This is a genomic window from Rhizobium sp. SRDI943 (assembly GCF_057653695.1).
Window position 1 is genome coordinate 507,992 of sequence record NZ_CM172787.1, and the last position, 55,107, is coordinate 563,098.

57 protein-coding genes, 1 tRNA gene and 1 pseudogene (2 of these 59 only partly in view) are annotated in these 55,107 nt (G+C 61.7%); 33 read left to right on the plus strand and 26 right to left on the minus strand.

Annotated elements, in window-relative coordinates:
• A protein-coding gene (locus AC245Y_RS02480) for a ribbon-helix-helix protein, CopG family (protein ID WP_011650586.1) crosses the window boundary here: on the minus strand, nt 1-273 show its 5' portion. 18 nt of this gene lie to the left of the window's left edge; the window shows 273 of its 291 coding nt (coding positions 1-273); the start codon lies at nt 271-273; the stop codon falls past the left edge of the window.
• A gap of 376 nt (nt 274-649) precedes the next feature.
• Nucleotides 650-864 (minus strand): annotated as a pseudogene (locus AC245Y_RS02485) (hypothetical protein).
• Between the two features lie 196 nt (nt 865-1,060).
• Here AC245Y_RS02485 and AC245Y_RS02490 point away from each other — a divergent pair.
• Together AC245Y_RS02490 and AC245Y_RS02495 are read left to right on the plus strand one after the other, a co-directional pair.
• Entirely contained in the window at nt 1,061-1,279 is a 219-nt protein-coding gene (locus AC245Y_RS02490; protein WP_026157258.1) for a hypothetical protein, read from the plus strand.
• A gap of 85 nt (nt 1,280-1,364) precedes the next feature.
• Nucleotides 1,365-1,895 carry a hypothetical protein gene (locus AC245Y_RS02495; RefSeq protein ID WP_017993023.1) on the plus strand — a complete coding sequence of 177 codons (531 nt, stop codon included), beginning with the start codon at nt 1,365-1,367 and terminating at the stop codon, nt 1,893-1,895.
• Between the two features lie 175 nt (nt 1,896-2,070).
• On the opposite strand, the gene AC245Y_RS02500 is transcribed toward AC245Y_RS02495, so the two are convergent.
• Together AC245Y_RS02500 and AC245Y_RS02505 are read right to left on the minus strand one after the other, a co-directional pair.
• Nucleotides 2,071-2,144 (minus strand) — tRNA-Gln (locus AC245Y_RS02500).
• Between the two features lie 40 nt (nt 2,145-2,184).
• The gene (locus tag AC245Y_RS02505; protein WP_017993024.1) at nt 2,185-2,352 is read right to left on the minus strand and encodes a glycosyltransferase family protein; all 168 of its coding nucleotides are present in this window, start codon (nt 2,350-2,352) and stop codon (nt 2,185-2,187) included.
• A 35-nt stretch (nt 2,353-2,387) separates the two neighbouring features.
• Between AC245Y_RS02505 and AC245Y_RS02510 the strand changes: the two genes are divergently transcribed.
• The 3 genes from AC245Y_RS02510 to AC245Y_RS02520 all read left to right on the plus strand — a co-directional run bounded on the left by AC245Y_RS02510 (nt 2,388) and on the right by AC245Y_RS02520 (nt 5,232).
• On the plus strand, nt 2,388-3,968 hold the full coding sequence (locus tag AC245Y_RS02510) for a Ppx/GppA phosphatase family protein (protein WP_011650590.1): 1,581 nt from the start codon (nt 2,388-2,390) through the stop codon (nt 3,966-3,968).
• A gap of 2 nt (nt 3,969-3,970) precedes the next feature.
• Entirely contained in the window at nt 3,971-4,690 is a 720-nt protein-coding gene (locus tag AC245Y_RS02515; protein WP_017993025.1) for an RlmE family RNA methyltransferase, read from the plus strand.
• Between the two features lie 158 nt (nt 4,691-4,848).
• Nucleotides 4,849-5,232, plus strand: coding sequence for a VOC family protein (locus AC245Y_RS02520; protein ID WP_003545712.1), 384 nt, complete (start codon nt 4,849-4,851; stop codon nt 5,230-5,232).
• Between the two features lie 111 nt (nt 5,233-5,343).
• Here AC245Y_RS02520 and AC245Y_RS02525 read toward each other — a convergent pair whose 3' ends face one another.
• On the minus strand, nt 5,344-6,768 hold the full coding sequence (locus tag AC245Y_RS02525; RefSeq protein WP_017990373.1) for a DHA2 family efflux MFS transporter permease subunit: 1,425 nt from the start codon (nt 6,766-6,768) through the stop codon (nt 5,344-5,346).
• A 261-nt stretch (nt 6,769-7,029) separates the two neighbouring features.
• On the opposite strand from AC245Y_RS02525, the gene AC245Y_RS02530 reads away from it, so the two are divergent.
• From AC245Y_RS02530 to AC245Y_RS02540, 3 genes are all read left to right on the plus strand, one after another.
• Nucleotides 7,030-8,022, plus strand: coding sequence for an MBL fold metallo-hydrolase (locus tag AC245Y_RS02530; RefSeq protein ID WP_017993026.1), 993 nt, complete (start codon nt 7,030-7,032; stop codon nt 8,020-8,022).
• A gap of 279 nt (nt 8,023-8,301) precedes the next feature.
• Nucleotides 8,302-9,786, plus strand: a complete 1,485-nt coding sequence (gene guaB, locus AC245Y_RS02535) for an IMP dehydrogenase (RefSeq protein ID WP_017993027.1) — start codon at nt 8,302-8,304, stop codon at nt 9,784-9,786.
• Between the two features lie 2 nt (nt 9,787-9,788).
• Nucleotides 9,789-10,343, plus strand: a complete 555-nt coding sequence (locus AC245Y_RS02540; protein ID WP_017993028.1) for a hypothetical protein — start codon at nt 9,789-9,791, stop codon at nt 10,341-10,343.
• Nucleotides 10,344-10,351: 8 nt separating this feature from the next.
• Here the strand turns inward: AC245Y_RS02540 and AC245Y_RS02545 are convergent, their stop codons facing one another.
• Nucleotides 10,352-11,269, minus strand: coding sequence for a LysR family transcriptional regulator (locus AC245Y_RS02545; protein ID WP_017993029.1), 918 nt, complete (start codon nt 11,267-11,269; stop codon nt 10,352-10,354).
• Nucleotides 11,270-11,360: 91 nt separating this feature from the next.
• Between AC245Y_RS02545 and AC245Y_RS02550 the strand changes: the two genes are divergently transcribed.
• The 3 genes from AC245Y_RS02550 (at nt 11,361) to AC245Y_RS02560 (ending at nt 13,562) form a co-directional block, all read left to right on the plus strand.
• Entirely contained in the window at nt 11,361-12,116 is a 756-nt protein-coding gene (locus AC245Y_RS02550) for an SDR family oxidoreductase (RefSeq protein WP_017993030.1), read from the plus strand.
• Between the two features lie 109 nt (nt 12,117-12,225).
• A complete protein-coding gene (locus AC245Y_RS02555; RefSeq protein WP_017993031.1) occupies nt 12,226-12,642 on the plus strand; it encodes an MAPEG family protein in 417 nt (138 codons plus the stop codon).
• A 278-nt stretch (nt 12,643-12,920) separates the two neighbouring features.
• On the plus strand, nt 12,921-13,562 hold the full coding sequence (locus AC245Y_RS02560) for a TetR/AcrR family transcriptional regulator (RefSeq protein WP_017993032.1): 642 nt from the start codon (nt 12,921-12,923) through the stop codon (nt 13,560-13,562).
• 6 nt (nt 13,563-13,568) lie between these two features.
• On the opposite strand, the gene AC245Y_RS02565 is transcribed toward AC245Y_RS02560, so the two are convergent.
• Nucleotides 13,569-14,525, minus strand: coding sequence for a LysR substrate-binding domain-containing protein (locus AC245Y_RS02565; RefSeq protein WP_032986695.1), 957 nt, complete (start codon nt 14,523-14,525; stop codon nt 13,569-13,571).
• 215 nt (nt 14,526-14,740) lie between these two features.
• Between AC245Y_RS02565 and AC245Y_RS02570 the strand changes: the two genes are divergently transcribed.
• Complete coding sequence (locus AC245Y_RS02570; RefSeq protein ID WP_017993033.1) at nt 14,741-15,040, plus strand: DUF1127 domain-containing protein; 300 nt, start codon at nt 14,741-14,743, stop codon at nt 15,038-15,040.
• 207 nt (nt 15,041-15,247) lie between these two features.
• Here AC245Y_RS02570 and AC245Y_RS02575 read toward each other — a convergent pair whose 3' ends face one another.
• On the minus strand, nt 15,248-16,114 hold the full coding sequence (locus tag AC245Y_RS02575; RefSeq protein WP_017993035.1) for a DUF937 domain-containing protein: 867 nt from the start codon (nt 16,112-16,114) through the stop codon (nt 15,248-15,250).
• Nucleotides 16,115-16,310: 196 nt separating this feature from the next.
• Here AC245Y_RS02575 and AC245Y_RS02580 point away from each other — a divergent pair, with 196 nt between their 5' ends.
• Nucleotides 16,311-17,195, plus strand: a complete 885-nt coding sequence (locus AC245Y_RS02580) for a hypothetical protein (RefSeq protein WP_017993036.1) — start codon at nt 16,311-16,313, stop codon at nt 17,193-17,195.
• Nucleotides 17,196-17,261: 66 nt separating this feature from the next.
• Here the strand turns inward: AC245Y_RS02580 and AC245Y_RS02585 are convergent, their stop codons facing one another.
• The 4 genes from AC245Y_RS02585 to AC245Y_RS02600 all read right to left on the minus strand — a co-directional run bounded on the left by AC245Y_RS02585 (nt 17,262) and on the right by AC245Y_RS02600 (nt 21,728).
• Nucleotides 17,262-18,635, minus strand: a complete 1,374-nt coding sequence (locus AC245Y_RS02585) for a glutamate--cysteine ligase (RefSeq protein WP_017993037.1) — start codon at nt 18,633-18,635, stop codon at nt 17,262-17,264.
• A 147-nt stretch (nt 18,636-18,782) separates the two neighbouring features.
• A complete protein-coding gene (locus AC245Y_RS02590) occupies nt 18,783-19,520 on the minus strand; it encodes a 16S rRNA (uracil(1498)-N(3))-methyltransferase (protein ID WP_017993038.1) in 738 nt (245 codons plus the stop codon).
• A 115-nt stretch (nt 19,521-19,635) separates the two neighbouring features.
• Entirely contained in the window at nt 19,636-21,135 is a 1,500-nt protein-coding gene (locus AC245Y_RS02595; RefSeq protein WP_017993039.1) for an inorganic phosphate transporter, read from the minus strand.
• Between the two features lie 62 nt (nt 21,136-21,197).
• On the minus strand, nt 21,198-21,728 hold the full coding sequence (locus AC245Y_RS02600) for an NUDIX hydrolase (RefSeq protein ID WP_012756180.1): 531 nt from the start codon (nt 21,726-21,728) through the stop codon (nt 21,198-21,200).
• A 233-nt stretch (nt 21,729-21,961) separates the two neighbouring features.
• Here AC245Y_RS02600 and AC245Y_RS02605 point away from each other — a divergent pair, with 233 nt between their 5' ends.
• Both AC245Y_RS02605 and AC245Y_RS02610 read left to right on the plus strand, forming a co-directional pair.
• Nucleotides 21,962-22,870, plus strand: a complete 909-nt coding sequence (locus AC245Y_RS02605; protein WP_017993040.1) for a LysR substrate-binding domain-containing protein — start codon at nt 21,962-21,964, stop codon at nt 22,868-22,870.
• Between the two features lie 98 nt (nt 22,871-22,968).
• Entirely contained in the window at nt 22,969-24,126 is a 1,158-nt protein-coding gene (locus tag AC245Y_RS02610; protein ID WP_017993041.1) for an adenosylhomocysteinase, read from the plus strand.
• Nucleotides 24,127-24,144: 18 nt separating this feature from the next.
• Here the strand turns inward: AC245Y_RS02610 and AC245Y_RS02615 are convergent, their stop codons facing one another.
• Nucleotides 24,145-25,140, minus strand: a complete 996-nt coding sequence (locus AC245Y_RS02615; protein WP_017993042.1) for a zinc-dependent alcohol dehydrogenase family protein — start codon at nt 25,138-25,140, stop codon at nt 24,145-24,147.
• A gap of 138 nt (nt 25,141-25,278) precedes the next feature.
• Between AC245Y_RS02615 and AC245Y_RS02620 the strand changes: the two genes are divergently transcribed.
• Complete coding sequence (locus AC245Y_RS02620) at nt 25,279-26,130, plus strand: LysR family transcriptional regulator (RefSeq protein ID WP_017993043.1); 852 nt, start codon at nt 25,279-25,281, stop codon at nt 26,128-26,130.
• A 13-nt stretch (nt 26,131-26,143) separates the two neighbouring features.
• On the opposite strand, the gene AC245Y_RS02625 is transcribed toward AC245Y_RS02620, so the two are convergent.
• Nucleotides 26,144-27,040 carry a LysR family transcriptional regulator gene (locus AC245Y_RS02625; RefSeq protein WP_017993044.1) on the minus strand — a complete coding sequence of 299 codons (897 nt, stop codon included), beginning with the start codon at nt 27,038-27,040 and terminating at the stop codon, nt 26,144-26,146.
• Nucleotides 27,041-27,200: 160 nt separating this feature from the next.
• Between AC245Y_RS02625 and AC245Y_RS02630 the strand changes: the two genes are divergently transcribed.
• From AC245Y_RS02630 to AC245Y_RS02645, 4 genes are all read left to right on the plus strand, one after another.
• Nucleotides 27,201-28,640: an FAD-linked oxidase C-terminal domain-containing protein gene (locus tag AC245Y_RS02630; RefSeq protein WP_017993045.1), complete on the plus strand. Its 1,440-nt coding sequence runs from the start codon at nt 27,201-27,203 to the stop codon at nt 28,638-28,640.
• Entirely contained in the window at nt 28,637-29,836 is a 1,200-nt protein-coding gene (gene glcE / locus AC245Y_RS02635; RefSeq protein ID WP_017993046.1) for a glycolate oxidase subunit GlcE, read from the plus strand. Before AC245Y_RS02630 ends, glcE begins: the two co-directional genes overlap by 4 nt.
• Nucleotides 29,837-30,087: 251 nt before the next feature.
• Complete coding sequence (gene glcF, locus AC245Y_RS02640) at nt 30,088-31,398, plus strand: glycolate oxidase subunit GlcF (RefSeq protein WP_017993047.1); 1,311 nt, start codon at nt 30,088-30,090, stop codon at nt 31,396-31,398.
• A 65-nt stretch (nt 31,399-31,463) separates the two neighbouring features.
• Nucleotides 31,464-31,904 (plus strand): hypothetical protein, encoded by a 441-nt coding sequence (locus AC245Y_RS02645; RefSeq protein WP_017993048.1) that lies wholly within the window; start codon nt 31,464-31,466, stop codon nt 31,902-31,904.
• 19 nt (nt 31,905-31,923) lie between these two features.
• Here the strand turns inward: AC245Y_RS02645 and AC245Y_RS02650 are convergent, their stop codons facing one another.
• The 3 genes from AC245Y_RS02650 to AC245Y_RS02660 all read right to left on the minus strand — a co-directional run bounded on the left by AC245Y_RS02650 (nt 31,924) and on the right by AC245Y_RS02660 (nt 34,401).
• Complete coding sequence (locus AC245Y_RS02650) at nt 31,924-32,598, minus strand: outer membrane protein (RefSeq protein WP_017993049.1); 675 nt, start codon at nt 32,596-32,598, stop codon at nt 31,924-31,926.
• A gap of 120 nt (nt 32,599-32,718) precedes the next feature.
• Nucleotides 32,719-33,411: a L,D-transpeptidase gene (locus AC245Y_RS02655; RefSeq protein WP_017993050.1), complete on the minus strand. Its 693-nt coding sequence runs from the start codon at nt 33,409-33,411 to the stop codon at nt 32,719-32,721.
• A 240-nt stretch (nt 33,412-33,651) separates the two neighbouring features.
• A complete protein-coding gene (locus AC245Y_RS02660) occupies nt 33,652-34,401 on the minus strand; it encodes a L,D-transpeptidase (RefSeq protein WP_017993051.1) in 750 nt (249 codons plus the stop codon).
• Between the two features lie 248 nt (nt 34,402-34,649).
• On the opposite strand from AC245Y_RS02660, the gene AC245Y_RS02665 reads away from it, so the two are divergent.
• Nucleotides 34,650-35,279 carry a DNA-3-methyladenine glycosylase I gene (locus AC245Y_RS02665; RefSeq protein ID WP_012756193.1) on the plus strand — a complete coding sequence of 210 codons (630 nt, stop codon included), beginning with the start codon at nt 34,650-34,652 and terminating at the stop codon, nt 35,277-35,279.
• Nucleotides 35,276-35,782, plus strand: a complete 507-nt coding sequence (locus tag AC245Y_RS02670) for a hypothetical protein (protein ID WP_017993052.1) — start codon at nt 35,276-35,278, stop codon at nt 35,780-35,782. Before AC245Y_RS02665 ends, AC245Y_RS02670 begins: the two co-directional genes overlap by 4 nt.
• Nucleotides 35,783-35,801: 19 nt before the next feature.
• Here AC245Y_RS02670 and AC245Y_RS02675 read toward each other — a convergent pair whose 3' ends face one another.
• A complete protein-coding gene (locus AC245Y_RS02675; RefSeq protein ID WP_017993053.1) occupies nt 35,802-36,506 on the minus strand; it encodes an HAD family hydrolase in 705 nt (234 codons plus the stop codon).
• Nucleotides 36,507-36,744: 238 nt separating this feature from the next.
• On the opposite strand from AC245Y_RS02675, the gene AC245Y_RS02680 reads away from it, so the two are divergent.
• Complete coding sequence (locus tag AC245Y_RS02680; RefSeq protein ID WP_017993054.1) at nt 36,745-37,794, plus strand: aldo/keto reductase; 1,050 nt, start codon at nt 36,745-36,747, stop codon at nt 37,792-37,794.
• Nucleotides 37,795-37,858: 64 nt separating this feature from the next.
• Here the strand turns inward: AC245Y_RS02680 and copM are convergent, their stop codons facing one another.
• The 3 genes from copM to AC245Y_RS02695 all read right to left on the minus strand — a co-directional run bounded on the left by copM (nt 37,859) and on the right by AC245Y_RS02695 (nt 39,478).
• Complete coding sequence (gene copM / locus AC245Y_RS02685; RefSeq protein ID WP_017993055.1) at nt 37,859-38,218, minus strand: CopM family metallochaperone; 360 nt, start codon at nt 38,216-38,218, stop codon at nt 37,859-37,861.
• Nucleotides 38,219-38,293: 75 nt separating this feature from the next.
• Nucleotides 38,294-38,659 carry a hypothetical protein gene (locus AC245Y_RS02690; RefSeq protein WP_017993056.1) on the minus strand — a complete coding sequence of 122 codons (366 nt, stop codon included), beginning with the start codon at nt 38,657-38,659 and terminating at the stop codon, nt 38,294-38,296.
• Between the two features lie 57 nt (nt 38,660-38,716).
• Nucleotides 38,717-39,478, minus strand: a complete 762-nt coding sequence (locus AC245Y_RS02695) for a hypothetical protein (RefSeq protein WP_026157259.1) — start codon at nt 39,476-39,478, stop codon at nt 38,717-38,719.
• A gap of 130 nt (nt 39,479-39,608) precedes the next feature.
• Between AC245Y_RS02695 and hisS the strand changes: the two genes are divergently transcribed.
• The 3 genes from hisS to hisG are packed head-to-tail and all read left to right on the plus strand — an operon-like array spanning nt 39,609 to nt 42,985.
• Entirely contained in the window at nt 39,609-41,129 is a 1,521-nt protein-coding gene (gene hisS / locus AC245Y_RS02700) for a histidine--tRNA ligase (RefSeq protein WP_017993058.1), read from the plus strand.
• A gap of 42 nt (nt 41,130-41,171) precedes the next feature.
• On the plus strand, nt 41,172-42,293 hold the full coding sequence (locus AC245Y_RS02705; RefSeq protein ID WP_017993059.1) for an ATP phosphoribosyltransferase regulatory subunit: 1,122 nt from the start codon (nt 41,172-41,174) through the stop codon (nt 42,291-42,293).
• Nucleotides 42,290-42,985: an ATP phosphoribosyltransferase gene (gene hisG / locus AC245Y_RS02710; RefSeq protein ID WP_012756202.1), complete on the plus strand. Its 696-nt coding sequence runs from the start codon at nt 42,290-42,292 to the stop codon at nt 42,983-42,985. The genes AC245Y_RS02705 and hisG overlap by 4 nt, the downstream gene beginning before the upstream one ends.
• Nucleotides 42,986-43,064: 79 nt before the next feature.
• Here hisG and AC245Y_RS02715 read toward each other — a convergent pair whose 3' ends face one another.
• Nucleotides 43,065-43,481, minus strand: a complete 417-nt coding sequence (locus AC245Y_RS02715) for a DoxX family protein (protein ID WP_017993060.1) — start codon at nt 43,479-43,481, stop codon at nt 43,065-43,067.
• 314 nt (nt 43,482-43,795) lie between these two features.
• Between AC245Y_RS02715 and AC245Y_RS02720 the strand changes: the two genes are divergently transcribed.
• Nucleotides 43,796-44,506, plus strand: coding sequence for a glutathione binding-like protein (locus AC245Y_RS02720; protein ID WP_012756204.1), 711 nt, complete (start codon nt 43,796-43,798; stop codon nt 44,504-44,506).
• Between the two features lie 63 nt (nt 44,507-44,569).
• Here AC245Y_RS02720 and AC245Y_RS02725 read toward each other — a convergent pair whose 3' ends face one another.
• Entirely contained in the window at nt 44,570-45,016 is a 447-nt protein-coding gene (locus AC245Y_RS02725) for a hypothetical protein (protein WP_017993062.1), read from the minus strand.
• A gap of 156 nt (nt 45,017-45,172) precedes the next feature.
• On the opposite strand from AC245Y_RS02725, the gene AC245Y_RS02730 reads away from it, so the two are divergent.
• Complete coding sequence (locus AC245Y_RS02730) at nt 45,173-45,505, plus strand: hypothetical protein (RefSeq protein ID WP_162770438.1); 333 nt, start codon at nt 45,173-45,175, stop codon at nt 45,503-45,505.
• A 142-nt stretch (nt 45,506-45,647) separates the two neighbouring features.
• Here AC245Y_RS02730 and groL read toward each other — a convergent pair whose 3' ends face one another.
• Nucleotides 45,648-47,291, minus strand: a complete 1,644-nt coding sequence (gene groL / locus AC245Y_RS02735) for a chaperonin GroEL (RefSeq protein WP_012756206.1) — start codon at nt 47,289-47,291, stop codon at nt 45,648-45,650.
• A gap of 72 nt (nt 47,292-47,363) precedes the next feature.
• Entirely contained in the window at nt 47,364-47,660 is a 297-nt protein-coding gene (gene groES / locus AC245Y_RS02740) for a co-chaperone GroES (protein ID WP_003545797.1), read from the minus strand.
• Nucleotides 47,661-48,054: 394 nt separating this feature from the next.
• Between groES and AC245Y_RS02745 the strand changes: the two genes are divergently transcribed.
• From AC245Y_RS02745 to AC245Y_RS02760, 4 genes are all read left to right on the plus strand, one after another.
• On the plus strand, nt 48,055-48,903 hold the full coding sequence (locus AC245Y_RS02745) for a TIGR01459 family HAD-type hydrolase (protein WP_012756207.1): 849 nt from the start codon (nt 48,055-48,057) through the stop codon (nt 48,901-48,903).
• A 31-nt stretch (nt 48,904-48,934) separates the two neighbouring features.
• Entirely contained in the window at nt 48,935-49,918 is a 984-nt protein-coding gene (locus AC245Y_RS02750; RefSeq protein WP_026157260.1) for a bifunctional riboflavin kinase/FAD synthetase, read from the plus strand.
• A 287-nt stretch (nt 49,919-50,205) separates the two neighbouring features.
• Nucleotides 50,206-53,097, plus strand: a complete 2,892-nt coding sequence (gene ileS / locus AC245Y_RS02755) for an isoleucine--tRNA ligase (RefSeq protein ID WP_017993066.1) — start codon at nt 50,206-50,208, stop codon at nt 53,095-53,097.
• 133 nt (nt 53,098-53,230) lie between these two features.
• On the plus strand, nt 53,231-53,860 hold the full coding sequence (locus AC245Y_RS02760; RefSeq protein ID WP_012756210.1) for a hypothetical protein: 630 nt from the start codon (nt 53,231-53,233) through the stop codon (nt 53,858-53,860).
• A 53-nt stretch (nt 53,861-53,913) separates the two neighbouring features.
• Here AC245Y_RS02760 and AC245Y_RS02765 read toward each other — a convergent pair whose 3' ends face one another.
• Nucleotides 53,914-54,351: a nucleoside deaminase gene (locus AC245Y_RS02765; protein WP_032996237.1), complete on the minus strand. Its 438-nt coding sequence runs from the start codon at nt 54,349-54,351 to the stop codon at nt 53,914-53,916.
• A gap of 90 nt (nt 54,352-54,441) precedes the next feature.
• Between AC245Y_RS02765 and AC245Y_RS02770 the strand changes: the two genes are divergently transcribed.
• On the plus strand, nt 54,442-55,107 hold the 5' end (the start) of the coding sequence (locus AC245Y_RS02770; RefSeq protein ID WP_017993068.1) for a pseudouridine synthase. The gene runs 1,431 nt beyond the window's last position; only the first 666 of its 2,097 coding nucleotides appear in the window; its start codon is at nt 54,442-54,444; its stop codon lies beyond the right edge, outside the window.

A 55,107-nucleotide genomic window follows, 5' to 3' on the forward strand; every position in this document is an offset into this window, starting at 1 on the left:
ATCGCCATCTTCGTCCAGTTCGTGCACTGGCAGATAGGTGTTCTTCTCCATCCACTCTCGAACGATAAACCTGATCATGTCATTGCGCGTCTTGCCAAGCTCGCCCGCCAGGTCGCGCAAGGCGTCTTCGACATCATCCTCCATCGAGACGCCGCCGGCATTGCGTAGCCGTAGAGCGGCGCGACGAAGCATGATCTGAAGATCCGCTCGCGAGATAGCTGCGATCCGATCGGCGGCGTCTTCGAGGAGGGTGGCGGTGTCATCCTTTACCAAGCTGCAATCCTTACTTTGATCAGCTTCATGTTGGGCCGGCCCATGGCATCAGCCTGGCGCTATTGAAGGGCGCCGCTTTCCGCGAACGCCCGAGCGACGGGTTCGAAATACTCATTTGGCGGAAACGAGTTCAGTTTGATCAAATGTTTCCGCAGAGCATCGAACTCAGAATATGCCACTTTGCGCTCCAAGGCTTCGTTGGCGAGGGCGTCCATGGCGTCACAGACGGACTCTACGGCTGCTTTATGAGCGTCAGCCTCAGATTTCGTGGAAAGGTGGGGGCTTGACCTAACATAAAGCCACGCATTTTCACGAGCATAAGCCGAGAGCGCTCGGATCTATCTTGCGATCGCCATATCCTTCTTATTCGGATCAATCACTCGTGTCCCTTTCCGCGGTAGGTTGTAGGGATTCCTGCAGCCTCATGGCACCGCGCAAGCGTCTCCAGCCATGCTGCTAACCCCGCCGGCACTTCAGTATTGCCAGCTTCCAGCGCTTCCACCCACGAGAGGTCCATTGCAGCGCACTGGCAAGGTTTATTGGCGTCCAGCGGATGTGGAGAAGGCATTCGGTGAAACGAGCAGGGGTCATGGTAGGCTCCAATTCGTGGTACGCCACACAGTGGCACCACTCGCGTCCATGTCAATCACACCGCGGCGGCTTGGTCCAAAATGATCCGGTCGGCTTTTCCCGTAGAACTTCTTCAAGCCTAAACGGCATCCCCGTTGGACATGTCTCCAAGGCGCGCCATAGAAAATGCGCGTCACCATCGTAACCGGAGAAGATGATGTCTGAACTTGATGATCTCTTGAGGCAAAAGGCGGAACTTGAAACCAGAATTCAGGAGGTCATGGCAGGCCAGATAGATCGGCTTAAACTAGAATTTGCCGATCTCGCCTATAAGCTTCGTGAAATCGGAGGGCTGCCGAACGCAGTCGAGTCCGTGTTCACCGACAAGGCCGGAACGTTCAATTCCTACCGTGTGATGCGTGTGAAGAAGGCGTAGGCAATCCCAACAGCCGACGTATTTGACTTTGACGCTGGCATACTATGCGAAGAATGCGGCGACCGCTGAGCGTGTGAGAGCCAGGATGGCTCGCCTCGGCGTAACTCCCGCAGGGCACAAGGTATGGACGGAGATCGAAGACGATTTCTGTCGTCTTCTGTATTTTGACCACTTCGCGCTGCGCCAAATACTCAGACATCGAACGGCGCGGGCAATTCAAGCGCGCTGCTGCGAGCTTGGATTTGGGCGGAAATATCACCGCTGGGGCCCATTAGAACGGCAGAAGCTTCGAAAGTTGTATCCCGAGGCTTCTCGGGAAGAGATATGCGCCACGTTTCCCGACATCCCCTGGGAAAACATCCAAGCCGCTGCTCGCTATTATGGTTATCGGCGAAAAAAGAAGCGATACGTCATAACGGGCATCGCAGCCAATGATCAGGTTCGAGCTTTTTGCTACGATCTGGGGTGGATAATGCGGGACCTGGATGAGGAAAGCGGCACAGGCCGCTACTTTCAGAGAAACGGCAGCAGGCGCAAGTATCCAGATTTCAAGGCGATAAGCAAAGCCGTCAAGGCGCTCGGGGGCATCCTCGAAGTCCGTTGGCAAGAGGAATGATGGCTCAGGGGTGTCAGGGCCGCATGTTGCATTCCATGTCGCGTGGATTCGCCGCTACCAAATTGAAACGCTTGGAAATCAACGCAAGCAGATGTAACACGCTTGCGACATGGGACTGGCTCGACTGAGTGGGCTGATCGCTCACTAACTAACTGAAATTGTCGAAGAAATTGATTGGCTGGGGAACCTGGATTCGAACCAAGATTAACGGAGTCAGAGTCCGTCGTTCTACCATTGAACTATTCCCCAGCATAAGCGAACCGGCGGGCGGTCGGCTGGTGTGCGGCGCTTATAACCAAAAGCCGGGGAATTGCAAATAGCTGTTTTGAAAAAAATCGGTGCTGCCGCGGAAAGGTGAAATCGCTGCAAATCCCTTGGTCCAAAAAAGAATTTGGCGATTTCGGCGGGCGCTGATATTCTTGCCGCAACGCAAAAATCGAATGAGCGCCTGCTGCATATCTCAAGACTTGCGCGGCGCGATGGAAAAACAACGTGGAAGACCCCGAAGGCGGCGCAAAGCCGCAATTTGACGGGGCGCCGGCGGCAGGGCGCAAGGACGGCAAGAAGTCCAGGCGCCGCAAGGGCAAACGTGGCGGGCAATCCCGCAACGCGGCCCATCCCGCTTCGCATGAGCCTTCCGGCGGTGCCGGACAGCCAGCGCGCCCGATAGAAGATGCAGCCGGGAATCCGGCCCGCAAGCGCAAGCGTCGCCGTCGTGGCGGCCATGGTGCCGTGCAGGACGGTCCATCTATCCCCCAGGCAATGGAACAGACGGCAGCGGCAGGCAATGCTGTCCGTTCCGATAGCGATTCAGCGCCGAGCCGTCGCAGCCGCCGCAAACACCGCGGCAAGCGCGGTCTACAGGGCCGGCCGCTGACATCGGCAAAACCAGCAGGTGCCCCGCAGCAGGAAAGCCGCGCGGAAGAAACGGTGCTCAGGGCCGACCTGCGTGAAGCACTGAATGGCGCGAGCGCCAACCGCAGGGGCCGCCAGGAAAGCCATTCCCATTCCGGGCATCAGGGTGATCGCCAGGCCGGCGAGCATGTGTGGCCGGAGGAGCTCTACGCCGCTCTCGATCTCGGCACCAACAATTGCCGTCTCCTCATTGCCCAGCCGACCCGTCCGGGTCAATTCCGTGTCGTCGATGCTTTTTCCCGCATCGTGCGCCTCGGCGAGGGCCTTGCGGCCAGCGGCCGTTTGTCCGACGAGGCGATGGAGCGGGCGATCGAGGCCTTGAGGATCTGCGCCTCCAAGCTCAGGAACCGGGAGATCCGCCGCATGCGGCTGATCGCCACCGAAGCCTGCCGCCAGGCAGTCAATGGCGAGGACTTCCTCAGCCGGGTCGTTGCCGAAACCGGCCTTGCGCTCGAGATCATCGATCGCGAGACAGAGGCGCGGCTTGCCGTCTCCGGCTGCTCCTCGCTGGTCGGTCGTGAGACGCGCTCCGTCGTGCTCTTCGATATCGGCGGCGGCTCGTCGGAGATCGCCGTCATCCGCATCGGCGACAATCGCTTCAGCCGCCTTGCCAATCACATCACCCACTGGACCTCGCTTCCGGTCGGCGTCGTGACGCTGTCGGAGCGCCATGGCGGGCACGACGTCACGCCGGAGGCCTTCGAAGGCATGGTGCGTGAAGTCGAAGGCATGCTTGGAAGCTTCGATTGCCCGGAGATCGAGGTCGCCCAGACCGGCGACTTTCACCTGATCGGCACATCGGGCACGGTGACGACGCTTGCCGGCGTGCATCTCGACCTGCCGCGTTATGACCGGCGCAAGGTCGATGGCATCTGGCTGTCCGACGATGAGGTCTCCGCCATGCAGGCAAAGCTTCTCTCCTGGGATTTCGCAAGCCGCGCCGCCAATCCCTGCATCGGGCCTGACCGGGCCGATCTGGTGTTGGCCGGCTGCGCCATTCTCGAGGCGATCCGCCGCCGCTGGCCGAGCCCGCGCATGCGGGTTGCCGATCGCGGCTTGAGGGAAGGCTTGCTCACCGACATGATGGCCGATGACGGCGTGTGGCGGCGCAACCGCAACCGCCGCGGCCAGCGCGTGAGATCGCGAGATAAGGAATAGGCATGACCAAGGCACCGATCGCGGGAAACCGCACCGGCCGCAAGCTCGGCCAGCGCGTCAAGAACAAGAAGATGAAGGCCTCCTCCCGCCAATGGCTGGAGCGCCACATCAACGATCCCTATGTGCAGCGCGCCCAGCTTGAAGGCTATCGCGCCCGTGCCGCCTTCAAGCTGCTGGAGATCGACGAGAAACATCACATCCTGCGCGGCGCCAGGCGCATCATCGATCTCGGCGCTGCCCCCGGCAGCTGGTCGCAGATCGCCGCCAAGGTCACCGGCTCGACAGATGATGATATTCGTGTGGCTGCGATCGATTTCCTCGAAATGACCCAACTGCCGGGGGTCAAGATCCTGCAGCTCGATTTCCTCGATCCCAGTGCGCCGGAAAAGCTGCTGGAGGCCGTCGGCGGTACACCGGATCTCGTCATATCGGACATGGCAGCGCCCACCACCGGCCACCACCGCACCGACCATCTGCGCACCATGCATCTGTGCGAAGTCGCGGCGCATTTCGCCGTCGAAGTGCTGGGGGAAGGTGGACACTTCCTCACCAAGACCTTTCAGGGCGGCACCGAGCGTGAGCTGCTCGCCATGCTCAAGCAGAACTTCCGCCAGGTCGTCCATGTCAAGCCGAACTCGTCGCGTGCCGAATCGGTCGAGATGTTCTTGCTGGCCAAGGGGTTCAAGGGGCGCAAGGCCGAAGGTGACGCAGAGGAAGCTTGATCTTTGGGCCGGTCCTGTCCGATGATGACGATCGACTGCCTAATTCCTTAAATCGGAATCGATGTAGGGATAAATTATGCAGCAATTGAAAGCGCCACAGCGTCCTTTGCGCGTCTCAAAGGAGGCGCGGCGCTGCGAGGATTTGAACCGCTGATCCCATGCTTCTTTACGTCACGCTCGGAACCAACGACCTTTATCGCGCAGGGCATTTTTACGATGCCGTGCTGCCTGTGCTCGGTTATCGTCGGCAGCGCTCTTCCGAAGAGGAAATCGGCTATGCCGCCGACGGCGATACGCGCTGCCGCTTCTGGGTGGTGACGCCGTTCAATCGCCGCCGGGCGACCTCGGGCAATGGCGCCATGGTGGCGCTTGCGGCCGAAACGCGGGCGGATGTCGATGCCTTCCATGCGGCGGCAATCGCGGCAGGCGCCGTGGATGAGGGTGAGCCCGGCCTGCGCTCCTACCATGCCCATTTCTACGCCGCCTATGTGCGCGATCTCGACGGCAACAAGCTCTCTGCCGTTTGCGAAAACCCGGAGTAACGGCTGCCTAAAGCGCGTCGCGATCTTTCAGATTCGCTCCCCGCGCTTTAGGTCGTTGTTTCCGCGCATGTCGTTGTCGCAAAATCGCTGCACACTTTTGCGCGACATGCTTTATTTCACCGCATGCTGTTCGGCTTCAACAGTTGCTGCCGTTATTGCCTTCGAGCGGTGGCCGGAAACGAGTGCGCCGGCATTGCGGTCCATCCGGATGAAGGGAATGGTCGCAATGACGGTCAGTCCGGCGATGATGTAGAAGGCGAGGTGGAAATCGGCCACCTGCAGCGCTTCGCCGCGGAAATAGATCGAGCTCTCCAGGATCGCGGCGGCGACCGCAACACCGAGCGCCAGGCTAACCTGCTGCATCACCGAACTCATCGATGTCGCCTGGCTGGCTTCGGCATCTTCGATATCGGCGAAGGCAAGCGCATTGACGCCGGTGAACATGAAGGAGCGGGAGAAGCCGCCGAGCAGCAGCACGCCGATGATGACGAGATGCGGCGTCGACGGCGTGAACAGGCCGGTGACGGCAGTCACCAGGGTCGTCACCATGGCGGCGCCGAGAAGCGTCGTGCGGAAGCCGGCGGCGGCGAAAACGCGCTTCGCCATGAACTTGGTGGTGATCGCCCCGATGGCGCCTGCAAAGGTGATGAGGCCGGATTGGAACGGCGTCAGCCCGAAGCCGAGCTGCAGCATCAGCGGCGTCAGGAAGGGCATGGCGCCGACGCAAATGCGAAAGAGCATGCCGCCCAAGGTGGAGGCCCGAAACGTCGGGTTCTTGAACAGGTTGAGATTGAGGATCGGCGCCGGGTGCCGCTTGGCATGGCGCACGTAGAGGACGCCGCAGATGAGACCGATCAAGGTGGCGGTGACGCCGATGATCGGGGGCAGGGCCGGCAGACTGACCACCGACAGGCCGAAGACGACGCCCGCAGCCGAAAGCGAGGTCAGCACGAAACCGGTGAAATCGAGCCGCGGCGGCGCCGTCGCTTCCACCTCCGGCAGAAAGATCGTCGCAAGCCAGATGCCGATGATGCCGACCGGCACGTTGATCAGGAAGATCCAGTGCCAGCTGAAATAGGTGGTGATGAAGCCGCCGAGCGGCGGGCCGGTGAGCGGGCCGACAAGGGCCGGAATGGTGAGCAGCGCCATGGCCGAGACCAGATCGCTGCGCTGCGTCGTGCGCACCAGCACGAGGCGGCCGACCGGCGTCATCATCGCGCCGCCCATGCCCTGCAGGAAGCGGGCAAACACGAATTCGACGAGGTTGGACGAGACGGCACAGAAAATCGAGCCGATGACGAAGACCGAGATGGCAAAGCGGAAGATTTTCTTGGCGCCGAACCTGTCGGCCATCCAGCCGCTGACCGGGATGAACACCGCCAGCGCCACCATGTAGGAGGTCAGCGCCAGCTTCAGCGTGATCGGCCCGACATTGAGATCCGCCGCAATCGCCGGCAGCGCCGTCGCAATGACGGTCGAGTCCATCTGTTCCATGAAGAGGGCGACGGCAAGGATCAGCGGGACGATGCGATTCATAGGCGGGAGCCTTGATGGGCGCGGAATGGAGCGGGGGAGGCCCGTGCTGTTTAGTCCCACTTCCCCGTTCTGCCAATCCCCCAATCCGAATCCCAATTCGGGTCGATGACACGTTTGCTTCACGTCTGCGTGACACGGCTTGCCGGCCAAAGTCGTCTATCAAAATTGACATATGTCTACCCGGGCCGGGGCAAGAAATCCGGCCGGAAACGTTATCGGGGCCGAGCGGCGGCACACCGCATGTCATGGGAGAATGGATATATGACAATTTCGACGCGAATGAAGCGGCGCACGCTTTTTGCCGCAGGCCTTGGCTTGGCTGCGGCGCCGGCAATTTTTAGAGATAAGGCCGAAGCGGCTGCGACTGGAGAAAGCAGAAATATGGATGGAACGCCTTTGCCCGAAATCGATCAATTCAAGCTCGGTTCCTATAAGTTTACCGTCGTCCGCGACGGTATCAACATTTCAGAAAAGCCCTACGAAACCTTCGGCACCAATCAGGACCCCGAAACGGTCAAGGCGTTGCTGACCGCAAACTTCCTGCCGGCCGACAAGTTCATGAATGGCTATACGCCGGCTCTCATCGATACCGGTTCGGATGTCATCCTCGTCGATACCGGCTTCGGCGCTGCCGGCCGCGCACGTGGCGCCGGCCAACTGACCGAAGGCCTGAAGGCTGCGGGATATTCGGCCGACGACGTCACGCTGGTGGCGCTGACCCACCTGCACGGTGATCATATCGGCGGCCTGATGGAAGACGGCGCGGCTGCCTTCAAGAATGCTTGCTATGTCGTCGGCCAGGCGGAATATGATTTCTGGTCGGACAAGGCACGTGAGGGCACGCCTGCCGAGGGCGGCCACAAGGCGGTGCTCGCCAATGTCGTACCGCTCGCCGAGAAGACTACTTTTATCAAAGAAGGTGATAGCGTCGCGCCCGGTGTGACTGCGGTGCTGGCGGCCGGCCACTCGCCGGGACATATGGTGTTCCACGTCGAATCCGAGGGCAAACGCCTTGTGCTCACCGGCGATACGGCCAACCATTATATCCTGTCGCTGCTGCGGCCGGATTGGGAGGTGCGCTTCGACATGGACAAGGCGCAGGCAGCCGCCACCCGCCGCAAGGTCTTCGAGATGATCGCGAGCGAGAAGATCGCCTTCCTTGGCTACCACATGCCCTTCCCGGCGGTCGGCTTCGTCGAAAGGCAGGATGGCGGTTATCGCTTCGTGCCGAAGAGCTATCAGTTCGACATCTGATCGGGAGCGGTTCCGCCTTTCGCGGAAGCGCTGGGCCGCTCTAACTTCTTGTTTTTATGCAATTCCGGACGGAAAAGTGCTGAGCGCTTTTCCCGCAATGCTCCTGGCGCATGGCACCCATGACGAGCCTGGCGGACATGCCGGGCTTTTTGCTATTTCCTTCCTGTCATAGACGTGTTACCAGCCCTCGCCAACTTCCAAGCAACCCATGCAGACCGCCGGGGCGGACGATTCGTTTCCGGACAGGGTCGCATTTTTATTAAATGAAGGAATTTGGCCATGGCACGTATCATTGAAACGGCAACCGGCGCAGACGCGCTTACCTTCGACGACGTGCTGCTGCAGCCCGGACATTCCGAGGTCATGCCCGGCCAGACGAATATCTCCACCCGCATCGCCCGCGATTTCGAACTCAACATCCCGATCATTTCATCCGCCATGGATACCGTCACCGAAAGCCGCCTGGCGATCGCCATGGCCCAGGCCGGCGGCATCGGGGTCATTCATCGCAACCTGACGCCGATCGAACAGGCCGAGCAGGTCCGGCAAGTGAAAAAGTTTGAAAGCGGCATGGTCGTCAATCCGGTGACGATCGGCCCCGATGCGACGCTTGCCGATGCGCTCGGGCTCATGAAATCCTATAGCATTTCCGGCATCCCTGTCGTCGAGAAGTCCGGCCGCCTCGTTGGCATCCTGACCAACCGCGACGTCCGCTTCGCTTCCGATCAGGAGCAGAAGATCCACGAACTGATGACCAAGGACAACCTGGTCACCGTCAAGGAGAGCGTCGATCAGCAGGAGGCCAAGCGGCTGCTGCATTCGCATCGCATCGAGAAGCTCTTGGTCGTGGACACCGAAGGCCGCTGCGTCGGTCTCATCACCGTCAAGGATATCGAGAAGTCGCAGCTGAACCCGAACGCTTCCAAGGATGCGCAGGGCAGGCTTCGCGCTGCCGCCGCCATCAGCGTCGGCGATGACGGCTTCGAGCGCGCCCAGCGGCTGATCGAGGCCGGTGTCGACCTTCTGGTCGTCGATACCGCCCATGGCCACTCGCAGCGCGTCCTCGATGCCGTCAGCCGCGTCAAGAAGCTTTCCAACTCGGTGCGCATCATGGCCGGCAACGTCGCCACCTATGACGGCACCAGGGCGCTGATCGATGCCGGCGCGGATGCCGTCAAGGTCGGTATCGGCCCGGGCTCGATCTGCACGACGCGCATCGTTGCCGGCGTCGGCGTGCCCCAGCTCGCCGCCATCATGTCGGCGGTGCAGGCCGCGAATGATCAGGACGTGCCCGTCATCGCCGATGGCGGCATCAAGTTCTCCGGCGATCTTGCCAAGGCGATCGCCGCGGGCGCTTCCGCCGTCATGATCGGCTCGCTGCTCGCCGGCACCGATGAAAGCCCGGGCGAGGTCTATCTCTACCAGGGACGCTCCTTCAAGGCCTATCGCGGCATGGGCTCCGTCGGCGCCATGGCCCGTGGTTCGGCCGACCGCTACTTCCAGGCCGAGGTGCGCGACACGCTGAAGCTCGTGCCTGAGGGCATCGAAGGTCAGGTGCCGTACAAGGGGCCGGTCTCGGGCGTCATCCACCAGCTCGCCGGCGGCCTCAAGGCGGCCATGGGTTATGTCGGCGGCAAGGATCTCAAGGATTTCCAGGAGCGGGCCACGTTCGTGCGCATCTCCGGTGCCGGTCTTCGCGAAAGCCACGCCCATGACGTGACGATCACCCGCGAGAGCCCGAACTATCCAGGCGCCGGCCTCTGATCATGAAGGCGGGCAGCGGGATTCCTCTCTGGGTCGTCGCGCTGCTCGCAGCCCTCTGCCTTGCCGTGCTCGCCTGGACGACCTTCGGCTTCGTCGTCCCGTTCAAGCACGAGACCGGCCAGGCGGTGCTCGATACCTATTTCGCCGGTTACGACGAGTCTGCGGTCTTCCACATGCAGAAGCTGCTCGATGAGAACGAGACGGCGACCAGATTGCTGCGCGCCATGTATTTCGGGCCGGAGCTGATCTTTCCTGCATTGCTGACGGCGCTGTTGTTCCTCGCCTTCCTCAAGCTCGGTCCCGACGGCGCATGGTTCGGCCGATCGGCGCATCCACTCGTCGGCAAGGCGATCTACCTGCTGCCGTTCATCTACGGCATCGCCGATTACGGCGAGAACATCTCGAGCCTTATGGCCTTCGGCAAGGGTGCGTCCGCAAGTCTTGCAACACAGCTGCTGCCGTGGATGACACGGCTGAAATTCGCAAGCCTCGCCATCTGCTTCATCGTCGCCGCCCGGCTCGCCGTCATGCGCTGGCTCTCTTCGCGGGAGCCCTGAAGCGGCGGTCAGCCCCTCCACCGCCAGGCTGGATTTGAAAGTCTTGCCACCATGAAATCGGAAAGGACCTCGACCTTCGCAGGTCGGCTCCGAGCAGAAGGGGTGACGAAATACAATGCGCCGGTAGGCAGCGTCCAGCCGGAAAGGATCGGCTTCAGCCGGCCGTCGATCAGATAGTCATACGCGAGAAATTCCGGCAGTTCGATGATCCCGAGGCCGCGTAGCGCCATCGGCACCAAGGCTTGCGAATTGGTGGCCCTGAGGGCGCCACTTGGCACTATGACCTCCTCTTTGCCTTCACTGTTACGCAAGCGCCAGACATCTTGGCGCGGCCTGTAGGCGTATCCGAGGCAATGGTGAGCAGCTAGCTCCCGAGGGTGTTCCGGCGCGCCATGTCGATCGATGTAAGCGGATGCAGCGAGAATGAAGCGATCAACCGGCGTGAGCTGGCGCGCGACCAATGATGAATCCGGCAGTACCGCAATTCGAAGCGCCGCATCAAAGCCGTCTCCCACGATATCGACGACGGCATCGCTCATATGCAGGTCGATGGAAATGTCCGGATAGAGCTCGAAAAAATCGGGCAGGATCGGGGCCAGCCAGCGTATGCCGAAGTCCATCGGCGCGGCAAGCCTGATGAGGCCCCTCGGCCGGGTAGCTAGCTCCCGGGCTGTGTTTTCTGCCGTCTCGGCCTCAGCATAGATCCGTGCGGCGCTGTCGATCAGTCGCAGGCCAAAATCGGTCAACGCGAGCTGCCGCGAAGTGCGGTTGAAAAGCCTTGCGCCCAGCCTCTGCTCAAGCCGGCTCACGGCACGCGAAACGGTCGGCACGGACACCCCAAGCGTTTGAGCCGCGCGCGCGAAAGAACGTTCTTCGGCGACTTTTGCAAACATCGCCAGGCCTTCGAAATCCGGAAATTTAGTCATATCATTCCTGAAACGATAACTTTCAATTCTTTCTATTTCGAAACGGTTCCGCCGTCCATATCTCAGCTCCAGTCGAACAAAGGAGACGACAATGACACAAAGACTGGATGCAAAGATTGCGGTCATCACCGGCGCCACCTCAGGCATTGGTCTTGCAACAGCGAAGCGATTCGTGGCCGAGGGCGCGCGGGTTTTCATTACCGGCCGTCGCTTGGATGTTCTCGATGCAGCCATCGCTGAGATCGGCGGTGGAGTTGTCGGCATTCAGGCTGATTCGGCCAATCTTGCCGACCTCGATCAACTCTATGAGCGGGTGAAGGCAGAGGCCGGGCGAATTGACGTGCTCTTCGTCAACGCGGGCGGAGGCTCCATGCTGCCCCTCGGGGAAATTACCGAAGAGCAGTATGACGATACTTTCGATCGGAACGTGAAGGGGGTTCTCTTTACGGTGCAGAAGGCCCTACCACTGCTTGCCCGAGGATCCTCGATCATATTGACGGGATCGACAGCAGGCTCGACCGGCACGCCTGCCTTCAGTGTTTATGCCGCATCGAAAGCTGCCTTGCGCAGCTTTGCGCGCAACTGGATCCTTGACGTGAAGGATCGCGGCATTCGGATCAACACGCTCAGTCCCGGTCCGACGGAGACGACTGGACTGGTCGAATTGGCGGGTAAGGACCCAGCCCAACAGCAGGGCTTGCTTGACTATCTTGCGGCCCAGGTGCCAATGGGCAGGGTCGGCCGCGCCGAGGAAGTTGCCGCAGCCGCACTCTTCCTCGCCTCGGATGATTCCAGCTTCGTCACCGGTGCCGAACTCTTCGTCGATGGCGGCAGCGCGCAGGTCTGATGAAACCGGGCGGCCCGCCATATTCTAATGGCGGGCGGCCGACGCTGGTATCCTTTTCTCCTTTCGGCTACTGCTCGCAACGAATGCGAAGCGGAAAGGAAACAGCCATATGACCGGCTATCAAATCTTCTGGCCACTGCTTGCCCATGTGGCCCTGGTCTATGGTCTTTACGTGCTTCTTGGGCTTCGGCGCGCAAAAATGGTCCGCGCCGGCAGCATCGCGAAATCGGATTATCGCGAAAACCGCGGCGAGCCGGCCCAAAGCCTTGCCGTCAAGAACTGCCTCGCCAACCAGTTCGAACTGCCTGTGCTCTTCCATGTCTGCTGCATTCTTATTTATATCACGGACGCCGACAATATCGTCACCGTCGGGCTTGCCTGGATTTTCGTTGCCCTGCGTTATGCTCACGCCGCTGTCCACGTCACCAGCAACGAATTGCGCTATCGCAGCCCGCTTTTTGCGGCAGGCTATGTCGGACTCGCTGCCATGTGGATCTGGCTCGCCGTTTGGATGGCAATGGGCTGAACCTGCGTCGATCGCAGCCAACAGGACTCCGTGCTCTATGTCCTCGACAACGCGAGGACTGTCTCTCTTCTCTGCGGGAGGATGACACAACCTGTCGAGGTCTTTTCGATGCCCCGTCAATCGCCGCGATATGCTGTGAGGGCTTGATTTCACAGGCTTTTGCCGACCGTTAAAATCCGAACGGTTCCATTTACGGCAGGTGAAGGCTTGCATGTCATACCCGCCCGACGCGCTGGTTGGCAGATTGCTCCGCCGCGAACGATAAGAATGGGAACGACATGGGCGCGGAAAGCATGGATCGGATAGGCCTGCGAAGGAAGCCGAAACAGGAGCGCAGCATCCAGAGGCTGGACCTCATTCTCGCCGCCGCCGCCAAGATCATCGCCGAAAAGGGCGTCAGCGCCATGCGGATGACGGAGCTCGCCGCCGCCGCCAAGGTGCCGATCGGCTCGGTCTACCAGTATTTCCCGGAGAAGGCGGCGATCGTCAAAGCCCTGTTCGACCAGCATGCCTCGGCGATCCAGACGAAGATGGCGGCGATGTTTGCCGACGTACGGTCACTCGACCAGGCGCTCGACGTCGTCTGCGCCACCATCGACTGGTATTACGATTCCTACCATAACGATCCCGTTTATCTCGGCGTCTGGATGGGAACGGAGACCGATCAGGATCTGTTGCAGCTGAATATCGAGCATAGCGCTCACGTCGCCGGCATCTTCCATGACGCCGTGCGCCGGCTGGCTCCCGACCTTTGTGACGAAGAAATGTATGCGCGCACTTACCTGTTCAGCCACCTGATCGGCGCCGTGATCCGACTTGCCGCCGTCAGCGAGGAGGCCTTGGCACAGCGTATGCTCGAGGAGTGGAAGCGCGTCATCCGCGCCTCTCTTTTCACCGCGACCGTGCCGGCTGCTGCCTGAGAACTCTTACCAGCTTGGCACCATATTGGCCGCCTTCAACCGCGGATAAAGGCGCGCCTGGGCGGATTTGACGTCCGCCTCCAGGCTATCGTCGACGACAGTAGGCGTGATATTGTCGAGGCAGGCGGTGATATGCGCCGTGATCGCGTTCATCAGCGAGAGCGAAACGCCCGGCCGCTTCATGATGCCAATCTGCACCGGCGGCAGCGCCGGAAAGCCGTCCGCCTGGCTCAGCACCTTCATGCCCGTCCGCAGCGCCGATTCCGGCATCACCGAAACCGCCATGCCGGCAAGGACGGCGGCTGCAACGACGGTGCAGGACCAGCTGGTGAATAGAATCTGGTGCTCGCGTCCCACAGCATCGAGCGCCGAGCAGGCGAGCTGGCGCCACTGGCAATCGCGCCGGCCGACGGCAAGCGGCACCGGCGCGTCGTCGCGGATCGGATGGTTGGCCGAGCCCACCCAGCAGAGCGGCTCGGTTCTCACCACATCGGACATGCGCTCGCGCGGATTGTGAGTGACGAGCGCGATGTCGAGCTCGCCCTTGTGCATGCGTTCGGCAAGATCCACCGAGGGCTCGCAGACGATATAAAGCTCGACATTCGGATGCGTCTTGGCGAAGCGGCCGATGATTTCGGGCATATAGCGGTCGGCATAATCGTCCGGCGTGCCGATCCGCAGCGTCCCCTCCAGCCTGTTGTCGTCAAAGGCCGCGATCGCCTCATTGTTGAGGCGGATGATGCGCCGGGCATAGTTGAGCAGCTTTTCGCCCTCGACCGTCAGCCGGTTGCCGCGGCCGTCCTTGATGAACAGCTGCTTGCCGATGCGTTCCTCGAGACGGCGCATCTGCATGGAGACAGCCGATTGGGTCTTGTAGACCCTGTCGGCGGCCTTGGTGAAGCTGCCGGAATCGACGATGGCGATGAAAGTCTGCAATTGGTCGAGATCAAGAGGCGCGGACATGTTGTCACCCATAAAGATAGCTGATGATAATCATTAGAAACATTCGTTGGACTGATCAATAGGTCTTTGGCATCTTCGGGATGCAAATCAAGCAAAGTGAAGGACAGACACCCTGCCTGTCCGAGCCCAATTCAGCCTTGCTCCCTCCCGCGCGACCTCGTGGGAGGGATGGGTTGCTGTGTGCCTAAAAGAAAATCGAAAGAAAGGAGAGTCCCATGCGGATGACAGACAGAACAATAGAACTCGACTGCGGCAAGCTCACCCCGACGTTTTCCCAGCGTCTGGTAGCAGGCATCGCACCGTTGACCTCCCTCTTTCGCGGGTTCCGCAATCGCATGGAGATCAACGCGCTGCACGATCTGAACGACACCCAGCTGAGGGATATCGGCCTTAGCAGGGCCGACCTGACCTCTGCGTTCCTGGCGTCGACCTTCTTCGAGGACCCGTCGGAACATCTGACGCGCTCGGCGCGCAATCGCTGGCGCCTGTCGCTCTTCCGCTCCTACGAACAGTAGGAGCGTCGAGTTTCCCCGCAGGGTGATAGCCAATAGCCCTGCCGCTTGACCCGGTGATCGGCTTTCCCAAGCCATCTCCGGGTTTTTTTATGCGCAAAAGCATGTCGCGCAAAGTGTTGTCGCGGTTTTGCGGCAACGACATGCGCGAAACCAAGGACCTAAAGCGTGGCAAGCGAAATCTGAAAGATCGCGACGCGCTTTAGTACGCTATTCGCTTTTTTCCGAGGAGGGCTTCGGCCGATAGGTTTCGAAGATCGCTTCCAGGTTCCGCTGATAGTTCTTCTGCACTTCAAGTCCGCTGTCGAACATGGCGTTCAGCATCTCGGTATAGCTGTCGGCATTGACCTTCGCCTCTTCCTTCGGCGCCTCCGGCGTCTTGGTCTTGGTTGGGGCCGCCGGCTGCTTGCCGAGCCCGCCCATCATCTCCTGGAAGGCCTTGGCGAAGGGATTGTCGAGGAAGGGGTTCTGCTGAGATGTCGCTTCCGGCCTCGGCACCGAAAACATCAGCTGCATTGCCTGGGTGAAGGGATTGTCGAAGATGCTGGGGTCCGGAGCAGTCTTCGGCTTCGGCGCAAAGCCGGTGCTTTCCAGCCACTTCTGCATGGTCTCGCCCATCGCCGTGTTGACGAAGGGGTTGACCGGCGAGGCCATCTGGCCGGTCGTCTGCTTGAACAGCCCACCCATCAGCGTATCGGCCAGCACCGGCAGCATCCGCTTGTAGATATCCTGGCCGATCCCGGTCATCTGTGCCGCCTGGGCGGCGACCGCGCGCGAAACCTCCTTCGAGCCGAAGAGCTGGGCAAGGATGTTGTTGCCGTCGGAAATACCCTCCGGCGTGAAGGCCCGGCTCATATCCTCGAAATATCGCGCATAGTTGCCGGAGGAGACCGCCTGCATCAGTCCGACGAAATCATAGGGATTGCTAGTGCTGCGTTTCAGCCCGGCGGAAAAGGCCGGCATCAGCGCCGCCATCGCCTTTGTCGCCTGTTCCTGCGCAAGGTTGAACTGCCGGGCGATTGCTTCCATCGCCGCGCCGTTCTGCGCCTGCATCATCATGTCGAAGAGTGGCAGCATGGAAGTCCCTTTCCCCCGGTCGTGACGCGTTGTAACGCCACTATAACCGGAAATGGTAATGCGCAAACGGCTTTTTGCCATAAGAACTTAGCGTGATGAGGCGAAAGCGGCCATAGCGACGGCCGGCCGTCACTTCCGTCGGCCTATATGGTATCCTTACCGGAAACCGATCCCTGCGCGCCGGCGTTCTTCTTCCATGGCCGAAACCAAATCCTCCACTGGTCACGACGAGGTGCCGCCGAGTGAAGACGGTGCGAAGCCGGGCGCCGACATTTCCTTCCCCTATGACAGGATGACCGTCGAACAATTCCGAAGACGCTTTCCCTGTGCCCGCTGGAGCGATGCCCGCAAGGCCTGGTTCGTTCCCGGGCGGACGGCGTCCCGCCGCATCGGGCAATGGCTTGCCGAGATGGAGGCCGAAGCCGACGCCCATGCGGATGCGAAGGGCCGCGACGCCTTCGCCTTCGATCCCATCGACAGTCCTTACCTTGAACTTGGCAAGGCCGGCTTTCGAATCCGCACGCCCTATTCGAAGACCGTCGTCGACGAACTGCGCGAGGTGCCACTCTCGCGATGGGACGGTGATCTCAAAATATGGCACGTTCCCTTCCGGTCCTATGAGGAACTCAGACGCCGGTGGCCGGAGATCGAGGCGGCGGCGCGCAGAAACGAACCGGAAGAAAGACGACGTCGAGCCGAAGAGCGGAAGGGGACCGAACAGGATGTGCGCAGCAAGCTCCGCTCGGCGGAACGGAAGCGTCATCGATACCCGCTTCCGAGCGACGACTTGCCGCCGATAGGTCGTCCTGTGGTCACCGCCTACGGAATCGTCGTCTTTACAGAGATCGCCGGCGAACTGGTCGACCCGGATGTCGTTACGGACTTCTATCCCGGCGTGACCGAGGATCATGTCTGGGGATATTGGCGGGTCCCCACTTTGGAAGAACTCGTCCGCACCTGGCCTGCGAAGATGCCACCGGTTCAGGAGGCCGAGTGGTGGCTGCCGACGATCGAGGAACTAAGGCCCGCCCGCCGCACGGCAAGATCGCGCGAAGCCAGGAAGCGCGCGAAGGCGCCGTGACCACGGCTTGCCACAGCATATTCCTTGAATCGGTTCCGATTTAGGGAATTATGCAGTGGCTCAGGCTCAGTACTGATAGTCCTCGAACACCGGTTCGACCGAGCCGCGCCAGCGGCCGTGATAGAGCGACAGCAGATCCTCGGCGAGCGTCGCCTTCTTGGCGAGCACTTCTTCGAGCGGCGCCAGGAAGATGCTCTCGTCCTGGTCTTCCCGGTTGAGCTTGCCCCGCGCCTTCAGGCCGGCCCTTGATATGCCGATCACCTCGCGCGCCATGTGGAAGAGCGGATGTCCGCGAAATTGCGCCTTCAACCCTTCGGCGGGAACGGCATTGCGCAGCGCACTGATCTCGGCAAAGGTCCAATCCTTGCTCAGTTCGTCGGCGGCATCGAGTGCCGCATCATCGTAGAGCAGGCCGACCCAGAAGGCCGGCAGCGCACAGATGCGGCGCCACGGGCCGCCGTCGGCGCCGCGCATTTCGAGGAAACGCTTCAGCCGCACGTCGGGGAAAAGTGTCGAAAGATGGTTCGTCCAGTCGCCCATCGTCGGCGCCGGATCGGCGACCTCGCCCTTCAATGCGCCGTTCATGAACTGGCGGAAGGTGACATGGGTGCAGTCGTGATAGCGGCCGTCGCGGACGATGAAATACATTGGCGCGTCGAGGGCCCATTCGGCATAGTCGCGGAAGCCGAAATCGTCGCGGAAGGTGAAATCGAGCAGGCCGGCGCGCCGGTTGTCGACATCGCGCCAGATATCGCCGCGCCAGGAGAGCAGCCCGTTCGGCTTGCCCTCGGTGAAGGGCGAGGATGCGAAAAGCGCGGTCGCCAGCGATTGCAGCTTCATCGAGACGCGCATCTTCTTGCGCATGTCGGCTTCCGAGGAGAAATCGAGATTCACCTGGATCGTGCAGGTGCGGTACATCATGTCGAGACCCTGGGTGCCGACCTTCGGCATATAGCGGGTCATGATCTCGTAGCGTGATTTCGGCATCTGCGGCGTTTCCGCGTAGGTCCATTTCGGACTGCCGCCGATACCGAGGAAGCGGATGCCCATCGGCTCGGCGATTTCGCGCAGCGTCGCCAGATGCTGGTTCGATTCCTTGCAGGTCTCGTGGATCGTCTCCAGCGGTGCGCCGGAGAGTTCGAACTGGCCGCCGGGCTCGATCGAGATCGCGCCCATGCCATGCTGCTCGGCAAGGCCGATGATGTTGCCGCCGTCGGTGATCGGCTCCCAGCCGCTTTTCTTCTGCAGGCCGGTCAAGAGGGCCGAAATGCTGGCATCGCCGAAATAGGGAACCGGGCTGTTGTCGGCGCGGAAGAAGGCGAATTTCTCGTGTTCGGTGCCGATCCGGAAGTGCTCCCGCGGCTTGTTGCCCGCGGCGATATAATCGGTCAGATCCTGGACCGAAGAGAGCGGTGTCTGGTCGGTAGTGTCGCGGGCCATGCGGGATACCTGTATTCAAAAAGGCGCCCAGGGGGCCGGGCGGTTGGAAGGCTGATTAGGACCCAAGCCACCCATGTTGCAAGTGAAATTCTTTCAACGACGCATCAAAAAAATAACAGCGATTTCCATGTCAACCCGTTTTCGACCTTAGTTCCAGTCGCCGATCGCCGCCTGGACCACCGCCAGGGCCGCAACGGCTGCCGTATCGGCCCGCAGGATGCGCGGTCCGAGCGGAATGGCCGTGACGAAATCGAGGCTTCGAAGCCGCGCCCGCTCTTCTTCCGAAAAGCCGCCTTCCGGCCCGACGAGCAGAGCGAGATGTCTTTCCCTGATCGCCGAGAGCACCGGCAGCGGGTTCTGCCCGGCATCGCCCTCGTCGCAATAGATGATGCGGCGCTCGCTCGGCCAGCGGTCGAGCAGGTCGAGAAGCCTCACCGGTTCGGCCACGTCGGGAATGCCGAGAATGCCGCATTGCTCCGCCGCTTCGACGACATTGCCGCGCAGCTTGTCGAGATTGGTGATCTTGCCCTGCACGTGCTGGGTCATGACCGGCTGCAGCAGGCCGGCGCCCATTTCGACCGCCTTCTGCACGAGGTAGTCCATCCGGCCGACCTTGAGCGGCGCAAAGAGATAATGCAGGTCGCAAGGCTGCGGCTGCGGCCGTGTCTCTTCGGTTGCCGTCAAAAGGATGCGTTTGCGCGTGGGGAAGGTAAGGGTTGCCTTCCACTCGCCGTCGCGGCCGTTGAAGAGCAGGATCTCCCCACCGTCCTCCATCCTCAGCACATTGGCGAGATAGTTGAACTGATCGGCATTCGCCTCCACGCCGGCACCGCGCGTAAGCGGCGCGTCGACGAAAAGCCGTTGCATGCGAAAATTGGCGCGCATTAAAAAACTCGGGGTCTCAAAGCATGCCTCGTAAAACTGTGCAGCGGTTTTGCGATCATGACACGCTAGAAAATAAAGACCTAAAGCACGGCGCCGGGACAAATCGCGACGCGCTTTAGACGAAGAGCGCGAACATAACCCAATAAATCATTGCCGCAAGCGCTGCCGAAACCGGCACGGTGACAATCCAGGCGGCGATGATCGTCATGAAATGCGAACGGCGCACGAGATAGCGCCGCCGCGTCTCGTGGATATTCGGCTCTTCCGGCTCGTCGATATCAAAGCTCTCGGCCTTGCGCCTGATATAGGCGATGCGACGCTTCGAATGGCGCGTATACCATTCGCGGAAGAATCCGACGCCGAAGACGGCGCCGACGGCGATATGTGTGGTGCTGACCGGCAGACCGAGCCAGGAGGCGACGATGACGGTAAAGGCGGTAGACAGCGCCACGCAATAGGCCCGCATCGGATTGAGCTTGGTAATTTCCTCGCCGACGAGGCGGATCAGGCGCGGCCCGAAGAGCAGCAGACCGACGGAGATGCCTAGGGCGCCGATCAGCATCACCCAGAGCGGCGGATGCCCGATGCCGCCGCCGCCGCCGATGCCGACCGAATGGACGATCGCCGACAGCGGCCCGACCGCGTTCGAAACGTCGTTTGCGCCATGCGCGAAGGACAGCAGCGCCGCAGAGCCGATCAGCGGCAGCCGGAACAGCGTTCGCAGCGAGCTGTTGCGGTTTTCGAGCTCCCGCGCTTGGGCGAGAACGAGTGGCCGGGCGGCAAGCCAGCTCACCAGCCCGATGCCGATTCCGATGAGGAGGACGGTCAGCGGCGGGAACCTGCCCGGGGGCGACAGCTGCAGCACCATATAGGCCATGAAGCCGCCCGCCATCACCGCGACCAGCACCGGCACCCAGCGCTGTGCCGCCGCTACTTTGTCGTCGCGGTAGATGATCAGGGTCTTGACGAGATAAAGCAGCCCGGCGGCGATCAGCCCGCCGATCAGCGGGGAGGTGATCCAGCTCGAGGTGATCTCCAGCATTACCTGCCAGTTCACCGGTTCCGGCCCGACGGCTGAGATGCCGGCGCCGATCACCGCGCCGACGATAGCATGGGTGGTGGAAACCGGCGCGTTCATCCAGGTTGCGAGGTTGATCCAGAGAGCCGCCGCCATCAGCGCCGCCATCATGATCCAGCCGAGCAGCGCCGGCGGTACCTGGACGGCGTCGACGATGTTTGAGGAAATCGTCTTGACGACCTCGCCGCCGGCGATCGTGGCGCCAAGAACTTCGAAAATCGCAGCGATGACCAATGCTTGGCCCATCGTCATGGCGCGCGCCCCGACGGCGGCACCGACATTGTTGGTCACGTCGTTGGCGCCGATGTTCATCGCCATATAGCCGGCAAGGGCGGCGGCCGCGATGACGAGCATCGCTCCCGGCCGGTCGAATACATAGACGCCGGCAAAGAGCATGGCCAGACCGACGAAGATCAGCCCGAGACCAGGCGCCACCAGCCGCCGCAAAACATGCTTCGCCACGTCCTCGGCATGGGTGATCTTGTCGAGGTCCTTGTCGAGCGTGCGTTTCGTGAGGACTGCGGGACGTGGCGGCATTCTTTTTCCTGAGGATGAATCTGCTTCTACGCTGCTTTCCTAGCAGTGCAAGATGGCAGGATTCATTCCGCCGGAATTTGTTTCACGTCTGGAATTTGCTTGGCCGCCTTGGCCGAAAGCCTGTCGGTCATCTTTTGCTTGAAGGCGAGGAAAAGGTGGCGGAGCTCCGGTTCGCGCACGCGCGCCGCCGCCTCGTCGAACGAGACCCATTCGATGCGGCGCTCGCCTTTTTCCTTGAAGTTCTTCGCCATGTCGGTGACCTCGAGCGCATAGACCTGCACTTTGCAGATCACTTGCACCCCGTCGCGCAACGCCTTCGAATAAGTGTAGGCGCCGAGCGTCTCCGTTTCGACCGCGCCGCGGACGCCGGCTTCCTCGAAGGCTTCCTGCATCGCGACTTCATGGGCGCATTTGCGCGTCATCGGCCAGCCCTTGGGAATGACCCAGCGGCCGGTATCGCGGCTGGTCATCAACAGCACCTCGACCTCACCGCTCTTCTTCTTTACCCGATAGCAGAGCGCACCATATTGCTGTCGCGGCGGACGCCGGAACATCAGTTGCACATCGGAAGCCAGTCGGGCGAAAAGAGTCAATGGTCGGGTCACCTTCGCAGTCGTCGTTAGGAATCACTCATATACGTATATCACGGAAAGCTTACGCAATCCAAAAGGCCGCAGGACGTTTCGAAACGCGATTTGATCGCCGTTCATAGGGAAATCGAGGCCGGACCGGTTCGGAAAATCCGTCGCATCCTGTCTCGAATGCGTCACATTGCACAGCTGTACAATATGGCGTGATCTTGCCTTTCGTTCAATGGCGAGATCTAGTGATCCACCATGATTTTGTGAATGTCGTCCCCATGCGTCTTCCCCCGCTCAATGCCATCCGCGCCTTCGAGGCCGTCTGCCGTCATGGCAGCATTCTGAAGGCTGCCGAAGAGCTGAATGTGGTGCGCGGCGCCGTGCGCCAGCAGATCGACACGCTGGAGAATCACTTCGGTAGCAAGCTCTTCCTGCGCGACGGCCGCAGGCTGGTCCCGACCTTGCAGGCCAGCGCTTTTGCGGCCGCCGCGAGCGCGGCTTTCGACATTCTGCAGCGCGCCGCGTCGGAACTCGAAGGCGCCGTGCCGCGCCGCATCCGCCTTGGCGTACCCTCCGCCTTCGCGGTCTGGTGGCTGATGCCGCGCGCAGCAGACATGCAGGCGAGCCTCGGCGATACCGTCGACATCGTGCCGATGGCCACGGTCGAACCGCTGCAGATGCACCCGGAATTGGACGCCGTGATCATTGGCGGCGAATACCGGCCGGCCGCAGGCATTACCGCCCTGCGATTCATGGCGGATGAGTTTGGTCCGGTCGCAACGCCTTCGCTTGCCGCGACCCTATCGAGCGATCCGGCTGCGATGGGCGCGCTAACGATGCTTATCAGCCGCAGCGTTCCGAGGCTCTGGGACGAATGGTTTGCCGAAAGCGGCACGCCGCCGGTCGTCTTTTCCCGCACCCAGGAATTCGCGGATCTGCTGCTGGCGCTGGGTGCCGCCCGTTCCGGGCTTGGCATCGCACTTGCCCCACGTGCCTCGATCGAGGACGATCTCAAGCGCGGGCATCTGGTCGCGCCCTCCGGCTTCATCTCTCGGCCATCGGGCTACAGCCTCTGCTGCCGCACGCCGGATATGAAACGGCCGGCCTTTGCGGCCTTGTCCGGTTGGTTGCTTCGTTGCGGGACACCAGCCTGAAAGGGCAGATTTTCTGCCCCTTCGCCAGAATTACTTCCATATTCGCAACCCTGTTGGTCCGCTAGAAACAGCACCAACACGCAAATAGGAAAGAGTTGATGGAAAAGAGCGCAACCCGCATCGACTGGATCGGCAACAGCTGCCGGCTGCTCAAGGCGACGGCGGCCGAATTCGAGCGGACGCGTCCCTTCGAGGGCCTGTCGATCGGCACCGGCATCCATCTGGAGCCGAAGACGGTGGCGCTGCTGACGACGCTTCGCGCCGGTGGGGCGCGTCTTGTCTGCACCGGCAATCTCAACAGCACCCAGCCTTCGACGGTCGAGTTCTTGCGTACCCAAGGCATCTCGGTCTTCGCGACGCAGACGACCGATCCCGCCGCTCACCATCAGAGCCTCGAAGCGGTGATTGCCGAAAAGCCGAATCTGCTGCTCGACAATGGCGGCGATCTTTTCGCCATCGCGTCGGAAAAACCCTACGCCAATCTCCGCGGCGGCACAGAGGAAACCACCTCGGGCCGCATCCGCCTGCTGCCGCTGCGCGCGCGCCTGAACATGCCGATCCTCGTCATCAACGACAGCCCGATCAAGCAGTTCGCCGAAAACAGGCATGCCGTCGGTCAGAGCCTGTTCGAAAGCTACCTGCGCTTCACCAACCGCTCCACCAACGGCAAGCGCGTGACGGTGTTCGGCTACGGCGCCTGCGGCAAGGGCACGGCCGCCTGTTTCCGCAATGCCTTTTCCACCGTCAGCGTCATCGATATCGATCCGGTGACGACGCTCGAAGCTCATCTCGACGGTTTCACCACACCGCTGCGCGACGCGGCGATCCGCTCGGCCGATATCATCGTTACCGTCACGGGTTTTGCCGGCATCGTGACGGCGGCCGACCTGCCGCTCGTCAAGGATGGCGCGATCCTGATGAATGGCGGCCATTTCCCGTATGAGATCGATGTCGAAGCCTTCCGTCGCCACCCCGATGTCATTGGCATCGATCGCTACGAGGCCGACCATATCGAGACCTTCCATCTCAGCGACGGCCGCTCTTTCCATCTGCTCGGTGGCGGCCATATGGCCAATCTCGCCGGCCCGCGGCCGCTCGGCAATACCGTCGAGTCGATGGATCTCGGCTTCACCCTTCAGGCCCGCTGCCTGGAACGCATCGCCAAGGGCGAGGCCGGCCCCCAATCCTGCGTCGTGCCTGTGCCCGCGGATATCGATGCCATGGTGGCGAACGCCTACCTCGATCTGGCGCGTTAATTCCGCGGACGGATTAGATCAGTCGATCTCGACGACGAGCTTCCCGTCCGCCTGCCGGTTTTCGATCAGCCGATGCGCCTCATCTGTATCGGCAAGGGGGAAGCGGCGCGGGTCGAGCTTCGGCATCACCTTGCCGGCTTCGGCAAGCTTCGTCATCTCTCGCATGATCTCACCATGATGGGCGCGTCCTTCGCCGGTCAGCAGCGGCAGCAGCGTGAAGACGCCTGAATAGGTGGCGGCCTTGAAGGAGAGCGGTGCCAGCGCGTGGCTTCCCCAGCCAAGGCAGCTGACGACGTGGCCGAACTGGCTGACGGCTCGGAATGCCGTATCGAGCCCCTGGCCGCCGACGGTATCGTAGACCAGTTCGAAACCCTTGCCGCCGGTGTGTCTTGCGACATAGGTTTCCACCGTTTCCGCGTCACGATCGATCGGCGTTGCGCCAAGGCCGGCGAGATAGTCTGCTTTCGACGCGCCGTCGACCACATAGACCTCGGCTCCGGCAGCCGTGGCGATCTGCGCGACGATATGGCCGACACCGCCGCCGCCAATCACCAGAACCTTCTGGCCGGCCTTGACCCCGGCGCGGTCGACCAGCCCCTCCCAGGCGGTGATCGAGATCAGCGGCAAGGCGGCTGCCTCGCGCATCGACAGATTCTGCGGCTTTGGCGCCAGCAGCGCGGCGTCAACAGCTGCAAATCCGGCAAGCGATCCTTGAATGCCGCCGACCCCGCCGGTCATGCCGTAGACCGCGTCGCCGCGGCGAAAACCGCTGACGCCAGTTCCGATCTCTTCGACGATGCCGGCCATATCAATGCCGACAATGGCGGGAAGCGGATGGCGGGCATGGGCCGCATTGCCGGCCCGGATTTTGAGGTCGAGCGGATTGACGCCGCTTGCCTTGATGCGCACCAGGACCTGGCCTTCGCCGGGCACCGGTTTTGCAATATCGGCGATGCGCAATGGTGAATTCGGCGCTTCAGCCAGCAGTGCTTTCATCGTTGATTGTACAGACATGGAACTCTCCTTCGTTCGCGGAGCGGCGTCTATAGGAACACCGCAATTGGCGTGGAAGAAAGATGCTTCATTGAAACTCGAATGAAAATGAAAGATAACGACTGAAGTCCATGCATTTTTGTTTGGCGGATATGAACGATGGAATGGAGTGACCTCAAGCTGTTTCTGGCGATCGCGCGGTTCGGCACGCTGGGGGCAGCAGCCCGCAGCCTCGGGCTGACACAGCCGACGATGGGCAGGCGGCTGCGGGCCCTTGAAACCTCTCTCGGCCAGACGCTTTTTCAGCGCACGACCGATGGCTTCGTCCTGACCGACGAAGGCGCAGCCGTGTTCGCCGGCGCCGAACGCATCGAGGAGGAGGCGTTCGCCATGGAGCGGAGCCTTGCCGGCGGCAGCCGCCAGCTCGATGGTTTTCTCAGGCTGTCCTCATCCGACTGGTTCGGCGCGCATGTGCTTTCGCCGGTGCTGGCGGAATTTTCGCAAGTCCATCCGAAGGTGGTGGTCGAATTGCTGACCGACAGCCGGCTTCTCAGCCTGTCGCGACGCGAAGCCGACCTCGTCTTCCGCATCCAGCCCTTCACGGAAGCGGAGATCGTATCGCGCAAGCTCATCCATATCGAATACGGCCTTTACATCAGCCGCGGCGCACCGCACCCCGAAGCCGGCGACGGCGCGGGCACCCGCCTCGTCACCATGGATGAGGCTTTCGGCGATATGCCCGATGTCGGCTGGCTGCGGCGCCTGTTGCCGCGGGCCGACATCGTCACGCGCAGCAACAGCCGCGACGTGCAGGCGGCGCTCTGCGCCAATGGCGCCGGGCTCGCCGTCCTGCCGCGGCCGCTCGGCGATTCTCTTGCGGCCATCGAACTGGTCGATCTCGGTGAACCGCCGCCCGGCCGCGACACCTGGGTCGGCTATCACCGCGATATGAAGCGCCTGGCGCGGCTGCGCGCCCTGCTGGATCTCGTCATCGAGAGATTAGCGCGCTGAACCGGCGCTGCCATCAGCGCTCCCAATAAGGGACGGGGCCATAAAGCTCTGCCAGATAGTCGATGAACAGCCGCACCTTGGCGGGCAGGAATTGCCGGCTGGGATAGACGGCCGACAGCGCGACATTGTGCGAGCCCTCATAGGCCGGCAGCACCTGCAGCAGCCGGCCGGCCTTGAGCTCTTCGCCGATATCCCAGGTGGAGCGGAGCGCGATCCCGAGCCCGGCGATGACCGCCTCGCGGATCACCTCGCTGGAATTGGTGATCAGCAAGCCTTCCGGCCTGAGACTCAGCGCCCCGTCCGGCCCGTTCAGCCGCCAGGTGTCGTTATTGTGAGCCGGCAGGCAGCGGTGGTGTTTCAGCTCGTCGATATGCTTCGGCTCGCCATGCGCTGCAAGGTAGTCCGGCGAGGCGCAGAGCAGCCGGCGCACCGGCGCCAGACGGCGGGCAACGAGGCTCGAATCGGTGAGTTCGGCAATGCGGATCGCCAGATCGAAGCCGCCGCCGACGATGTCGCTGAATTCGTCGGTCAGCACCAGGTTGATCGCAAGCTCCGGATGCGCCTCCATGAAATCCTTCAGATGCGGCGCGATATGCATGCGCCCGAAGGAGGTCGGGGCAGAGATCTTCAGCGTGCCGTGCATCTGCGCCGAGCGGCCTGAGATATAAAATTCTGCCTCCTCGAGCCCGGCGAGAATACCGAGAACCCGGTCGTAGAAGCCCTGTCCGGCCTCCGTCAGCGAGATCTGCCGCGTCGTGCGTTGCAGAAGCCGGGTGCCGAGCCGGTCCTCCAGCCGCTTGATCCGTTTGGAGACGACGGCCGGAGAAAAGCCGAGTGCCCGGCCGGCGAGCGACATGCTGCCTGTCGAAACGACCTTGGCAAAGATTTCGAGATCACCCAGATTGGTCATAAGGTTTTGTGACTTTTTCCCCTTTTGGCATAAGTGCTTAGCATTTGCGCCACTTTCGGGAAAGTGCTAAGCCGGTTTATCGGCGGCAGGGAGGTTCGCGGCCGGTTTCCGCTGTCATCTTCCCGCTGTCATTCCCGTCGTCAGGGCCAGGGAGAACGCCATGTCCGACGCCATTTCGTTTCTCGAGCCGCGCGCCGACGTGCTGGCGCGCCGCGCCCAGATCGTTGCCGATCTCACCGATCTTCTGCCGCCGGAATGCCTGGTGCATGAGGCGCGCGAGCTGGTGCCGTTCGAAACCGACGCCTTCGTGTCCTACCGCCGCCTGCCGCTCGCCGTCGCCCTCCCGCGCACCACGGCTGAGGTTTCGGCCGTCATGCGTTATTGCAATCGCTACGGCATTCCCGTCGTGCCGCGCGGCGCCGGCACTTCGCTCTCCGGCGGCGCCATTCCGCAGGAGGATGCCGTCGTACTTGGCCTGTCGAAGATGAACAGCATCCTCGAAATCGATCTGCCGAACCGGGTCGCCGTGGTCCAGGCCGGTGTCACCAATCTCAATATCTCCGAATCCGTCTCCGCGGACGGCTTTTTCTACGCGCCCGATCCGAGCTCGCAGCTTGCCTGCACCATCGGCGGCAATATCGGCATGAATTCCGGCGGCGCCCACTGTCTGAAATATGGCGTCACCACCAACAATCTGCTCGGCGTCAGGATGGTACTGGTCGACGGCACCGTGATCGAACTCGGCGGCAAGGCGCTGGATGCGGCAGGCTACGACCTGCTCGGCCTCGTCTGCGGCCACGAAGGCCAGCTCGGCATCGTCACCGAGGCAACGGTGCGGCTGATCGCCAAGCCGGAAGGCGCGCGCCCGGTGCTCTTTGGCTTCGAGAGATCGGAGGAGGCCGGCGCCTGCGTTGCCGATGTCATTGCCGCCGGCATTATCCCGGTCGCGATCGAATTTATGGACAGGCCGGCGATCGAGATCTGCGAGGCCTTCGCCCATGCCGGATATCCGCTCGATGTCGGCGCGCTATTGATCGTCGAGGTCGAGGGGTCGGAAGCGGAGATGGACGCCGCGCTGAAGGACATCGTCGAGATCGCCCGCCGGCACGCTGTCAAGACCGTGCGCGAATGCCAGTCGGCGACCGAGGCGGCGCTGATCTGGAAGGGCCGCAAATCCGCCTTCGGCGCCACCGGCCGCATCGCCGACTATATCTGCATGGACGGCACCGTGCCGCTCAGCCAGCTTTCCTACGTGTTGAAAAGGACCGCCGAGATCGTCGATCATTACGGCTTGCGCGTCGCCAACGTCTTCCATGCCGGCGACGGCAACATGCATCCGCTGATCCTCTTCAATGCCAACGATCCGGAGGATGCCGCCCGTGCCGAGGCCGCCGGCAACGATATCCTTCGGCTCTGCGTCGATGCCGGCGGCTGCCTCACCGGCGAACATGGCGTCGGCATCGAGAAGCGCGACCTGATGCGCCACCAATATTCCGAGGTCGATCTCACCCAGCAGATGGCGGCGCGTGCCGCCTTCGATCCCGGCTGGCTCCTCAATCCGTCGAAGGTCTTCCCGCTCGAAGGGCGCCCCGCCGCATGATCGACCTGACGGCGACGAGCGAGGAAGAGGCGTCGGCGATCGTCCGCGCCCATGCGGAAGCCGGCCGGCCGCTGGCAATCTGCGGCGGCGATAGCCGCTCGGGTTTCGGCAATGCGGTTGCCGCCGAAGACCGGCTGCGCTCGACCGGCCTTTCCGGCATCGTCGCCTATAATCCCGGCGAAATGGTCATGACCGTCCGATCCGGCACGCCGCTTGCCGAGGTCGAGGCCGCACTTTCGGAGAGTGGCCAGATGCTCGCCTTCGAGCCGATGGATCATCGCCCGGTGATGGGCACATTGGGCGAGCCGACCATCGGCGGCGTTTTCGCTGCCAATGTCTCCGGTCCGCGCCGGCTGATCGCGGGTGCCGCCCGCGACAGCCTGCTCGGTGTGCGCTTCGTCAACGGCAGGGGCGAGATCATCAAGGCCGGCGGCCGGGTGATGAAGAATGTCACCGGTCTCGATCTCGTCAAGCTGGTCGCCGGCTCCCATGGCACGCTGGGCTTCCTCACCGAAGTCACCTTCCGTGTGCCGCCGCGCCCGAAGACGGAGCGGACGGTGGTGCTATCAGGTCTCAACGACGCCGAGGCAACAAACGCCATGGCGGCGGCAATGGCCCTGCCGGTCGAAGTCTCAGGCGCTGCCCACCTGCCACTGACGGTGACGTGGAAATTCCTCGCCGGCAAATTGCCGGAGGGCGAGGCGACCGTTCTGCGCATAGAAGGCTTGGCCGGCTCGGTCGACGCACGCATTGAAAAGCTTGCGGCGGCCATGTCGGCCTTCCCCACGGTCACGCGGCTGGAACAGCCGGAAAGCCAAAAGCTCTGGCAGGAAATCCGCGACGTGCTGCCCTATGCCGACGGCACCGCGCGGCCGGTCTGGCGCGTCTCGGTCGCCCCCGGCACCGGCCATCGGCTGGTCGCCGCCCTCCGCCTCGAGGCCGGCGTCGACGCCTTCTACGACTGGCAGGGCGGCCTCGTCTGGATGCGCATGGAGGCCGGCCCCGAAGCCGAGCAGGTCCGTCGCTACATCAAGGCGCTCGGCGGCGGCCACGCGACGCTGATCCGTGCATCGGGTGAGGCGAGGGCGGTTACAGCTGCCTTCCAGCCGGAGCCCGAGGCGGTGGCGATGTTGTCGCGCCGGGTGAAGGAGAAATTCGATCCGGCGGGAATCTTCAATCCGGGGAAGATGGGGTGAGGGATAAGATGGGTTTGCGCTTGGGTTACCCCCCTCTGTCCTGCCGGACATCTCCCCCACAAGGGGGGAGATCACGCAGGAGCCGTGACGCTCTCATTTCGACTTATCGCGATGGTAAACCTGAGCGTTGCGAGATGGGAAGCCGTTGCGGCATATCGATCTCCCTCCTGGTGGGGGAGATGTCCGGCAGGACAGAGGGGGGTATCCCAAACAATACGCCCGAGCTTCTCCCAAAGCGGAGGTCCCGCTAGATGCAAACCAATTTCACCCTGACCCAGCTCCTCGACCCTGATGTCGCCGAATCCGAGCAGATTCTGCGCAAATGCGTTCACTGCGGCTTCTGCACCGCCACCTGTCCGACCTATGTGACGCTCGGCAACGAGCTCGACAGCCCGCGCGGCCGCATCTACCTGATCAAGGACATGCTGGAAAACGGCCGGCCCGCCGATGCAGAGGTCGTGACCCATATCGACCGCTGTCTCTCCTGCCTTGCCTGCGTCACCACCTGTCCCTCCGGCGTCGATTACATGCATCTGGTCGATCACGCCCGCGCCCATATCGAAAAGACTTACAAACGCCCGTTCATGAACCGGCTGACGCGCGCCATCCTTGCCGCTGTGCTGCCCTATCCCGGCCGTTTCCGCCTAGCGCTCAATCTCGCTCGTCTCGGCCGGCCCTTCGCCGGTCTGATGCGGGGTGGCGCGCTGAAACCCTTCGCCGCCATGCTGGCGCTTGCGCCGCGGCGGATCCCGGCCGCTTCGGACTTCGCAAAGCCTGGCACGTATCGGCCCGAGACGGAACGGCGCGGCCGGGTGGCGATCCTTTCCGGCTGCGCCCAGCCGGTGCTCGATCCCGGCATCAACGCGGCGGCGATCCGGCTGTTGACGCGGCTCGGCGTCGAGGTCGTGCTGCCGGAAGGGGAGGTCTGCTGCGGCTCGCTGGTCCATCACATGGGCCGCGCCGAACAGGCGCTCGAAAGCGCCCGCGCCAATGTCGATATCTGGACGCGCGAGATCGACGGGCAGGGCCTCGATGCGATCATCATCACCGCTTCGGGCTGCGGCACGACGATCAAGGATTACGGCCACATGCTGCGCCTCGATCCCGCCTATGCCGCAAAGGCGGCCAGGGTCTCGGCGCTGGCCAAGGACGTCACCGAATATCTCGCAACCCTCGACCTGCCGGCACACATGCCGAAGGGTATCACCGTCGCATATCATTCCGCCTGTTCCATGCAGCACGGCCAGCGAATCACGCTCGCGCCGAAGCAATTATTGAAAGCGGCGGGCTTTACTGTGCGCGATCCGGCGGAAGGCCATCTTTGCTGCGGCTCCGCCGGCACCTACAACATCATGCAGCCGGAGATCTCGGCCGTGCTGAAGGCGCGCAAGGTCAAGAACCTCGAGGCGACCAAGGCCGATATCATCGCCACCGGCAATATCGGCTGCATCACCCAGATTGCCACCGGCACCGGCATGCCGATCCTGCATACGGTCGAGCTTCTGGATTGGGCCTATGGCGGCGCTGTGCCGGAAAAATTAACAGGTTTGCCGTTAGGCTGAGACCTATGACAGCGCCGCGCATCTTTTCGAGAGCCGCAAAGCACGCTGTCTCGGGAGGTTAGGCGATGTGGCGTGGAATGATCGTATTTGCGGGACTGCTCGGTGCGGCAGGCACCGCCCATGCAAATAGCCGTTATTTCTGTTCCGCCGATGACAAGGAAGCGCGCTTCACGCTCGAAAGCGGTTTCGAAAGCGCTGCCGGCCACAAGCTCAACCATTTCCGCGGCGCGCTGATCGTCAAGGATCCGGCCCAAGAGGCCGTGTTCGGAAAGCGCGTTTTCGAATCGCAGCACCTGACCAACCATTGGTCGCGTAACGGCGAACTGCTCATGGAAGTCTTCGACGGCGGCGAAGATGACACTAACGGCGCAACGCTGGATCTGGTGGTTGTCGCTGGCGAACGCGGCAAGCCGGCGGCAAATTTCAGCGGCAGCTATTCCCTGACGATCGAAGGCGGTGAAAAACCCTATTCCGTCGAGGGCAAGGTCAGCTGCGGCACCAAATAGCACCGCAGCCGAAATTTATTTACCAGTGGAACGATACGCCGACGTTGACGGCATTCGTGAAGATGTTGGTCTTCAGATCCACGCCGCTGTCGATCGGAACGTCGATGCGCGAATAGGTGCCCTTGTATTCGACGAAGGTCGACCAGCGCTCGGTCACCTTGAAGTCGACGCCGGCCTGGGCCTGTAGCGTCACGCCGCCGAATTCATAAGCCCAGGTCTTGCCCTCGGGACGAATCACTTCGACATGCGGAATGTTCACGCCGATACCGGCGCCGAGATAGGGGGTCCAGCGGCGGGTCGGATCCTGGAAACGGTAGAGACCGTTCACCGTGAGGAGGTTCAGGCCGTCGGTGAATTCGAAATGCGACCAGCCGGCCTTTGCCAGCGTATCGTCGTCGGCGTAGACCTTGTCATGGGTATAATCGAGCGAAATACCCCAGTTCGGCTTGTTGAAGTTCTCGAGCCACCAGGTGACGCGACCGCCGTAATAAGGCGGGCTGCCGAAGGACTTGCCTTCCCAGCCGGCGGTGAAGTGCGTGCCGTCGGAAAGATCGACGCCGCTGTGCGGCGCGGTCTGGTAGCCGCCGTAGATAGAGAATTGCAGGTCTTCCGCCGAGGCGGAAACTGCTGAACAGATTGTCAAAAACGCGATGCCCGCAAGCAGGGAAGCGGAAGAACGCAGCGCAGATGTCATTGAATAGCCCCGAAATAAATATGTCGACTCTTAGGCACGTGTGCCAGCTTTTGGCCGCAAAGTCTAAGCAAAACGAAAGGCGCATCAGACTGCGCCTTTCGTTTTTTTGCTAAGTGTTGCTCAGCCGCCGAACATCGTACGCAGCACGTCGATGCCCCTGTCCTCGAATGCCACCTTGCCCTGCCTGTTGCCGGGGCCGATGACGATCACCTTGGTGCCGACGGGCGCGCGATCGTATAGATGCGACACATCCTCATTCATCATCCGGATGCAGCCGGAAGACATGTTGAGGCCGATCGTCCAGGGCTGATTGGTGCCGTGGATGCGGAAGATCGTGTCGCGGCCGCCTTGGTAGAGATACATGGCGCGGGCGCCGAGCGGATTGTCCTCTCCGCCTTCCTGGAAAGCAGGAATGATATGTCCCTTGGCGGCTTCGCGGCGGCGCATCTCGGCCGGCGGCGTCCAGCTCGGCCATTCGGCCTTGCGGCCGATCTTGACGACCCCCGACCAGCCGAAGCCGTCGCGGCCGACGCCAATGCCGTAGCGTGTGGCGCGATTGTTGCCTTCGACGAGGTAGAGATATTTGTTGTTGGTATCGATGATGACGGTGCCGGCGGCTTCCGTCGTTACCAGGCGCACTTTCTTGCGCTTGAACTGCGGCTTCACGTATTTCGGCATCTGCGCCACGCGCACGATCTGTGCCGGTGCCCGTGCGTTGTCGGGCGCGGAGCCCGCAGGTGCAGCAAAGGCGGATGTAGACATCAAGGACAGGACAAGTCCGGCAGCAGCCAGACCCGGCATTAGTTTGATCATGATCGATTCCCCTCAAGCAAATCCGCTCGAAGCTACATGAACTTCTGCCTGATTCAAGATCGGTGTGGCCGGATAAAGCATTTTTGGAGAAGGAGAGCCGGATGTTCTTGCGGCTCCCACTGCATAATTTATCCTCAAATCGGACTCGACTTAAGGAAAAATTATGCAGCAATTTAAAGGATTACAGCGCCCTTTGCGGCTCTCGAAAAGACGCGTGGCGCTGTAAGTATTGCGCCGCCTTTACATGACGATGACGCGGGTTCCGACATTGACGCGGTCGTAGAGGTCGACGACGTCTTCGTTGCGCAGGCGGATGCAGCCGGAGGAGACGGCGCTGCCGATCGACCAGGGGGCGTTGGTGCCGTGGATGCGGTAAAGCGTCGAGCCGAGATACATGGCGCGGGCGCCAAGCGGGTTTTCCGCCCCGCCGTCCATGCGCGCCGGCAGGTAATGGCCCTTGGCGGCTTCGCGGCTGATCATCTCGGAAGGCGGCGTCCAATCCGGCCATTCGGTCTTGCGGGTGATTTTGTGGGCGCCGGCCCATTCGAAGCCCGGCTTGCCGACGCCGACGCCGTAGCGCCGCGCCTTGCCGCCTTGCATCACCAGATAGAGGAAGCGGTTGTTGGTATCGATGACGATCGTGCCGGGCTTTTCCGTGGTGTCGTAATCGACCATCTGCGGCAGGTATTGTGGTTCGATCGGACGACGGATCGACGGGATGCCGGGATTGATCGCCGAAACGGTCTGCGGTGACACCTGCGGCGCCCGACGGATGATCCGGCGCTGGAAAAGGCCGCGCTGCTGCGGCTGGACGACCGGTCGCTGATAGACGACGGGACGAACCCTGCCGCCGCCCAGTTGGTTGATCCAGGGTGCGGTCAGATCGGGGCTGAGCACAACGGGCGGGCGGGTGGCGTAGCGGTCGTCTGCAGTGGCGGCCGTGGAGAAAATGCCGAAAAGGGCTGCGGCAAGAACAAGCTGTTTCATCATCGGACGAACTCTCTACAAATGACCGAAAATGGGCTGGCGGGACATGTCCGCCCGGGCGGAGATGTCCCACCCGGGAAAGACGCTGCCACCCAATCCGCCAGCGAATGGTAAAGATCGATTCACGAAAAGCCGACCGATCGGATAAACTTTTCGTCAGGGTTACCGTTCGGTTTGGAAAGACGGTTTGCAAATGGTAAAGCCGGAATCATGAGCAGAGAACGAAGCGGATCCCCGCAGAATGAAGGATCATGAGCGCGACAGGCATCATCATCGGCGAGGACGGCAGGAGCCGCTGCCACTGGCACGCCAATCTGCCCGACTATCTCCGCTATCATGACGAGGAATGGGGCCGTCCTGTCACCGATGATATCCGCCTCTTCGAGAAGATCTGCCTCGAAGGCTTCCAGTCGGGCCTTTCCTGGCTGACGATCCTGCGCAAACGCGAGAATTTCCGCGCCGCCTTTTCAGGTTTCGATTTCGACAAGGTCGCCCTTTTCGGCGAAGAGGATGTCGCTCGCTGCCTTGGCGATGCCGGCATCATCCGCCATCGCGGCAAGATCGTCTCGACCATCAACAATGCCAAGCGCGCCATCGAACTCCGCGGCGAATTCGGCTCGCTCGCCCATTATTTCTGGCGCTACGAGCCCGGCCATAACGAGCGGCCGGCGGTGGTCGACCGCGAGCACATCGTCGCCAATCCGACGACGCCGACATCGGTGGTCATTTCGAAGGATTTGAAGAAACGCGGCTGGACCTTTGTCGGCCCGACCACAGTTTATGCTTTCATGCAGGCGATGGGTCTCGTCAACGATCATCTGGAAGGCTGCTTCTGCCGGCCCGAGGTCGAGGCGATGCGCACTGCTCTGGTTCGCCCATGAAAGATCATCCCGTGAGAACACTGATCGCCGCCGCTGCCCTTTTCCTCCTGACCGTCTCCGCCATGGCGCAGACGCCGCAGCTCGATCCCGGTGAGAAGCTGGAGAAGCTGCAATTCCCGGCCGTCACCATGCAGTTGAAGGGCTGGACGAAGTTCGGCAATGGCCATGTCTATACGCTGCCGGTGCTCGCCGGTCAGCATATGAAGATCAGCTTTTCGACCAAAAGCAAATTTGCCTTCTTGGCGATTTTCGACCTGTCGAAACCCGATGACGAGGCCTTCTTCGGCACCGACGAGGACGGCATGAGCTTCGAGACGACGATCAAGGAAAACGCCACCTGGCTGCTGCGCCCCTATTATTCCAAGGTCTCGCCGCGCCGCGGCCTCGGCGCTCCCTTCAGCATCCTGATCGAGCCGTTGGCGGCTGCCCCGCAGCAGCCGAAACCGCCGGCCGAGCCGGAGCGCCCCTCGCTGTTCCCGAAGGCCCCGCCCAAGCCGCAATGAGGCAGAGGTGGCGCCCGGCTTAGCCGAGCCGGGCGATCAGGTCGCGCAATTCGCCGAGGTGGTCGATCTTGCGGAAACGCGGCGCCTCTTTCGGCTCGTCCACATGTTCCAGCACCCAGGTCAGTTCGTGTGGCACGAAGACGCCGTAGCTGCCGGCGGCGATCGCCGGCACGATGTCCGATTTCAGCGAATTGCCGACCATCATTGCCCGCTCCGGCCCGTCGCCGACCTTGGCGAAGATGCGGCGATAGGTGACCGCCGTCTTGTCGGAGACGATCTCGACGGCATCGAAGAAGTCGCCGAGCCCCGATTGGGCGAGCTTGCGCTCCTGATCGAAGAGATCGCCCTTGGTGATCATGACAAGCAGGTATTTGCCGGCAAGCGCCTCCAGCGTGTCGCGCACATGCGGCATGGTCTCGACAGGATGAGAGAGGAGCTCGCGGCCGGTATCGAGGATCTTGGCGATCACGCCGGCCGGAATCTTGCCCTCGGTGATCTCGATCGCCGTCTCGATCATCGACAGCGTGAAACCCTTGATGCCGAAGCCGTAATGGCGAAGGTTGCGTTTTTCGGCCTCCAGCAGCCGTTCGGAAATCTTCGGTCCTTCGGCGAAATCGGCAAGAAGCCCGGTGAAATGGGCTTCCGTCAGCCGGTAATATTGTTCGTTCTGCCAGAGTGTATCGTCGGCATCGAAGCCGATCGTGGTCAGTGGTCGCGTCGTCATATGCGCACCTCTTAAAATATGGCCGGCAATCTATCGGCGGCCTGTGTCGAGACAAGGGCATAGCCTCCGCAGAGCCAAGCTACGGCGTTGAAAAGCGCCGACGCCGCACTACATGAAAATCGCCTCACATTGCAGCCAGCCACGGCTGTGCCTGTCATATGCAGGGCCAATAATCAAAAAATGAAGTTCAGTAGTTCGCAAGCCCCTCTTGCGGCAGACACCAAGGAATTTTTCGACCATGCGTTACAATCAACTCGGAAATACCGGACTTTTCGTCTCGGAAATCTGCCTGGGCACGATGACCTTCGGCGAAGCCAAGCAAGGCACTGCCTGGGGCGCCATCGCCGACGTCGACCAGAATGCCGCCGACCGGATCGTCGAGCGTTCGCTTGCATCAGGCGTCAATTTCATCGACACGGCCGACGTCTATTCGACCGGCGAGTCCGAAAGGTTGCTCGGCCAGGCGCTGAAGAACCTCGACATCCAACGCAAGGACGTCGTCATCGCCACCAAGGTCTACGGCGTCATGGGCGACAAGCCGAACGACCGCGGCGCCTCGCGCGGTCACATCATGGACTCGGTCGAGGCGAGCCTCAAGCGGCTGCAGACCGATCATATCGATCTCTATCAGATCCATGCGACCGATACGGTGACGCCGATCGAGGAGACGCTACGCGCTTTCGACGATCTCGTGTCCCGTGGTCTCGTGCGCTACATCGGCGTCTCCAACTGGCAGGCCTGGCGCATTTCCAAGGCACTCGGCCTGTCGGAGCGCCGCGGCTTTGCCCGTTTCGAAACCGTGCAGGCCTATTACTCCATCGCCGGCCGCGATCTCGAACGCGACATCGTGCCGATGATGCAGGAGGAAAAGCTTGGCCTGATGGTCTGGTCCCCGCTCGCCGGCGGTCTGCTCTCCGGCAAGTACGGTCCCGGCGCGCCCGGCAATGGTGAAGGCCGCCGCGCCAGTTTCGATTTCCCGCCCGTCGACAAGGACAAGGCCTGGGCCTGTGTCGCCGTCATGCGCGAAGTCGCCGAAAAGCACGGCGTCAGCGTCGCCACCGTCGCGCTCGCCTATATCCTGGCCAAGCCCTTCGTCACGACAGTCATCATCGGCGCCAAGCGTGTCGATCAGCTCGACCAGAACCTTGCCGCCGTCAAGCTGCAGCTCGATGAAGGGGATATCAAGAAGCTCGACGAGGTGAGCGCGCTTGCGCCCGAATATCCGGGCTGGATGCTGGCGCGACAGGGCGCCGGCCGCCGCCCGGCCGATTTCGAGCCGAAGGACTGACCTCGCCAACATAAGTCTTGGGGAACGCCGGACATCCGGCGTTCCCCTTTTCCTAAACGATCGACTACTTGCCGTGGGCCTTAAGCCAGGCGTTCATCTCGGCGATTTCGGCTTCCTGCGCCCTGATGACGGCTTCGGCGAGTTTGCGGATATCGGGATCTTTTCCGTATTGCAGCTCGATCCTGGCCATATCGATCGCACCCTGATGATGCGGGATCATGCCGCGGACGAAATCCGCATCGGCATCGCCGCTATAGTCGATCATCATATCCTTGTGCATCTTGGCGTTCGCCTCGCTGAAGGCTTGGCTCGCCGCATCGTGGTTGCCCATCGGCTTGCTCATGTCCATCGGCTTGTCTTTGGCAAGGACGGGAGCGGCAATGATGGCGAGCATTGCGGTGAGGGTGATGATTTTCAAAGACATGAGAGTTCCTTCCTCTGTCTGACAATAGGTTTGCCGGGCGGCTGGGCCACCCGATTGGCATGGATAGTCGTCGTGTCAGGACAGTCGGGGAGGGGGCGGCTGCGGCGTCGGCTTGTCGTCGTCCAGGGCGCGGGCACGCGCCGGGGCGGGATAGCCGAAAATGGACTTTCCGCCATCCATGACCGTCACCGTCGCTGGCAGCAAAAGACAGGCGACGCAAAGCGGCATATGCGCGGAGTTGCCGGTGGCGCAAGGGTCTTTCAACGGATCGGCCGTATCAGCCGCCTCATGCCTATCCATGCCAGCCATCTGATGGTGCATGCCGTTTTCGACGACGACCGGCGCATTCATCGACGCACAGGTCGGGCAGCCGGCCCATGCGGACATGGCGCTGTAGACCAGCCAGCCGAGAAACATCGTGATGAGGGCGAGCATGCGCATGCTGTTTTATAGGCGAATGCTGGATACAAGCCAAGGCAATCGGCGGTCACATCCTGGTCACCAAGCAGCCATGACATTGTGCTCGATCCTATAATCCTTGCTCTCTTCGCCGAGCGGCGCGACCGGCCATGTCCAGGCGGCTTTTGCCGGCGGCGGCAAAACGCCATGCAGCAGGTCGGCCTCTTCATGCGTCTTGCCGTTGCGGTCGATGACGGCATAGGCGATGTCGGTTACCAGGCAGTTGCGGCAGGGAAGCCCCGAAAGCCCGGTCAGGTGCGCCGCGATCAGCCTTTCCACCGTGTCTTCAGGCATTCGCCCCGCCTCGGCCCCATGGCGCCGTTTCACACCGCGGCCGATCTGCGACAACAGGTTGGCGGATACCACCAAATCGAGATAGGGCACAGCACGCAAAAAGCCGAGCGGTTCGGGCTCGCGGCCGGCGGCGAGGTCGTCGTAGCCGGAAAGATCGCGCTCGATCAGTTGGACATTGCGATGGAACTTGGCCGACAGCCACAGGCGCACCGAGGCGAGATGAACGAGATCGACCAGGACGACGGTGTCGAAATCTCGCGCCAGCACTTCGATCGGTACATCGCGCAACAGGCCGGAGCCGAGGACGACGGCGGTCCGCTTCTGTCTGAGATCGGCCGTCGCCGCCAGGATCGCCTTCCGGCTCATCTCCTCATGTTCGGCCCAATCCGCCGCGCAGCGCCCGGCCCGCGACCAGAGATTGACGGAATAGCGGATGAACTTTCGATGCGGCTTGCGGGTCAGCGGCAAGGTTGCGGCATAGAGAAGCGCATCAGTGATCATGAACATATCCGCATTTCTGATGGATGCCTCTTCGTTCAATCGATTCCGGTCTTGAGATCAAGGCCCTTCGCCCTTGCCGCTCCCCGCCCAATCCGCTAGGAAACCGCCACTGTCACAGTCAGTGGAATCCCCGGAAATGAACGACAAGCAGAAGAAACCACAAAAGCTCAAGGCCCGCCTGCCGCGCGGCTTCGTCGACCGGACGGCTGGCGATATCCGCGCCGTCAACGAGATGACGGCAAAGATCCGGGAAGTCTATGAGCATTATGGTTTCGATCCGCTCGAAACGCCGCTTTTCGAATATACCGATGCGCTCGGCAAGTTTCTGCCCGACAGCGACCGGCCGAACGAAGGCGTCTTCTCGCTGCAGGACGATGACGAGCAGTGGATGTCGCTGCGCTACGACCTGACGGCGCCGCTCGCCCGTCATGTCGCCGAGAATTTCAACGAGATCCAGCTGCCTTATCGCACCTATCGCGCCGGCTATGTCTTCCGCAACGAGAAGCCGGGCCCGGGCCGCTTCCGCCAGTTCATGCAGTTCGATGCCGATACTGTCGGTGCGCCTGGTGTTCAGGCCGATGCCGAAATGTGCATGATGATGGCCGATACGCTGGAAGCCCTCGGTATCAAGCGCGGCGATTACCTCATTCGCGTCAATAACCGCAAGGTTCTGGATGGCGTGCTCGAAGCGATCGGTCTCGGCGGCGACGACAAGGCCGGCCAGCGGCTCAACGTGCTGCGCGCCATCGACAAGCTCGACAAGTTCGGCCCGGAGGGCGTGGCCCTGCTGCTCGGTCCCGGCCGCAAGGATGAATCCGGCGACTTCACCAAGGGTGCTGGTCTCGACAAGGAGCAGATCGACAAGGTGCTGTTCTTCGTCGGCATCACGGACTATGCCGAAAGCGCTGCCCGCCTCGCCGAGCTGGTTGCGGGAACCGCCAGGGGTGGCGAGGGCGTCGAGGAGCTGAATTTCATCGGTGCGCTGGTTACCAGCGCCGGCTATGGCCCTGACCGCATCAAGATCGATCCCTCGGTTGTCCGTGGCCTCGAGTATTATACCGGCCCGGTCTATGAGGCCGAACTGACCTTCGACGTCACCAATGAAAAGGGCGAAAAAGTCGTCTTCGGTTCGGTCGGCGGCGGCGGCCGTTATGATGGCCTCGTCTCCCGCTTCATGGGCCAGCCGGTTCCGGCGACCGGCTTTTCGATCGGCGTCTCCAGGCTGATGACAGCCCTGAAGAACCTCGGCAAGCTCGGCGCCAGTGAGGTCATCGAGCCGGTGCTGGTGACCGTCATGGACGGCGATGTCGAGGCGATGGGCCGCTATCAGAAGATGACGCAGGAACTGCGCGCCGCCGGCATCCGCGCCGAGATGTTCCAGGGCAACTGGAAGAAGTTCGGCAATCAGCTGAAATATGCCGATCGCCGCGGCTGCCCAGTCGCCATCATCCAGGGCGGCGACGAGCGCGCGACAAGCGTCGTGCAGATCAAGGATTTGATCGAAGGCAAGCGGCTCTCCGGCGAGATTGAAGACAATGCCAGCTGGCGCGAGGCGCGCGTGGCGCAGGAGACGGTCCCGGAAGCCGAAATCATCGCCAAGGTCAGGGAGATCCTTGCTGCGCAGGCCGAGGATCGGAAGCGAGCGGCGAATGTCTGAGGCATTTCCGGCACGCCCGTCGCCTATTATACGGAGCGCAGCATGCCCCTGATCAATCTCCCCGAATTCGCCAACGACCTCATTGCCGAATTCATCGAGCGCAACGCCGAGCGCATCGACACGCCTGTCATCCAGCCGGCCGAACCTTTCCTTGATATCGCCGGCGAGGATCTGCGCCGCCGCATCTTCATGACGGAGAGCGAAACCGGCGCCAGCCTCTGCCTACGTCCCGAATTCACCATCCCCGTCTGTCTGCGCCACATCGAGACGGCGACCGGCACGCCGAAGCGTTATGCCTATCTCGGCGAGGTTTTCCGCCAGCGCCGCGACGGCGCCAATGAATTCTATCAGGCCGGCATCGAGGATCTTGGCGATATCGACCTGTCAAACGCCGACGCCCGCGCCATCGGCGATGCCACCGGCATTCTCGCCCGCCTGCTGCCGGGCCGCCGCTTAGCCGTGACATTGGGCGACCAGGCAGTGTTCGAGGCTGTCGTCCAGGCGCTCGGCCTGCCGCTCGGCTGGCAGAAGCGCCTGATCCACGCCTTCGGCAATATGACGCAGCTGGAAGCCCTGCTTGCCAGCCTCGTCAGCCCGCAATTCGTCACCGGGCTGGACGACGATATTGCCAGGCTTGTCGCATCAGACGACGAGCAGGCGCTGGTCGCCTATCTCGAGCGGGAGATGCAGAAGACCGGCTATTCGACGAATGCCGGCCGCTCGGCCCTGGAGATCGCCCGAAGGCTCAAGGAAAAGCTCATCCTGTCCGAAACGCGCCTCGACGATGCGGCCTTCCGTGTTTTGGAAGAGTTCCTGTCGCTCGACGTGCCGCTTATCAATGCTTCCGCAGCCCTTTCCGGTTTTGCCGATGCTGCCGGCCTGAAACTCGGCAACGCGCTCGCCCGCTTCAATGGCCGCGTTGCAGCACTTTCCAATGCCGGCGTCGATCTTTCCTGCCTCGACTACCGCGCCGCCTTCGGACGGCCGCTCGACTATTACACCGGCCTCGTCTTCGAGGTGACGGTGGAAGGCTCGACCGCGGTGCTCGCCGGCGGCGGCCGCTTCGACCGGCTCCTGACCTTCCTGGGTGCGACGGACCGTATTCCGGCCGTCGGCTTCTCCTTCTGGCTCGACCGCATCGAAACCGAAAGGGCAGCCGCATGACCATCACCATCGCGCTTCCCTCCAAGGGCCGGATGAAGGAGGACGCTTCGGCGATCTTCGAACGTGCCGGCATGACGATCTCGGCTGTTGGCAACGATCGCTCCTATCGCGGCCGCGTCGAAGGCTGGGACGATGTGGAAATCGCCTTCCTTTCGGCGTCCGAAATCTCCCGCGAAATCGGCAACGGCACGGTCGATTTCGGCGTTACCGGCGAGGATCTGATGCGGGAAGGTTTTGCCGAGGTCGACAAGCGCGTCGAATTCTGCGCCCGCCTCGGCTTCGGCCACGCCGATGTCGTCGTCGCCGTGCCGGAGATCTGGCTCGATGTCGACACCATGGCCGATCTCGTCGACGTCGCGGCCGATTTTCGCGCCCGCCACTCCAGGCGCCTTGCCATCGCCACCAAATACTGGCGGCTGACCCAGCAGTTCTTTTCGAGCCAGCACGGCATCCAGCTTTATCGCATCGTCGAAAGCCTGGGCGCCACCGAGGGCGCTCCCGCCTCCGGCTCGGCCGATATCATCGTCGATATCACCTCCACCGGCTCGACGCTGCGCGCCAACCATCTGAAGGTGCTCCAGGACGGCGTCATCCTGCATTCGCAGGCCTGCCTCGTGCGCGCCCGCAAGGAAAGCCACGCCGGCGAACCCGCTGTGCAGGCGATCATCGATGCGGTGCGTGCCGCCCTCTGATCTCAGTCATGAAGGCAAAAGAAAAACCCGCCGTCGGATGACGGCGGGTTTTGTATGTCCGGGAGGATGTCTGCTGGTGTCAGGCGGTTGCGTAGGCGCCGCGCCGGGCGTCGAGCGAGTAGGCGCCGGCACCGACGGTGGCGAGCAGTATGTACGCGCCGGCCAGCGTGATATTCTTCATGACCATGATCTGGTTGAGAATGTTCACGAGTTCCGTGCCACTCGCGTAGGGCAGGTGGAAGGCAATGCCCGTGAAGACACAGAAGGCGGCGAGCAGCCAGCCGGCAATGCGGACCTGGAAGCCTGTGAGAACCGCAAGGCCGGCCAGCAGTTCGAAAAGGCCTGCGACATAGGCCAGCAGGGTTGCTGCCGGCAGGCCGGCACCGGCGATCATGCCCGCAGTACCGGCAGGATCGGTGAGCTTCATGAAGCCGGAAAGGATGAACATGAAGGAAAGAAGAATACGGGCAATCAGGATGATGACGTTGTTCGACATGGACGTTGTCTCCGTTTCAAGGACTTTGGAGATCTTGGTGCCCCAGCACCGGTTCGACCTCGGATGCCTCTATGTCGCTCTTTTCTTGCGTTGTGGAAAGATAAACGAAAGGGGACACTTCGTTCACTAATATGGAACGATCTCCAAAGCGCGTCGCGTTCGACCGGATTCATGCGACGCGGTTGGATCTTTTGTGGTCATGCATGTCGTTGGCCCAAAACCGCAGCACACTTTTGGGCGACATGCATTAGCTGCCCCCGCTTGCCTTTGCCAAGCCGGGTCTCTTATGGTCGGCGCCCAACATGGAGACTCCGATGGCAGATCTTTCCGCATTTCCGATCACGACGCGCTGGCCGGCAAAAAATCCCGACATCATCCAGCTCTATTCCCTGCAGACGCCGAATGGGGTGAAGGTCTCGGTCGCCCTCGAAGAGCTCGGCCTCGCCTATGAGCCGCATTATATTTCCTTCGCCGCCAACGATCAGAAGTCGCCGGAATTCGAATCTCTCAACCCGAACGGCCGCATTCCGGCGATCATCGATCCGAACGGTCCGGACGGGAAGCCGATCGGCCTTTTCGAGTCCGGCGCGATCCTGCTTTATCTCGCCGAAAAAACCGGCAAGCTCATCCCTGCTGATGCCGCCGGTCGCTACGAAACCATCCAGTGGGTGTTTTTCCAGATGGCGGGTATCGGCCCGATGTTCGGCCAGTTCGGGCATTTCCATAAATTCGCCGCCGACAAGGTCGCCAACAATTCCTATCCGGTCGAGCGTTATCGCGATGAATCCAAACGGCTGCTCGGCGTGCTCGATGACCGACTGAAGGGTCGTCAATGGATCATGGGCGATCAATACACGATCGCCGACATCACCACCTTCACCTGGGTTCGCGGCGCCGATATTTTCTATGGCGGCCGCGAGGTGCTCGAATACGCAAAATTCCCCGCCGTCTCGGATTGGCTGGAGCGCTGCATCGCCCGCCCGGCAAGTGCCAGGGGACTCAACATACCGGTCAAGCCGGAGTAACGGACGGATCGCTGCAAAGTAGAAAGGCCGCCCTCGAGGCGGCCTTTTATCTTGATGTCCGGCCTATCGCCGGCTTGTGATCTGCTTTGTGCCTTCCAGCTTGAAGCGCGGAAAGACGAAGACGCCGACCATGCTGCCGCTGTATTTCTGCTCGAGACCGTTGGACTCGCCCATGCAGAACAGCGGCTGGCGAAAGCCGTTCGGCATGATGATCGTCGTCGAAAAACAGAAGGAGGAGCAGAGCGTCGCCGCCTGCTCGAACAGCTCCAATATGTGGCTGCGGTCCTTGGCATCATAGCAGCGGATCAGGCTGAGCAGTCCGCATTCCCGTGCGGCAAGGCCGTGCAGCATCGCGCTCCATTCGCCGAGACGGAGCATGCCGCTCGAAAAATCTCCAGTCCAAGCTTCGGAAACGGAAAACTGCGCCAACATCTCGTGATTTTGATTGGCGTCATCAAACGAGCCGGGTGTCAAAGGTACGGCTGCATTGGCTCTGGCGATCTTAAACAAGGCGTTCCCCCGTTCGGATGCGGCTCCCGCCGCACGCTCGGCAAACACAAAGAAACAGGATCACGCAGCAGCGGGCATGATGCCCGCGCTTCATCCGGCGATGATTGCCACGGCCATCTGGCCTCCGTAACCGGAGCCCTTCGAAGCCGAACGTTCATGCATCGCCTTCCGCGCCCCGGCCTCGTCTATTGGCGAAAAATTATCGCCGGGCGCACTTTAATTGCAGCGCGGATTTATAGGGGCTTTTGGACAAACGGCAACGGCTTTTTAAGGGGTATTCGGATCGGCTTCATTCTGGGGGTGCCCGCATCTTCGGCCTATTTCGCCAGAATTGGCATGGGAAGATCATCTTTGCGAGCGTTGCAAACGTTTTCACTCTGCGTCAGGCCGGAAATCGTGCCGCAACTCAATGATCTCTCGCATGTCGGTGGGCTGAGAAAGACGCAGGCAGCGCAAGCCTCGCGCAAGCTTCGTGCCCGGGGCCTGTAAGAGGGAGCCGGGCGGGCGTTCGTCGGCTATGCAAATCACTGTGCCGCACGTCGAATCGCTTTGGGCAAAAGAAAAGGGCGACCCGAGGGCCGCCCTTCCTGTTCCGGATGCCGGAATGGTGGTCAGTGATGGCTTTCGCCTATCACATCATGTCCATTCCGCCCATTCCGCCCATTCCGCCCGGCATGCCGCCGCCAGCCGATTCTTTCTTCGGCAGTTCGGCAATCATGGCTTCGGTGGTGATCAGCAGCGATGCGACAGAAGCAGCGTTCTGCAGCGCCGTGCGAACGACCTTGAGCGGGTCGACGATACCCATGGCGATCATGTCGCCATATTCGGACGTCTGGGCGTTGTAGCCGTAGTTGTCTTCGTTCTTGTCGAGGACCTTGCCGACAACGATCGAGGCTTCGTCGCCTGCGTTTTCAGCGATCTGACGAACGAGCGACTGCAGGGCGCGGCGAACGATGTTGATGCCGGCTTCCTGGTCGTCGTTTGCACCCTTGACGGTGATCTTCGTGGAGGAGCGGAGCAGAGCGATACCGCCGCCGGGGACGATACCTTCCTGAACGGCAGCGCGGGTCGCGTTGAGCGCGTCGTCGATGCGGTCCTTCTTTTCCTTCACTTCGACTTCCGTCGAGCCGCCGACGCGGATGACGGCAACGCCGCCAGCGAGCTTGGCAAGACGTTCCTGCAGCTTCTCGCGGTCGTAGTCGGAGGTGGTTTCTTCGATCTGGGCCTTGATCTGGGCAACACGGCCTTCGATGTCGGTCTTAGCGCCCGAACCGTCGACGATCGTGGTGTTTTCCTTGGAGATCGAAACCTTCTTGGCACGGCCGAGCATGTCGAGCGTGACGGATTCGAGCTTGATGCCGAGATCTTCGGAGATGACAGTGCCGCCCGTCAGGATGGCGATGTCTTCGAGCATGGCCTTGCGGCGATCGCCGAAGCCAGGTGCCTTGACGGCAGCAATCTTCAGGCCGCCGCGCAGCTTGTTGACGACGAGCGTAGCGAGGGCTTCGCCTTCGACGTCTTCAGCGACGATGAGGAGCGGCTTGCCGGTCTGAACGACGGCTTCGAGAACCGGGAGCATCGACTGCAGGTTCGAGAGCTTCTTCTCGTGAAGGAGAATGAAGACGTCTTCGAGGTCGGCGATCATCTTTTCCGGATTGGTCACGAAGTAGGGGCTGAGGTAGCCGCGGTCGAACTGCATGCCTTCGACGACTTCGAGTTCGGTTTCGGCGGTCTTGGCTTCTTCAACCGTGATGACGCCTTCGTTGCCGACCTTCTGCATGGCTTCAGCAATGTCGAGACCGACCTGCTTGTCGCCATTGGCCGAAATCGTGCCGACCTGTGCAACTTCTTCCGAAGTCGAGATCTTCTTGGCCTTGGCCTGGAGATCCTTCACGACGTCGGCGACAGCGAGGTCGATGCCGCGCTTCAGGTCCATCGGGTTCATGCCGGCTGCAACGGCCTTGTTGCCTTCGCGAACGATCGCCTGGGCAAGAACGGTAGCCGTCGTGGTGCCGTCGCCGGCGATGTCGTTGGTCTTCGAAGCAACTTCGCGGACCATCTGGGCGCCCATGTTTTCGAACTTGTCTTCGAGTTCGATTTCCTTGGCGACGGAAACGCCGTCCTTGGTGATGCGCGGCGCGCCGAAGGACTTGTCGATGATGACGTTACGGCCCTTCGGGCCGAGCGTGACCTTCACTGCATCGGCGAGAATGTCGACGCCGCGCAGCATCTTTTCGCGCGCGGTGCGGCCAAACTTGATTTCTTTAGATGCCATATTCTTAACTCCTGAATTCGAGTTGTTCGGGCAAAGAGCCCGTCAGCCATTTCGGGAAAGCAGGTCGGCCGATCAGCCGATGATGCCCATAATGTCGGCTTCCTTCATGATCAGAAGGTCTTCGCCGTCGATCTTGACTTCGGTGCCGGACCACTTGCCGAACAGGATGCGGTCGCCAGCCTTGACGTCGAGTGCGACGACCTTGCCGGACTCATCGCGCGCGCCGGAGCCGACGGCGACGATTTCGCCTTCCTGCGGCTTTTCCTTGGCGGTATCGGGAATGATGATGCCGCCCTTGGTCTTGGCTTCGGACTCAACGCGGCGAACAACGACGCGGTCGTGAAGGGGGCGGAAGTTGGTGCTTGCCATTGTCTAATCCCTCGATCGAATGACATTCGCGGACCGGATTGGCCCACATGGATAGATGTTAGCACTCCCTTGCGGTGAGTGCTAGCGACGAGCATTTAGGGATGGCTCCGAGAGGAGTCAATGAGAGCAATCACGAATTTTTGTGCCGGAATTGTGAAGATGCCGGAGAATAGTCGGAGATTGCGGCCAAAACCTCGGCGCAGCTGAACTTTGCCGAACTCGTCCGCGCTCGGCGATCTGCCGCTTCGCGATAATCGTCAAAACCCTTTGCCCTTCCGCTCCTCCGGATCGCCGTTCGAGCTCTACGCATTGGCCCGGCGGCGAAGAAAATGCCTTGCCATCGTCTTGCGCCTTTGCAATGTCACCGGTGACTGAAGCAAATCGGGAAATCGGAATGGCTAAGCGGATAGAAAACTTCTCGGAGATATCAGGTCGCTATGATGTGGTGCTCTGCGATGTCTGGGGCGTCGTTCACAACGGCGTCGATCCGTTCCCGAAGGCGGCTGCAGCCCTTGAAGCGGCACGCGAAAACGGCCTCGCCGTTGTCCTCATCACCAATTCGCCGCGCCTTTCCTGGCAGGTGGTCGATCAGTTGCGCCAGATCGGCGTTCCCGACAGTGCCTATGACAGGATCGTCACCTCTGGCGACGTCACGCGCGGGCTGATCGCCGAAGGGCCGAAGACCGTCTTTCTGCTCGGCCCCGAGCGCGACAAGGCGCTGCTCGAAGGCATTGGCGTCGAGCGCCGGCCGGCGGGCGAAGCGCAATCGCTGGTCTGCACCGGCTTTTTCGACGACGAGACCGAGAAGCCGGAGGATTACACCGACATGCTTCTCGATTTCAAAGCCCGCGACGTGCCGATGATCTGCGCCAATCCCGACCTCATCGTCGAGCGCGGCCATCGCATCATCCCTTGCGCCGGCGCCATGGCCGCCTATTACGAGCAGCTGGGCGGCAAAACCCGCATCGCCGGCAAGCCGCACCGGCCGATCTACGAGGCGACGCTTGCGGCTGCCCGCGAGCTTCGCGGCGATTTCCCGGTCGATCGCGTGCTGGCGATCGGCGACGGCATGCCGACCGACGTGCGCGGCGCCTTGAATTACGGCCTCGACCTCCTCTACATCAGCGGCGGTATCCACGCTAAGGAATATACTCTCAACGGCGAGACCGACGAGGCGATCCTCAACGCCTATCTCGAACGGGAAAACGCCGCGCCGAAGTGGTGGATGCCCCGCCTTGCATGAAGACACGCCTTGCATGAAGAGAAGCCAGCCGATGACCGTCTTCCACCGCAATGAAACCCGGGAACCCCTACCCGCCCATCTGAAGGGCGGCGTCATTGCCATCGGCAATTTCGATGGCGTGCACCGCGGCCATCAATCGGTGCTGAGCCGGGCGCTCGAGATCTCCAAGACGCGCGGTATCCCCGCTTTGGTGCTGACATTCGAGCCGCATCCGCGCACGGTCTTCCGGCCGCAGACACCGGTCTTCCGCCTGACGCCGGCGCCGCTGAAAGCCCGTATCCTGGAAACGCTGGGCTTCAGCGCCGTCATCGAATATCCCTTCGACTACGAATTCTCGCAGCGCTCGGCCGATGATTTCATCCATTCGATCCTGAAGGATTGGCTCGGCGCTTCCGAAGTGGTCACCGGCTTCGATTTCCATTTCGGCCGTGGCCGCGAGGGCGGTCCGGCCTTCCTGATGAATGCCGGCCATACCTACGGCTTCGGCGTCACCCTGATCGATGCCTTCCGTGACGAAAACGCCGATGTCGTCTCTTCGAGCCATATCCGCGCGCTCCTGAAGGAGGGCAATGTCAGTGAAGTCGCCGGCATGCTCGGTTACCGCTATACGGTGGAAGCTGAGGTGATCGATGGCGAAAAGCTCGGCCGCCAACTCGGTTTTCCGACGGCCAACATGCGCCTGCCGCCGGAGGTCGATCTTGCCGCCGGCATCTACGCCGTCCGCTTCCGCCGCCAGGACGGCACGCTCCACGATGCCGTTGCAAGCTATGGCCGCCGCCCGACGGTCACGGAAAACGGCGCGCCGCTGCTCGAAACCTATCTTTTCGATTTCAGCGGCGATCTCTACGGCCAGCTCTGCTCCGTCTCCTTCTTTGGTTATCTCCGCCCCGAGCTGAAATTCGACGGCCTCGATCCGCTCGTCGCCCAGATCAAGCGCGATGAGGAAGAGGCGAGGGCGCTGCTTGCGGGTGTCAAGCCACTCGGCGCGCTTGATCGGAAACTGTGCTTTTCCTGAGGTCGCCTTGAGTGCGGCTGTCGCTGCGGCCACCGGCGATTCCAGCGGTTGAAGCGGATTGCCAACCGCGAATTCTTCTCTTCCTTTTCCCGGCAAAAACGCCTATGAACCGGCGCGATGACGAAATATCGGCTGGCAATGATGATGCGAATTATCGGCCCGGCCTTCCGCGCGCGCTAAGCGGCCGGAAGGTCCGGGTTTTTGGCGCTTGGTAAGAGCGCTTCCGTCACCAGCTATTTCACGCCCGTTGCGCCCCTTCCTGGGCCGCCAGAAAACGATTGTCAGACATGACCGATACAGCCGAAAAGATCGACTATTCGAAGACCCTCTATTTGCCCGAGACCGATTTTCCCATGCGCGCCGGCCTGCCGCAGAAGGAACCGGAACTCGTCAAGCGCTGGCAGGAGATGGGTCTCTACAAGAAACTGCGCGCTTCCGCCGCCGGCCGCGAGAAATTCGTCCTTCACGATGGCCCTCCCTATGCCAACGGCAACATCCATATCGGCCATGCGCTGAACAAGATCCTCAAGGACGTCATCAACCGTTCGTTCCAGATGCGCGGCTACGACGCCAATTACGTGCCCGGCTGGGATTGCCACGGCCTGCCGATCGAATGGAAGATCGAAGAGAAGTACCGCGAAAAGGGCAAGAACAAGGACGAGGTCCCGGTCAACGAATTCCGCAGGGAATGCCGTGAATTCGCCGCCGGCTGGATCAAAGTCCAGGCGGAAGAGTTCAAGCGCCTCGGCATCGAGGGTGACTTCGACAATCCCTATACGACGATGAATTTTCACGCGGAATCGCGCATCGCCGGCGAACTCTTGAAGATCGCCGCAAGCGGTCAGCTTTATCGCGGCTCCAAGCCGATCATGTGGTCGGTCGTCGAGCGCACGGCGCTGGCAGAGGCCGAGGTCGAATACCAGGACTATGAGAGCGACACGATCTGGGTGAAATTCCCAGTCGTCGAAGGTCCGGTCGCGCTCAAGGATGCGTTCGTGGTCATCTGGACGACCACGCCCTGGACGATCCCCGGCAACCGCGCGGTCTCCTTTTCGCCGCGCATCTCCTACGGCCTCTATGAAGTGACGGCCGCCGAGAACGATTTTGGTCCGCGTCCCGGCGAAAAGCTGATCTTTGCCGACAAGCTGGCCGAGGAATCCTTCGCCAAGGCCAAGCTGCAGTATAAGCGCTTGAGCGATGTCTCTGCAGCCGACTTCGCAGCGATGACCTGTGCCCATCCCTTCAAGGGTCTCGGCGGTGGCTATGAATTCCGCGTGCCGCTGCTCGATGGCGATCACGTCACCGATGACGCCGGCACCGGCTTCGTGCACACCGCACCCAGCCACGGTCGCGAAGACTTCGATGCCTGGATGTCGGCTGTCCGCGCGCTTGAGGCCCGCGGCATCGACACCAAGATCCCGTTTCCGGTCGACGACGGCGGCTTCTACACATCAGACGCCCCCGGCTTCGAGGGCGCCCGCGTCATCGACGACAACGGCAAGAAGGGCGATGCCAACGACCGTGTCATCAGGGAACTGATCGCCCGCGGCGCGCTCTTTGCCCGCGGCCGGCTGAAGCACCAGTATCCGCATTCCTGGCGCTCGAAGAAGCCGGTCATCTTCCGCAACACGCCGCAATGGTTCGTCTATATGGACAAGACCCTTGCCGACGGCACGACGCTGCGTTCGCGCGCGCTGGGTGCGATCGACGATACGCGCTTCGTGCCCGCCGCCGGCCAGAACCGCCTGCGCGCCATGATCGAAGGCCGTCCGGACTGGGTGCTCTCGCGCCAGCGCGCCTGGGGCGTGCCGATCGCCGTCTTTGCAGACGATGATGGCGATGTCCTGGTCGACGAAGCCGTCAACGTCCGCATCCTCGAAGCCTTCGAACATGAGGGCGCCGACGCCTGGTTTGCCGAAGGCGCCAAGGAGCGCTTCCTCGGCAATGACCACGACCATTCCCGCTGGACCCAGGTCATGGATATCCTCGACGTCTGGTTCGACTCTGGCTCGACGCACACCTTCACGCTCGAAGACCGCCCGGACCTGAAGTGGCCGGCCGACCTTTATCTCGAAGGTTCCGACCAGCATCGCGGCTGGTTCCATTCGTCGCTGCTGGAATCGGCGGCCACCCGCGGCCGCGCGCCTTATAACGCCGTCCTCACCCATGGCTTCACCATGGACGAGAAGGGCGAGAAGATGTCGAAGTCGAAGGGCAACGTCACAGCACCTCAGGAAGTGATGAAGGACGCGGGTGCCGATATCCTGCGCCTTTGGGTGATGACCTCGGATTATGCCGACGACCTGCGCGTCGGCAAGACGATCATCCAGACCAATGTCGATGCCTATCGCAAGCTGCGCAACACCATCCGCTGGATGCTCGGCACGCTCGCCCACGACAAGGGCGAGGTGATCGCGCTTGCCGACCTGCCGGAGCTGGAGCAACTGATGCTGCACCGGCTGGCCGAGCTCGACGAGCTGGTGCGCGAGAACTACGATGCCTTCGACTTCAAGAAGATCGCCCGCGCGCTGATCGATTTCGCCAATGTCGAGCTTTCGGCCTTCTATTTCGATGTCCGCAAGGATGCGCTCTATTGCGACGCGCCGTCGAGCCTGCGCCGGCGCGCCAGCCTGCACGTCATCCGCCAGATCTTCGATTGCATGGTGACGTGGCTTGCCCCGATGCTGCCCTTCACCACCGAGGAGGCCTGGCTGTCGCGCAACCCGTCCGCCGTTTCGGTGCATCTGGAGCAGTTTGCCCCGGTCGCAAAGGAATGGAGCAACGATGCCCTGGCCGAGAAGTGGAAGAAGATCCGCACGGTCCGCTCGGTTGTGACAGGCGCTCTGGAGATCGAGCGCAAGGACAAGCGCATCGGCTCCTCGCTGGAAGCGGCTCCCGTCGTTCATATCGCCGATCCGGAACTGCTGAAGGCGTTGGAAGGCCAGGACTTCACCGAGGTCTGCATCACCTCGGCAATCGAGATCAAGGTCGGCGAAGGACCAGGGGATGCCTTCCGCCTGGCGGAGGTGCCTCAGGTCAGCGTCGTGCCGAAGCTTGCAGAGGGTGAGAAATGCGCCCGCTCCTGGCGCATCACCAGGGATGTCGGTTCCGATCCCGAATATCCCGATGTTTCGGCCCGCGACGCTGCTGCCCTTCGTGAGCTTGCCGCACTTACGTGAAGAATATTGCCGGATGAATTGCGTTTTCGCGGTTCATCCGGTAAAAGCTGCCTGAAAATGGCCGGATTTTTGCGTCAGGGGGACGGTTGTCCGGTTGGGCGATGATTGCACCGGCAGGGCTGGAAGGGTTTTCATGTTAGCAACGCATTGGTTCCGTATGGGCGCCTGCCTGTCTGTTGTAGTGGCGGGATGCTCCCTGGTGTCCGGTTGCGCCAGCAGCCCGACCTACGGCACCGACAAGACCGCCATGGAGCAGCTGACCGACGATCTTGGCCAGTCGGTGTCTTTGACCGGTCCAGACCCGAAGAACAAAGGCGTCAAGTACACGCCGCGTCCAACGCTGGTGCTGCCGGCTCAGGCGCAGAAAGAGACCCTCGTTGCGCCGCAGCAGACGGTCGCCAACAAGGACAATCCGCAGTGGCTTGAATCGCCGGAGGAGACGCGTGCTCGTCTCGTTTCGGAAGCCGACGCGAACGAGGACAATCCGAATTACCGCTCGCCGCTCGCAAGCTCTGCGATCGAAGGCGGCCGGCGCACGACGGAAGCTCAGACCAAGGCCTACCGTGAAGCCCGCGCCCTGCAGAAGGGCTCCTATGTCGATCAGCGCCGCTATATATCAGATCCGCCGCCCGGCTACCGCACCGTCGACGATCCGGCAAAGCTCGATGATGTCGGCGAGCCCGAACTCAAGAAGCAGAAGAAGCGCAAGAAGGATGCAGCGGTCGCCAACACCGGCAAGCAGTGGTGGAACCTCCTGCAATAGCGGCTTTTTCGGCGCGCCGGCAAGGATGACGGCGCCGCGCAGAGGCGCTGGGATTACGGCGCCTCTCTCCTTTGCGAAAAGAACCTTCGCAGCAGATCGGCCGATTGGACCTCGTTGAAGCCGGAATAGACCTCCGGGGCGTGGTGGCAGGTCGGCTGCGCATAGAATCGCACGCCATTGTCGACGCCGCCGCCCTTCGGATCCTCGGCGCCGTAGTAGAGCCTGCGGATGCGCGCAAACGAGATGGCTGCCGCGCACATGGTGCAAGGCTCCAGCGTCACGTAGAGATCGGCACCGGCAAGACGTTCCTGTCCGAGCGCTTCGCAAGCGAGCCGGATCGCGGCGATTTCGGCGTGTGCGGTGACGTCTTTGAGCTCGCGCGTGCGGTTTCCAGAGCGTGAAACGGCAATATCGTCGATAACGACGACGGCGCCGATCGGCACCTCTCCGCGTTCTCCGGCGGCACGCGCTTCTTCGAGCGCCATCTCCATGAAACGATTTGTCTTCACGATCGCAAGAATTTCCACTTAACCGCAGATGCGTGACCTGATAGACAGGCCCAAAAGGCAGGCAAACAACAAATGACACCCAAAGACAAGCCAAAACGCCCGGGCGCAACGCCCCTTTCACGGGATATCAGGTCGAAAGCCGGCCCGAAGGCGGACGGCGACAAGCCGGCAAAGCCTGCGGTCGCACGCGCAATCGCCGCCGAAACCGATAGTGACGCCAAGGCCGAACGCATTTCCAAGGTGATGGCGCGTGCCGGCGTCGCCTCCCGCCGTGACATCGAACGCATGATCATGGAAGGCCGTGTGACGCTGAACGGCAGGGTGCTCGACACCCCCGTCGTCAACGTCACGCTCGCCGATCGCATCGAAGTCGACGGCGTGCCGATCCGCGGCATCGAGCGCACCAGACTGTGGCTCTATCATAAGCCCACCGGCCTGGTGACCACCAATGCCGATCCGGAAGGCCGCTCGACCGTCTTCGACAACCTGCCGGAAGAATTGCCGCGCGTCATGTCGATCGGCCGCCTCGATATCAACACCGAGGGCCTGCTGCTCTTGACCAATGACGGCGGTCTCGCCCGCGCGCTCGAGCTGCCGGCGACCGGCTGGCTGCGGCGTTACCGTGTCCGCGCCCATGGCGAGATCGATCAGGACGCGCTCGACAAGCTGAAGGACGGCATCGCCGTCGACGGCGTGCTCTACGGCTCGATCGAGGCGACGCTCGACCGCACGCAGGGC

Coding starts and splice junctions, on each gene's coding strand:
- AC245Y_RS02490 (WP_026157258.1), top strand. CDS start 1,061: ATGTCTGAACTTGATGATCTCTTGAGGCAAAAGGCGGAACTTGAAACC.
- AC245Y_RS02495 (WP_017993023.1), top strand. CDS start 1,365: ATGGCTCGCCTCGGCGTAACTCCCGCAGGGCACAAGGTATGGACGGAG.
- AC245Y_RS02505 (WP_017993024.1), bottom strand. CDS start 2,352: ATGCAGCAGGCGCTCATTCGATTTTTGCGTTGCGGCAAGAATATCAGC.
- AC245Y_RS02515 (WP_017993025.1), top strand. CDS start 3,971: ATGACCAAGGCACCGATCGCGGGAAACCGCACCGGCCGCAAGCTCGGC.
- AC245Y_RS02520 (WP_003545712.1), top strand. CDS start 4,849: ATGCTTCTTTACGTCACGCTCGGAACCAACGACCTTTATCGCGCAGGG.
- AC245Y_RS02525 (WP_017990373.1), bottom strand. CDS start 6,768: ATGAATCGCATCGTCCCGCTGATCCTTGCCGTCGCCCTCTTCATGGAA.
- AC245Y_RS02530 (WP_017993026.1), top strand. CDS start 7,030: ATGACAATTTCGACGCGAATGAAGCGGCGCACGCTTTTTGCCGCAGGC.
- guaB (WP_017993027.1), top strand. CDS start 8,302: ATGGCACGTATCATTGAAACGGCAACCGGCGCAGACGCGCTTACCTTC.
- AC245Y_RS02540 (WP_017993028.1), top strand. CDS start 9,789: ATGAAGGCGGGCAGCGGGATTCCTCTCTGGGTCGTCGCGCTGCTCGCA.
- AC245Y_RS02545 (WP_017993029.1), bottom strand. CDS start 11,269: ATGACTAAATTTCCGGATTTCGAAGGCCTGGCGATGTTTGCAAAAGTC.
- AC245Y_RS02550 (WP_017993030.1), top strand. CDS start 11,361: ATGACACAAAGACTGGATGCAAAGATTGCGGTCATCACCGGCGCCACC.
- AC245Y_RS02555 (WP_017993031.1), top strand. CDS start 12,226: ATGACCGGCTATCAAATCTTCTGGCCACTGCTTGCCCATGTGGCCCTG.
- AC245Y_RS02560 (WP_017993032.1), top strand. CDS start 12,921: ATGGGCGCGGAAAGCATGGATCGGATAGGCCTGCGAAGGAAGCCGAAA.
- AC245Y_RS02565 (WP_032986695.1), bottom strand. CDS start 14,525: ATGTCCGCGCCTCTTGATCTCGACCAATTGCAGACTTTCATCGCCATC.
- AC245Y_RS02570 (WP_017993033.1), top strand. CDS start 14,741: ATGCGGATGACAGACAGAACAATAGAACTCGACTGCGGCAAGCTCACC.
- AC245Y_RS02575 (WP_017993035.1), bottom strand. CDS start 16,114: ATGCTGCCACTCTTCGACATGATGATGCAGGCGCAGAACGGCGCGGCG.
- AC245Y_RS02580 (WP_017993036.1), top strand. CDS start 16,311: ATGGCCGAAACCAAATCCTCCACTGGTCACGACGAGGTGCCGCCGAGT.
- AC245Y_RS02585 (WP_017993037.1), bottom strand. CDS start 18,635: ATGGCCCGCGACACTACCGACCAGACACCGCTCTCTTCGGTCCAGGAT.
- AC245Y_RS02590 (WP_017993038.1), bottom strand. CDS start 19,520: ATGCGCGCCAATTTTCGCATGCAACGGCTTTTCGTCGACGCGCCGCTT.
- AC245Y_RS02595 (WP_017993039.1), bottom strand. CDS start 21,135: ATGCCGCCACGTCCCGCAGTCCTCACGAAACGCACGCTCGACAAGGAC.
- AC245Y_RS02610 (WP_017993041.1), top strand. CDS start 22,969: ATGGAAAAGAGCGCAACCCGCATCGACTGGATCGGCAACAGCTGCCGG.
- AC245Y_RS02615 (WP_017993042.1), bottom strand. CDS start 25,140: ATGTCTGTACAATCAACGATGAAAGCACTGCTGGCTGAAGCGCCGAAT.
- AC245Y_RS02620 (WP_017993043.1), top strand. CDS start 25,279: ATGGAATGGAGTGACCTCAAGCTGTTTCTGGCGATCGCGCGGTTCGGC.
- AC245Y_RS02625 (WP_017993044.1), bottom strand. CDS start 27,040: ATGACCAATCTGGGTGATCTCGAAATCTTTGCCAAGGTCGTTTCGACA.
- AC245Y_RS02630 (WP_017993045.1), top strand. CDS start 27,201: ATGTCCGACGCCATTTCGTTTCTCGAGCCGCGCGCCGACGTGCTGGCG.
- glcE (WP_017993046.1), top strand. CDS start 28,637: ATGATCGACCTGACGGCGACGAGCGAGGAAGAGGCGTCGGCGATCGTC.
- glcF (WP_017993047.1), top strand. CDS start 30,088: ATGCAAACCAATTTCACCCTGACCCAGCTCCTCGACCCTGATGTCGCC.
- AC245Y_RS02645 (WP_017993048.1), top strand. CDS start 31,464: ATGTGGCGTGGAATGATCGTATTTGCGGGACTGCTCGGTGCGGCAGGC.
- AC245Y_RS02650 (WP_017993049.1), bottom strand. CDS start 32,598: ATGACATCTGCGCTGCGTTCTTCCGCTTCCCTGCTTGCGGGCATCGCG.
- AC245Y_RS02655 (WP_017993050.1), bottom strand. CDS start 33,411: ATGATCAAACTAATGCCGGGTCTGGCTGCTGCCGGACTTGTCCTGTCC.
- AC245Y_RS02660 (WP_017993051.1), bottom strand. CDS start 34,401: ATGATGAAACAGCTTGTTCTTGCCGCAGCCCTTTTCGGCATTTTCTCC.
- AC245Y_RS02665 (WP_012756193.1), top strand. CDS start 34,650: ATGAGCGCGACAGGCATCATCATCGGCGAGGACGGCAGGAGCCGCTGC.
- AC245Y_RS02670 (WP_017993052.1), top strand. CDS start 35,276: ATGAAAGATCATCCCGTGAGAACACTGATCGCCGCCGCTGCCCTTTTC.
- AC245Y_RS02675 (WP_017993053.1), bottom strand. CDS start 36,506: ATGACGACGCGACCACTGACCACGATCGGCTTCGATGCCGACGATACA.
- AC245Y_RS02680 (WP_017993054.1), top strand. CDS start 36,745: ATGCGTTACAATCAACTCGGAAATACCGGACTTTTCGTCTCGGAAATC.
- copM (WP_017993055.1), bottom strand. CDS start 38,218: ATGTCTTTGAAAATCATCACCCTCACCGCAATGCTCGCCATCATTGCC.
- AC245Y_RS02690 (WP_017993056.1), bottom strand. CDS start 38,659: ATGCGCATGCTCGCCCTCATCACGATGTTTCTCGGCTGGCTGGTCTAC.
- AC245Y_RS02695 (WP_026157259.1), bottom strand. CDS start 39,478: ATGTTCATGATCACTGATGCGCTTCTCTATGCCGCAACCTTGCCGCTG.
- hisS (WP_017993058.1), top strand. CDS start 39,609: ATGAACGACAAGCAGAAGAAACCACAAAAGCTCAAGGCCCGCCTGCCG.
- AC245Y_RS02705 (WP_017993059.1), top strand. CDS start 41,172: ATGCCCCTGATCAATCTCCCCGAATTCGCCAACGACCTCATTGCCGAA.
- hisG (WP_012756202.1), top strand. CDS start 42,290: ATGACCATCACCATCGCGCTTCCCTCCAAGGGCCGGATGAAGGAGGAC.
- AC245Y_RS02715 (WP_017993060.1), bottom strand. CDS start 43,481: ATGTCGAACAACGTCATCATCCTGATTGCCCGTATTCTTCTTTCCTTC.
- AC245Y_RS02720 (WP_012756204.1), top strand. CDS start 43,796: ATGGCAGATCTTTCCGCATTTCCGATCACGACGCGCTGGCCGGCAAAA.
- AC245Y_RS02730 (WP_162770438.1), top strand. CDS start 45,173: ATGCATCGCCTTCCGCGCCCCGGCCTCGTCTATTGGCGAAAAATTATC.
- groL (WP_012756206.1), bottom strand. CDS start 47,291: ATGGCATCTAAAGAAATCAAGTTTGGCCGCACCGCGCGCGAAAAGATG.
- groES (WP_003545797.1), bottom strand. CDS start 47,660: ATGGCAAGCACCAACTTCCGCCCCCTTCACGACCGCGTCGTTGTTCGC.
- AC245Y_RS02745 (WP_012756207.1), top strand. CDS start 48,055: ATGGCTAAGCGGATAGAAAACTTCTCGGAGATATCAGGTCGCTATGAT.
- AC245Y_RS02750 (WP_026157260.1), top strand. CDS start 48,935: ATGACCGTCTTCCACCGCAATGAAACCCGGGAACCCCTACCCGCCCAT.
- ileS (WP_017993066.1), top strand. CDS start 50,206: ATGACCGATACAGCCGAAAAGATCGACTATTCGAAGACCCTCTATTTG.
- AC245Y_RS02760 (WP_012756210.1), top strand. CDS start 53,231: ATGTTAGCAACGCATTGGTTCCGTATGGGCGCCTGCCTGTCTGTTGTA.
- AC245Y_RS02765 (WP_032996237.1), bottom strand. CDS start 54,351: ATGGAGATGGCGCTCGAAGAAGCGCGTGCCGCCGGAGAACGCGGAGAG.